The organism is Vibrio rumoiensis 1S-45 (genome assembly GCF_000286955.2).
In the GTDB taxonomy this organism is placed as follows: Bacteria; Pseudomonadota; Gammaproteobacteria; order Enterobacterales; family Vibrionaceae; genus Vibrio; species Vibrio rumoiensis_A.
The window spans coordinates 1-57,671 of record NZ_AJYK02000062.1 but is presented as its reverse complement, the minus strand read 5'-3'; the positions used below and the strand labels follow the sequence as shown (position 1 = coordinate 57,671).

Genomic DNA, 57,671 nt, shown 5'->3' with positions numbered 1-57,671 from the left:
GGTGTCGAAAGGTATATTTCACCATTTTAAAAAAGCCATTAAACAGGTCTTCTTTTTTTTCAATCACGACATCTTGCGGTTGAAACTTTGCCTTTAACGTATGAAATCGTTCCATAATGCCTATCCTTTATAAGACCGCGGATCTAATCACGATAGATTGAAATCAACAAGCTTTGGTATAAAAAAATTTGAGTAATATTGATTTTTTTTTAGTTTTTTGTTCTTTTATTACCCAGGCGTATAGTAAGTGGTAAATTAGTGTAAAACTTTGCACAACATTTTAGCTACTTAGGTTACAATCTAAACCATATTGTCTATTTATATTATAAGCGGGAAAAGAACCATGAAAAAACTGCTTCCTCTTTTCGTTAGCCTCACCCTTGGTGGTGCTCACCTTGCACATGCTGATGATCTAGCAGAGATTTATAACCAAGCAAAAGAAAACGATCCTCAATTACTTAGCTCAAAAGCTGATCGTGATGCTGCTTTTGAATCTATTGATTCCACCCGTGGCGTACTTTTACCGCAAATTAATTTAACTGCAGGCTACAATATTACCCGCAATATTGACTCTCATGACAGCGGTCGCCCTAGTGCATACCTAGATGAAAATAACAATTTCACCGCTGGCTTAGATTTCTCTCAACAACTTTATCAGCGCGATAGTTGGGTAAACTTAGATATTGCAGAGCAGAATGCTCGTCAACAAGATTCTGCATATGCTGCTCAACAGCAAGACTTAATACTAAGAGTATCTCAAGCTTACTTTGGTGTACTTCAAGCTCAAGATAACCTTAGTTTTGTTAGTGCAGAAAAGAAAGCTGTTGGTCGCCAATTAGAGCAAACCAAACAGCGTTTTGAGGTTGGTCTGTCTGCAATTACTGATGTTCATGATGCCCAAGCACAATATGATAGCGTTTTAGCCGATGAAATCTTAGCTCAAAATGACCTTACTAATAGCTATGAAGCTTTACGTGAGATCACAGGTCAAGACAATAAAGATTTAAGAGTATTAGATACTAAACGCTTCTCTGCTAACAAACCTCAAACGACGCAAAATTCATTGGTAGATGAAGCTCAACAGAAAAACTTAGATTTACTTACCGCTCGAATTGCTCAAGATATAGCCAAAAGCAACATATCACTGGCTAATTCTGGTTATACACCATCATTAACTCTTGATGCTGGTTACCAATATTCTGATGTTGATGCTCACAATGATCACTCAAGTCTCAATAATTATAAAAGCAATGATTATAATGTTGGTATTAACTTAGTGGTTCCTCTTTACCAGGGTGGTAGTACAAGCGCAGACGTCAAAACTGCTGAGTATCAATATGTTTCTGCTAGCCAACAACTAGAAGCAACTTATCGTGGTGTAGTGAAGAATGTACGCGCTTACTACAACAATATTAACGCATCGATTGGTACCATTCGAGCTTACCAACAGTCGGTTATTTCAGCTAAATCAGCATTAGAAGCAACTGAAGCCGGCTATGAAGTGGGTACTCGTACTATTGTTGATGTATTAGATTCAACCCGTAGCTTATACGATGCAAACCGTAATCTTTCAGATGCTCGTTATAACTATATTCTAAGTGTTCTTCAATTAAAGCAAGCTGTGGGTACATTGAGCGAGCAAGATATTTTGGATATTAATGCTGGTTTGGTTTCGACAAAGTAATTACACAAATAAATTGAACAATGATGATCGTTTTATAATTACATTTTTCTATTCACACCATCCAAGCACGATAGATATAAAAACGCCACTTCATTGAAGTGGCGTTTTTTTTAAACTAAAAACCATATAAAGGGGTTGTTATCCCTTACCACCTTTGATGGCATTGATGATTTCTGATGTCGAACAGCCATCTTCAAAATTCAGGACTTTGACTTCACCACCCGCTGCAATCACTTCCACACCACCAGCAATCTCTTCTGGTTTATAATCGCCGCCTTTCACTAACAAACTTGGCAACACTTCCGAAATTAATCGCTGCGGGGTATCTTCGCTAAATGGTACCACCCAATCTACCGCGCCTAAGCCCGCTAATACCGCCATACGGCGATCCGTTGGGTTTACAGGACGACCAGGGCCTTTTAAGCGCTTCACTGATGCATCGGTGTTTACCGCGACAATCAAGCGATCGCCTAATTCTGCCGCGTGATTCAGGTATGACACATGGCCTGCGTGCAAAATATCAAAGCAACCATTAGTCATGACCACTTTCTCTCCACGAGCTCGAGCTCGTTTAACTGCTTCGATTAACGCGGACTCACTGATCACACCATAATCGGTATCTTTACTACCATGAATGGCTTCTGCAAGTTCAATGGTCGACAAGGTTGATGTACCCAATTTACCCACGACAACGCCAGCAGCAGCATTCGCTAATGCGCACGATTCTTTTAAATTCTTACCCGCGGCAACCGATGCTGCCAAAACCGAAATGACCGTATCACCGGCACCAGTAACATCAAACACTTCTTGTGCTTGAGTAGGTAAATGGAATGGTTCTTCGCCACGACAAAGTAGCGTCATACCATGTTCACTTCGAGTAACCAGTAAAGCTTCGAAGTCAAACTTCTCAATCAAAGCAAAACCTTTTTCAACCAGATCTTGCTCATTCTTGGTTTTACCCACCACCATTTCAAATTCAGATAAATTTGGCGTCAATAATGTCGCACCTCGGTAGCGTTCAAAATCCGCGCCTTTAGGATCAATAAAGACTGGAACCTTAGCGGCTTTGGCTCGTTGGATCATGGTTTGAACATCTTCTAATGCGCCTTTACCATAATCCGACAAGATCAATGACTTCACAGTGGGCAGGTATTGCTCCATACGTTCAAGAATTAATGCTGAGTCGACCTCTTCAAAGCTGTCTTCAAAATCTAAACGTATCAACTGTTGACCACGGCTCATGACACGCAACTTTGTGATGGTCGGTAATTCAGGGACAGAGACGAAATCACAGGTGACATTCAGAGAAGACAGTTTCTCATTCAAAACCTTAGCAGGCTCATCATCACCGGTTAAACCAATCAATTTCGCATTACCACCTAATGCGGCAATATTCATTGCCACGTTTGCTGCACCACCTGGTCTTTCTTCGTTGTTTTCAATTTTAACAACAGGCACTGGGGCTTCAGGTGAAATTCGCCCTGTGGGTCCGTACCAATAACGATCCAACATCACATCACCAACAATCAATACACCAGATTGTGCATAATCAGGCAAAATAGGTTTCATACTGTTCTCCGCAAGCTCAGGTTTTCTAAGCTTTATTCAACAATTAGCCAATCAACAATTGGCCGTGATAATACCACAGCCTCCGTTTAGGTAGAAATTCTACACTCTAAACCATTGCTGCCATTGCTGCTGAATGCATTGACGATGTTCAATAAAACGTGACTCATCGACATCCGCATCCAAGTTAAGTAAATTTCGGTGGTGGATTTCATCTCGCAAGCAAGTATACGCATCAATCAAATTTTGCGCATCTTGCGCACTCATCAACCCTTGCTCAGCACAGTTTTCTAAAATGCGAACATTATCAGACCATACGGTTAATGGTGCATTGTCATGGCTATGTTGCAACACGATATATTGAACTAAAAATTCGATATCCGTTATCCCGCCTTTGTCTTGTTTTAACATAAAGCGACCAGATTTTTTCTCGCTTAAATGTTCACGCATTTTTTCACGCATCTCCGACACCTCTTGCTTGAGCTTATTCGGCTCACGGACTTGGGTTAAGATTTTTTCACGTGTGGCTTTAAACGCTTGTGTTAAAGGTTCATCGCCATAAATTAAACGAGCCCTGACGAGTGCTTGATGTTCCCACGTCCACGCCTCGCTCAATTGATACTCTTCAAAGGAATCTGCAGCGCAAGCGAGTAACCCTGAAATACCAGAAGGACGCAAGCGTGTATCAATATCATACAAAATACCGGATGGGGTTCTGGTTGAGAAAATATGCACGATGCGTTGCGCTAAACGTAGGTAGAACTGACAACCATCAATTTCTTTTTTGCCGTCGGTATACACATTCTTTGGGCAGTCATGCATAAACACCACATCCAAATCTGAATTATAACCAAGCTCCCACCCGCCCACTTTTCCATAACCGATAACCGCAAAACCTTTACCATTTCTTTCTTTTAAATGGGTTGGCTCACCATATTTTTCAGTTAATTGTAGCCAAGCTTGCGACACAACCGCATCTACAATCGCTTCGGCTAAATAGGTTAAATGGTCGCTGACTTTCATTACCGGCAGTACACCTGCGATATCAGCAGCGGCAATCCGTAACAAACAAATTTGTTTAAATTGGCGCAAGGCTTCCATTTGCTGTTCCATGTCATCTTCTGGAATACGGGCAAGGAAATCTCGTAATTCAGAACGATAATCAGTTAAGCCAATAGGATTGTATAATTGCTGAGGATCGATAAGCTCATCTAATAAAATGGGGTAACGACCCAATTTCTCAGAGATCATTGGACTAGCAGTGCATAGGCGAACTAATTGCTTAAGCGCCCCAGGGTGTTCTTCTAATAACTCTAAGTACGTCGTTCGGGTCACGATATTGTTGAGTAAGTGAAGCACCCGAGATAGACCAAATTGTGCATCTTTATGAGAAAAGATCGCATCAAAGACCTTTGGCATTAAGCGCACGAGCACTTCACGTCCTCTAGGCCCTAAAGTCTTCTTGGCTAAGTCTTGCTTAAATTGAACAATCACGCCCGCTAACTGCTCAGCGTTTTGTACTTGAACATCTTGTTCTAAAATAGAGGTCAATACATCCACTTGAGTGGCCATATCCCAAAGTTCAATATAATGAGAGGCAACCGCATCTTCCGGTACTTCCTCTTCACCAATTAAATCGTTAAAAACAAGGTGTACTTGCGTCATTTTTTCGAAAGTAGCTGATTTCAAATCCGCCCAACAGTCAAAAGACATGGCATAAGCAAGGCGCTGTTGATCAATTGAATCATCCGGCAAGGTTTGAGTTTGTTTATCTCCGATGGCTTGCAGTAAGTTTTCTAGCTTCCTTAAAAAAAGGTAAGCCTGACGCAAGGTATCGACTTCTTCACTTTCAAGTAAGGTAAGATCGTTAATCGCTTGCAGCGTTTCTAGTAGACCTCGGCCTTGCAAACTCGGTTCTCGGCCGCCACGAATTAATTGAAAAACCTGAACAATAAATTCAATCTCTCGAATACCACCAGCGCCCAATTTAATATTGTTGGTTAATCCTCGACGTCTCACTTCAGAGCTGATCATTGATTTCATGCGGCGCAATGATTGAATCGCACTAAAGTCGATATAACGTCGGAATACAAAAGGGCGCAACATTTGGCGAAGCTCTTGGTATTCAGGGTACATTTCACACCCCATGACCCGAGCTTTCACCATGGCATAACGTTCCCAATCTCGGCCTTGTTCTTGATAATAATCTTCAAGCGCTGCGTAACTCATCACCAATGGGCCACTTTCACCAAAAGGGCGAAGACGCATATCAACTCGATAACAAAAGCCATCAAACGTTGCTTGATCTAAAGCTTTGATGATCCGCTGACCTAAACGAGTAAAAAACTGCGCATTATCTAAATTCCGACGCTTGCCTTGTGTTTCACCATTTTCAGGATAAGTAAAAATCAAATCAATGTCGGATGAGAAGTTAAGCTCCCCACCACCGAGCTTTCCCATACCAATAATAAGCATAGGTTGCGCTTCACCTTGGGCATTACATGGGGTGCCCCACTCTTCACAACACGCTTTATATTGCCATTGATATGACTCTACAATCATGGCTTCAGCCAGTTGAGACAAATGGCGTAAACTTTCTTCTAATGACCATAGGTGAAGAAAATCACGCCAAGCAATCACGGTCATTTCTTGACGACGAAACAATCGCAATTGATGCAATAATTCCGCCTCATTAACACACGCAGAAAGGCGTTCTAATAACTCTTTTCGATAAGAATCTGCGCGATGTTCTACCGATAATAAGAGTGGCAGTTGCCTCACAAGCTGCTCATCGCACAACAAGGATTCAGCAATAAAATCACTCAGCCCCAATACCACACTAAGCTGACGGCGCAATTCATCAGGCCATTGTTCCAATTCGTGGCTATATCGTTCAAGCAACTTGTTCCATTCAATTTGAGAATGTGCTTGTAACTGGCTTGGTAGCGTCATAGTGATCCCTTGCTTCCTTAATCGTCCATTATTACTGCAAATCAGAATTAACTTTCTTTAGCAAAACATATCGATAGTAAAACATACCGATAGTTAGCTATGTTAATTGTTAACCATGCCAATAAGGCTGAAGTTCTGTGCAGCGAGCTCGCGTTTTATCCATAGCATGCAAAATTGACAACTCTTGCCTGCGAAGCCAACGTTCAAGCTGTTCTTGTTGATCATCTTCTAAATCGGCATGCAATAATTGTAATGGCATTAACGACAATAAATCATCAATCCCTTCCAATAAATCGACCCACGGTAGTCGAAATTGGGTACGCATATCTAAGTCAAATAAATAAGCAAATGCCAATCCAGTATATAAATTACGCTTTAAGCGCATTTGTTGATCTATATAGTCTTGACGAGAAAACTCACGCTCAACTGGAAAAACTTCAATCAATTCAGCCCAACTGCGATCCAATTGCTTAATAGCGAAAGGTTTAACATCTCTCGACATTTTTTCACGCGCTTTATCATCTAAAAATGGCTGCCAGCCTTTGGATAATATCCAGCGACTTAAGTCGAGCAATACCGCGGTATAGCGAGCTGATTCAAAGAGGTTTAACATGGACTCTCGAGAAGGCAGCGCTTCTTTTTGTTCATTAAGCGCTGTCACCAACTGCTTTTGACAATCGAGCTTTCGTAAGGTGTAGCCTTTGTCTTCTGTTAGATCATTTAAAAAGTGTAACCTTTTTAGCCATACTAGCTCTTCTTCTAGCCATTTGAACTCTTGGCGCAATAGAGCACTCGCACGACGTGGAATGATCCCACCGTAGACGTAAAATAACTGACGAATAAAACCTATCGCATAGTTGATTTGCTCAAGAGCTTCGATTGATTCTTGCTCTGTATAGAGTTGTTCATGGTAATGCCAATGAGACAAACCATGTTCAAGGGACTGGATAAAACACTCTTCGACACTGTGTTTCGGGTCGGTTTCAACCAAAGAGAAATCGAGTACAGGATCTGCAATATGATTGTGAGCTAAGCGATACCCTCTTGCCGCCTTACTTAAGTTGCCAAGACGCATACCGCCTTGATCGGATAAAGTGCGAGCCAATGCAAATAAAGACTCGGTTTGACCAGACTTAAGCTCAAGCTCCACTTCGCAAATAGGGCTTTCTTGTTCTGCAGCAATCACCACACCTTGATCAAAAGCAACTTCTATCTGGCTGCCATCTGACATACTAAGCAGCCATTGCTCTCGGCGAAAATTCGTTGAAAATAGTGGGAAAATTTCTTGCTGTAAAACTTGCACATCTCGCCCTAATGGCCAAATATCATCAGGGTGCAACAAAAGATTGGGCTCGTTACTATCATGCTCCGCATTATATTCTGGTCGTTGATGAAGGCCAGCAACAACACGGCCAGAGGTTTTGACCGTTTGCACAAATACATCATCGACGCGGCGAATGCGAAAGCCAATATCATGCTGACGTAGCCACTGATCAGGCGTATCAAAATAGATATTGCCTAGATCTTTGCAGCTATGTTGGAGGACTTTATAGTCGGCAATTTTTTGTTTTAAAATATCTGAAAATTCAGGTGAAACAAAAAGCTTAAGTTCTATCTCGGTTTCCATGCTGATACCTATCGTGAATGACAGTAAAAGCATATTGTGGAATGCGGCGCTGAGCAAGAAAGAAATAACGACTTAATCATGATCTAAAACAGTAGGAATGGCTGTAAGATTAAGTTAACATGCGCGACTTTGTAGCACTGTCCAGCATTTGACCGATACTAAAAGGCCAAATGTCCTATGGGTTCTATTTTTTTTGTAGGTTGAATAACCATGCCAGTAAATACAATAATGGGGTTGTTTGCAAAGTCCCCTATTAAGCCTTTGCAAGAACACGTTGTTTGTGTGAACGAATGCTGTTCGCACCTTATCCCTTTCTTTGAAGTGTGCGCGGAAGGCAATTGGGAAGAAGCGAATCGTATTCGTGAAACCATTTCTCGCCTTGAACGTGAAGCCGATTCTCTAAAAAGAGAAATTCGTCTTAAATTACCTCGCGGACTTTTCATGCCAGTCGACCGTACTGACATGCTCGAATTACTTACTCAACAAGACAAACTTGCGAACCTTGCGAAAGATATCGCAGGTCGTGTGATTGGTCGTAAGTTAGAGATCCCACCTTCTATGCAAGAAGCTTTTGCAGCTTATGTTGTACGCTGCCTTGATGCTGCACTTCAAGCTCAAAAAGTGATCCATGAATTAGATGAGCTGCTAGAAACAGGCTTTAAAGGTCGTGAAGTAACCTTAGTTGCAGAAATGATCAATCAATTAGATGAAATTGAAGACGATACTGATACGATGCAAATCGATTTACGTCAGCAGTTGATGGAAGTGGAATCAAAATATAACCCAATCGATATTGTATTCTTATACAAAATTCTTGAATGGGTTGGCGGAATTGCCGATCAAGCACAACGTGTGGGTGCTCGTTTGGAAGTCATGTTGTCTCGTTCATAACGTTCGATTCAACGAAAGTAAATAAATACAGTAATAAATAACTAACACGGTAAGTGTGGGGTGTGATTCCCTACAAACAACTTGCCTAAATTGTTATCTCAAAAACTAGGTATTACGATGGATATCCTCGCAAACTACGGCACTATTTTAATTATAGTTGCAGCGTTATTTGGTTTCCTAATGGCTGTTGGTATTGGTGCAAACGATGTTGCCAATGCCATGGGTACATCTGTTGGTTCTAAAGCTCTAACAGTAAAACAAGCAATTTTCATTGCTATGATCTTCGAATTTGCTGGTGCTTATCTCGCAGGTGGTGAAGTAACGGACACGATTCGTAAAGGAGTCATTGATACTTCTTATTACACCGCTCAACCAGACGTTTTAGTCTACGGAATGATGTCAGCGCTTTTAGCCGCTGGTACTTGGTTGTTACTTGCTTCTTACATGGGTTGGCCAGTATCAACCACTCACTCCATCATCGGTGCTATCATCGGTTTTGCTTGTGTGTCTGTTGGTACTCAAGGGGTTGATTGGCATTCGGTACAAGGTATTGTGGGGAGTTGGATTGTCACCCCGTTTATAGCCGGTATTTTTGCTTATGGGATATTTGTCAGTGCACAACGACTGATATTTGACACTGAAAACCCGGTCGCAAACGCCAAACGTTTTGTGCCTGTTTACATGTTCATCACCACAATGGTTATCGCATTGGTTACCATTAAAAAAGGTCTGAAACATGTTGGCTTGCACCTGACTCACAGTGAAGCTTGGGTATATTCAGCATTAGTTTCTGCTATCGTGATGCTCTGCGGTTACCTATACATCAATCGAAAATTTGCCAACCAAGAAGAAGACCACAGCTTTGCAGGTGTGGAAAGCATCTTCAGTGTTCTTATGGTTATCACCGCTTGTGCTATGGCGTTTGCTCATGGTTCAAATGATGTAGCCAATGCAATCGGTCCTCTCTCTGCAGTGGTTTCTACTGTGCAAAATATGGGTGAATTGACAGCGAAAAGCTCTATCGCATGGTGGATTCTTCCTCTTGGCGGTATTGGTATTGTGGTTGGTCTTGCCACTATGGGTCATAAAGTAATGGCGACCGTGGGTACAGGTATTACTGAACTCACGCCTAGCCGTGGCTTTGCCGCACAACTTGCCACTGCAACAACAGTGGTATTAGCTTCAGGTACTGGCTTACCAATTTCGACTACACAAACCCTAGTTGGTGCAGTTCTGGGCGTTGGTTTTGCTCGTGGTATTGCGGCGCTTAACCTAGGTGTTGTTCGTAACATCGTAGCATCGTGGATTATCACTTTGCCTGCCGGTGCGGTTCTGTCGATCGTATTCTTCTATGCGATTCAGGCAATGTTTTCCTAGGTAAAGCAGAATTAGGCACTCGGTAAAGGCATTCTGTCAAAGCTGTGTCATAATTATTATCAGGAAGTAAAAAGAGGGAGCGAAAGCTCCCTCTTTTGTTGCACCTTAAGAGTAAACTTCTTACTATTCATTTAATGCATATCTAATCTAGGATTTCCGATCGTAAAATCGTGATACATAAGTGTCTAATGACACCTAGCCCTAGTTTCACATCAATAAAAAGGGACAAAATGTGAAAAAGCTTCTTTGCTTAGTACTATTGGCATGTTTTTTTGCTCCAATGACATACGCGCGTGACTCTTATATTTCAGACAAACTTTTCACCTATGTTCATTCGGGCCCAAGTAACGACTTCCGTATTATCGGCAGTGTAAATGCTGGTGAACCAATACAAGTTCTGTCGAACAATAAATCGAGTGGTTTTACGCAAATCATCGACAGTAAAGGCCGCAAAGGTTGGGTTGAAAGTAAATATGTGACTCAAGATGTCAGCATGTCTATTCGCCTTCCTGAAGTGGAAAAAGAACTCGCGATAGTGAAAGATAAATTGGATAATGCCGAGCAAACTTCTGATACAGAGAAAGCTGGCCTCATCAGTTCGTTGAAATTGAGCAAGCAACAAATTACCGATTTAGAAACCAACTATCGTGATATCAACCAGCAGCTCACTGAGTCTCAAGAAGAAGTTCGCTCTCTAAGAGCTAAGATTGATACTCAAAAAGAAGACTTACTATTACGCTACTTCATGTACGGTGGTGGTGTGGCAGGTTTAGGTCTATTGTTTGGTTTAGTGCTTCCTCACATCATTCCTCGTCGTAAGAAAAACAACGGTGGATGGGCTTAATCGCACGCTATTCATTCAAGGTTATTAACCTGCAGTATTATTAACCTTCACAGCTTTGTTAACCTCTAAAATGGTTAACGTCAGAAACAAAAAAACGTGCATTTCGATGCACGTTTTTTATTAGTAATATTTATACCTTGGACTGAATAGCTTTCAGTCAAAAGGTTTTACTTTTCAGCTTCAGATTCCATTTGCGCATTATCTACGACATGGTTTTCCCCAATATCTTTCGGTAACACTAAGTTCAATACAATCGCCACAATACCGCATAAGCTCACACCTTGCAGGCTAAACTCACCAATACCAAAGGCCATTCCACCGATACCAAAAACTAACGTCACCGCCACAATCACTAAGTTACGTGATTTATGTAAATCCACTTGGTTTCTGATTAAGGTATTTAAGCCAACAACAGCAATCGAACCAAACAATAAAATCATAATACCGCCCATCACAGGAACCGGAATGGTTTGAAGCACAGCGCCTAATTTTCCCACGAAAGCCAATACGAGAGCAGTCACTGCCGCCCAGGTCATGATCACTGGATTAAAGGCCTTAGTTAGCATCACTGCGCCAGTGACTTCAGAATAGGTAGTGTTAGGTGGTGCGCCAAACATCGCCGCTGCCATAGTCGCGACACCGTCTCCTGTCATGGTGCGGTGCAAACCCGGCTTTTTCAGGTAATCTTTTTTAGTGACATTTGAAATCGCAAGAATATCACCAACATGTTCAACTGCAGGCGCAATGGCGACAGGGATCATAAACAGTACAGCATTGATATTAAATTCAGGGAAAGTGAAATTCGGCAAAGCGAACCATGACGCTTGTTGAACCGGGGTAAAATCAACCACGCCAAAGAACAAACTCATCGCGTAACCAGAAACAATGCCACCTAAAATAGGCACTAATTTAAAGAAACCTTTACCCAGCACACTTAAAGCTATCGTCACCAATAGCGATACGGCGGAAATCCACAACGCCGCATCATGGGTGACGATTTGAATCGCGCCATCACCGCTTTTACCCAGCGCCATATTTACGGCTGCCGGAGCCAAACCTAAACCAATCACCATGATCACGGGGCCTACAACCACCGGAGGCAACAGCTTATGAATGAAACCCACTCCGCGTACTTTAATTACTGCGCCTAAAACCACATAAACCGCACCAGCAACCATCAATCCGCCCATGGTGCTTGCAACGCCCCATGCTTGGATTCCATACATAATTGGAGCAATGAAAGCGAAAGAAGAGGCAAGAAAAATAGGAACGCTTCGCTTGGTAATCATCTGAAAGATTAAGGTACCGATACCTGCACCAAATAATGCAACACTCGGGTCTAGCCCGGTTAACAATGGCACTAATACCAATGCTCCAAATGCCACAAACAGCATTTGTGCACCTTGTAAAACCTGCAACATACTCACCTTCCTCTCTATAAAAAAACAAACTGTCGAAGTCTACCATTAAAACAACAGCAAACATTGTGCCACAGGTGTTATTTTACGAGATTATCATTAAGGAAACGCTCACGTTGCAAGATTGTGTGCTGACCTAGCCGTTCCACTCATAGAGAGCAGGTACTTGAATGAGCTGTCCATCAAATTGGATAACTAAACTGCCCGGTAAAATCTTATCTAATTTCACTGAGTCACCGACAATCCAATCGCCTTCATGGGCTTCTGTTCCATTCACTTTGATCCAGCGGCTCGTCGGTTGAGAAGAGTACATATGAGTTTCAAAGTTCATTTTTGGCAAGTATCCAGCGTATTGTTTTTCATTTCCGACTAAATTAACCGTACCTTGCGGCAGTTGCATTGACGTTTGTGCTGCAGTTGCTGCTTTTTTTCTGCTCGCAGCCGGTGAATCGATTGCCGTTCTAAAAATTTCAGCTAACTCAGGAGAGACTCCAGAGAGATCCAATTCATTAACTCCCCAGTCACTATTTTGATCATCCATATTAATCTGATCAGTTTTAATAATAGTGCCACCATCTGCGCGTCTAGAAGATGTTTGAGCAGTTCGATTTACCGAGCTATTCACAGGTGCCGATGGTGAAGGCGCTTTCACTTTCGGTGCAGGTAAAGTCTTGGTGGCCTCTATTTCTGGATATGGTAATAACCGAGCTTGAACTGGCGCCACCTCAACCGAGTCTTGTTGAGTCAGGTTTTCTGGCTCAGCGGCGGGTGATTCTTGAGATATTACAGACTCTTCGACTGGCAGTTCGTCTTTAGCAACTCCAACCTCTGAGCTGGCATTATTGGCTTGATGATAAAAAAATACCGCTCCTAGCACCAATGCAACAGGCAACGCAGCCAGTAATACCACCAGCCCTTTATTAAAAGGTTTGGTTTGCATGTAATGTCCATGAGCATTGGGCATTTTAGGTGCTGATTGTGCTTGATACGCCTGCTCTGATTGCTGTAAAGCTTTCATTACTTCTGACATTATTCACTGTCCTTGTCATCAATTTTAGCCACAATCACAGGGGCATTACGGTTCACATAGCTGTCTAATAGCATGAGCGTTTTTTTACCTGCAATGCCATCAACATCGATACCTTGCCACATTTGAAACGCTTCCACTTTAGTTTTCACCGTTTGATCGAATCGTTCGGTCGCGCTTAATGGCTCACCTAGCACTTGAGACAACAAACGATTAAGCTTTTGCACTTCCTCGCCTTGTGAATACAACTTTAAGGTTTGATCGGCCATATCGCTGTGCCATAGCAATTGGTATTCACCACTCCAATGTTTTTTAAGCCATTCAATCGGAACTTCGACTCGCTTTCCCGCCAGTAATAACTGCGCATGCGTATCGGTAAGACGATATAGCACAGAAAAGTAAGTTCTATATTGATCTTGAAGCGTTAACATCGCCGGGCGATTAATCGTAGCAAGATCGGTGAGGTTTCCGCTTTGCTGGTAACAATACAACTCTCCCCTTTCTGCATCTCTGCAATTGGCTTCATGGCTAGAAACTTGATAACCCCATAGAGAGAATAAAGTCTGCATTGCCGCTATAGGGTTATGACTTTGAGTAACCAAAGGTGAAATGATGTCATCCACACCAGAAAAGCTTGCAGTTTGTTCGCGCTCTCTAGGTAATAAGGCATTTAGATTGGTTTGCTGCATAGTGCTGTTCGGGGCTGCTTCTTCCTTAAAAGCTTGTTCCACAGGCACTGCTGGTTGCTCTGTTTCCATCGGAAGCAAATTTTCACTGCTCGGCGACATCGCACTTAATGACGATATATAGCTCGGTAAAACAAACCAAGCACCAGCAGCAAGCATCAGCCCTAAACTCAGGCTAAGAAGATAAGGCATGATTGAGCGATGAGAAGGCGCAGCATACTGCCCGCCAGATTGAGCTAAAGGATTATGACTGCCGATAGGGCGCTGAAAAGTCATCACATCCTCACACGCTTTTTCAGCTACCGAACCTGAAACCGAAGCTTCTCCACCGTAGTAAGCATATAGCATGCATTTATCACACACTAAATTGATTAACCTAGGCACACCTTGAGTTTGCTTTGCGATAGCTTTAACTGCCTTTGTCGAGAACACTTCATAACGACACCCCGCCACTTGCAAACGAAATTGAATGTATTGAGCCACTTCTTGATCGGTTAAAGGCAACAAATGATATCGACCAGTAATACGTTGTGCTAGCTGCCTCAATTCTTCTGTTTGCAACTTATATTGTAATTCAGGCTGACCAATCAAAAGCACTCGTAATAGCTTTTGGCTTTCGGTTTCTAGATTGGTTAACAGGCGTAATTGCTCCAACACATCCGCTGAAAGATGTTGTGCTTCATCAATCAGTAACAGAGTTTGAATGCCTTGCGCGTGGTTATCTAATAAATATTGATAAATGGCTTGAGTTAACTGTTTTAAGCTTGCAGGCGTTTGATATTCAATTGAAAACTCATCACAAATGGATTCAAGCAACTCAATGCTCGTATACGTTGGATTGAGAATAAGCCCGGTTTTTATGTTGCTTTCCAGCACCGATAATAACGCTTTCGATACCGTAGTTTTACCCGTTCCGACTTCCCCTGTGAGTAAGGCAAAACCTCCACCGCCGCCCAATCCCGCTTGAAGGTGATTCATCGCTTCACGATGTCTGGCGCTAAGGAAGATATAACGAGAGCTAGGTACTATAGTAAATGGTAATTCAGATAGGCCAAAAAAGTCCTTGTACATGTTTAACTCTCAAATCGTAAGTGGTGATTGAATTCTATCAATGCCGTAGTCAGGTAACAGTGAGTATAAAGTACACCAATCACAAGGGTATTTATACCCACAAAGCATGGCGCACTCAGTGTTTCTTGTTAGAATACTTCCCAGTTTTATTTCAAATAATAAATATACACTGAAAGAATCAATAGACTTTAAGACAATAAAAATAGGACAAAGTGTGCAAATATTTTTAGTGGGCGGCGCGGTAAGGGATCAACTCCTCAAAATACCCAGTAATGATAAAGACTGGGTTGTGGTAGGCAGCAGCCCTAAAAGTATGCTAGCACAAGGCTTTCGTGCGGTTGGGCAAGACTTCCCTGTCTTTCTACATCCGAACACTCAAGAAGAATACGCACTGGCACGTACCGAACGAAAATCAGGCCAAGGTTACACCGGTTTTGAATGCTTTTACGCACCTGATGTCACTTTAGAAGACGATTTAGCTCGTCGTGACTTAACCATTAATGCGATAGCCCAAAGTGAAGATGGTACATTGCATGACCCTTACCATGGTCAGCAAGACATCAAGCAACGTATTTTACGTCATGTCTCACCTGCGTTTAGCGAAGATCCATTACGAGTATTACGCGTCGCTCGATTCGCTGCTAAGTTAGCGCCTTTTGATTTCACTATTGCACCTGAAACCATGCAATTAATGCAAAATATGGTTAACAGTGGCGAGCTTGAACACTTAACGGCTGAGCGCGTTTGGCAAGAATGGCATAAATCGTTAACCACATCTGCCCCGCATATTTTTTTACAGGTATTAAGAGAATGTGGCGCATTAAACGTGATATTGCCAGAAATTGATGCATTGTTTGGCGTTCCTCAACCTGAGAATGGGCATCCGGAAATTGATACTGGCATTCACACCTTAATGGTGGCAGAACAAGCCTCACGCATCAGCCAAGAAGTCAGTGTGCGCTTCGCGGCGCAAGTCCATGATTTAGGAAAAGGTGTAACGCCGGAATCAGAATGGCCAAGCCATAAAATGCATTGTCACACTGGTATAAAACTCATCAAGCAACTCTGCGAACGCATTAAAGTGCCCAATGACTGCCGAGATTTAGCATTACTTGTCTGCCAGCATCATTCTAATGTTCACCGAACGCAGGAACTAAAGCCGTCCACCGTGCTCAAGTTGCTCAACCAAATGGATGCATGGCGTAAACCAGATCGATTTGAACAAATATTGCAGTGCTGCCAAGCCGATCATCAAGGTCGTAAAGGATTGGAACACTTAGCTTATTTACCCAAAGAATTAATGATAACTTATTACCAAGCAGCGAATGCCATCGATGTTCAAAGCATCATTTCGCAAGGGTTTAGCGGCAAAGCCATTCGTGACGAATTAGATCAGCAAAGAATAAAAGCAATTCATAGCGTAAAAGAGCACTAACCTATGGTTTATTCTTGGAAAACTAATCGATATTGAGCTTCTTAGATTTAGACATCAAAATGCATCACAATTTTAACCATCACTTTACTGAGCAAAACTTCCGAAGATGTTAGACTCTCGGAAAATTAACGATAGGACAACCATTTGCAATGACCATTTTTGATTCCATTATTCTGGGCATAATTGAAGGGATTACTGAATTTCTCCCTATTTCCTCTACCGGTCACATGATCATTGCCAGTCAATGGCTTGGCATCGCTAAAACCGACACAAACCAAGCATTTGAAGTGATCATTCAAGTAGCGGCGATTTTAGCGGTTATCGCGAACTACAAAGAAAAATTCCATCCAAAATACTTTTCACTTTGGGTCAAGGTTGCTGTGGCTTTCTTGCCGATTGGCATCATTGGCTTCTTAATGAGCGACATTGTGAAAGCCCTATTTAGTGTCGCTATCGTGGGCATTATGTTCATTATTGGCGGGATCATCTTTATTGCGGTCGAGCGATTCTACAAAGAAGAAGAATGCCCAACCACCGATGTCAATGATGTATCGATGAAGCAAGCGTTATGGATTGGCTTTGCGCAAATTTTTGCTTTAATTCCAGGGACGAGCCGCGCCGGTTCAACCATTATTGGCGCAATGCTTGTAGGTTTAAACCGTAAAACCTGTGCTGAGTTTTCGTTTTTACTGGGTCTGCCGGTATTAGCGGCAGCTTCTGGTTATGATTTATTAAAACACTACCAAGATTTTACTAGTAGTGATTTCATTAACCTTGCTGTCGGTTTCGTCACATCCTTCATCGTGGCTTACTTTGTTATTAAGTGGTTCATCAAATTCTTAGCGAAGTTTACTTTCGTCGGATTTGGTATTTACCGCATTATCTTCGGATTGATTTTACTTGCGATGGCGTGGGGCTAATTTTAGCTTTGCTGTTCAAGAAAAATAAATAAGGCGCTCATTAGAAGCGCCTTATTTTTGTCTGATTGTCGAGATTAACGTGCCGCGCTTTTCGCTAAATAAACAATAATCAATTATTTATCCAAACCTGACGCTATTTAAAAATAAACTTAATCTTAGTCAAACTGCCTTTTGCTTCAAACGATTGCCAAACTTGTTTTATGGATCGCCCATCATTCGGTATCACATGATCAGGGCAAAGCTCAAATAGCGGCTCCAACACAAACTCATATTTAAAAATATCACTACGAGGTAATACTGGATCGCAATCAGATACTTGATCGCCAAACAATAAAATATCGAGGTCTAATGTACGATCTTGAAACTTTTGAGCATCCACAGAGCGTCCCCATTTCAACTCAATCGCTTTCAACTGTTTTTGCAGTTCTACCAAAGATAAATGCGTTTTAAGTTCGAAAACTAGGTTATAAAAAGCATGACTGTCAAAACCAACGGGCTGGCACTCAAATACACTAGAAGCCTTCACAGAACCTAATTTTACTACTTCGTGATAAGCCGCTTGAATGTGAGATTCTCGTTCAAGATTACTGCCAACGCCTATGTAAGCTAACGTCACATTTGACCTCGTTCAATGATCACACCGACCCCTTTCGCTTGAGGTACAGCCCCGGGTTTAATTAAGTGAATTCTCACCCACGGCACTGAAAATGTCGTCATGATTAACGCTGCCACTTCTTCAGCGACGCGCTCGACCAATTGAAAGTGACCATTTTCGATATGGGACAAAACCGCTTGGCTAACTTGGGCATAATCCAGTGCGTCATTGACATCATCACTTTTTCCTGCAGGGCGATTATCATGCGCCATTTCAATATTGAGCACTAACTTCTGCTTAATATCTTGCTCCCAATCATAAGCCCCAATAGTGGTGATGACTTCCAATTGTTCGATAAATACTTTGTCCAATGCCATTTTCGTTTCCTTGCTGTAAGCCAACTCATTACCATTTCATATGAATATTTTGAGTCAAACTATTCATCTCAGGTAATAGATAAGAGTTCTGGGTTCATTATTTTCTTAGATTACGACTCATCGGATACCCAAGTCGAATAAAAACACGTAATATGCTGAAAATATACTATATACCCAAGTGACTTCAAGGTGCAGAATTCAGAGCGCTCTAGCAAGAAGCCGTTCAATGACGATTTGTGAAAGGGTATAAACACCTTTTCAAGCCAATCCAAGGCAGAAATGGATTGCCAAACGTTCACATAGGGTGAGTTAAAACAAGCTTTCTACTGTGTAAAATTGGAAGGAGATAGAATGATATGTTCACATCCAATTTACCTTGTATAAATTCTCGTTTTATTCTCGCTGAATATCGCCTCTTGAAACGACTCGGGGATAAAACCATCTCCAAACGATACAAAAGCAGCCAAGGAAAACCATGAGCATTTTGGCACTCGTCATGATCATTTTTGCTTACTTACTCGGATCCGTTTCGAGTGCGGTTCTGATCTGCCGTGTTTGTCAATTACCCGATCCTCGCTTACAAGGTTCAAAAAATCCAGGGGCCACTAATGTCCTCAGGGTTGGCGGAAAGTGGGCCGCAATCGGCGTACTCTTGTGTGATATTTTAAAGGGTATGATCCCAGTATGGGCGAGCTATTTTTTAGGTATTTCACCGCTAATGCTAGGTTTCATTGGCGTGGCTGCTTGTCTTGGGCATATATACCCTATCTTTTTTCATTTCAAAGGTGGAAAAGGTGTTGCTACTGCCGTGGGTACAATGGCTCCAATAGGCTTTGACCTAACCGGTATGGTAATGGCAACCTGGCTGGTGACTTTTGTATTCAGCCGTTATTCCTCTCTCGCGGCAATTGTCACTTCATTACTCGCTCCTTTTTATACTTGGATGGTAAAACCACAATACACCATCCCCGTTGCGATGCTTTCGTGCTTGATAATATTTCGCCATTATCACAACATCAAACGCCTAATCGATGGCAGTGAACCTAAAATAAAATCACCCAACAGCTCTCAATCTGATCTTTAAATACCAATAAAAACGGCAACCAATGAGGTTGCCGTTTTTAAATCATATTATCGACATCGATTAGTCAGTAATTGGTTCAAGTTGATCAATGGGCCAACGCGGTTGCGCCTGCACAGAAAGATCGGTCATTTCGCCATTACGTAAACGCTGCATGCCAGCATAAGCAATCATCGCACCATTATCAGTACAAAATTCAGTGCGAGGGTAATACACCGCGCCACCAACTTTGCTTGCTAATGCTTCTAAGGAAATACGTAACTGTTTATTGGCGCTCACACCACCAGCAATCACAATGCGTTTTAAGCCAGTTTGCTCTAAAGCTCGGCGACACTTAATCACCAAGGTATCACACACCGCTTCTTGGAAAGCATAAGCAATATCGGCGCGAGTTTGGTCATCATTGTCATTCGCTGCAATCGTATTGGCGGCAAATGTTTTTAACCCTGAGAAACTAAAATCAAGGCCTGGGCGGTCCGTCATTGGACGTGGAAACTTAAAGCGCCCTTTGGTACCCGTTTCAGCCAAGCGAGAGAGTAACGGGCCTCCTGGGTAGTCTAAACCCATTAATTTAGCTGTCTTATCGAAAGCTTCCCCTGCGGCATCATCAATCGACTCACCTAAAATGGTATATTCACCAATCGCTTTCACTTCAACCATCATGGTATGTCCACCTGAAACCAGTAATGCTACAAACGGAAATTCCGGTGGATTATCCTCAAGCATAGGAGCCAGTAAATGCCCTTCCATGTGGTGAACCGGTACCGCAGGCACACCCCAAGCATACGCCAAACTGCGACCAATGGTTGCACCAACCAATAGCGCCCCAACAAGACCAGGCCCTGCGGTATACGCCACACCATCAATGTCTTTGGAGGTTAAACCTGCTTCGGCTAACGCCGCTTTAATCAGTGGTATGGTTTTTTTTACGTGATCACGAGAAGCCAGTTCAGGCACTACGCCACCGTAATCCGCATGTAATTTCACTTGGCTGTACAATTGATGAGACAGTAAACCTTTTTCTTCATCAAAAATGGCAATCCCTGTTTCATCACAAGAAGTTTCAATACCTAAAATGCGCATAATATTCTCACGACCGTATGTGTCGATTAGTTGATTTTTATAGAATTGAGCGTAATCTTACCGCCTCGGAAAAAATTTAACCAGATCTTACCTTGATAATGCTTTACAAATGGGTATTGATCGGATTAAAATTCCGCACCATTTTTGATCTAGCTGATTAATATCCACTCTAACTTTTTTAGAGTCGATTTAAAAATCAGCATTAATGAATAACCCCTGAGGTGAAAGGCATATGCCAGTAGTTAAAGTACGTGATAACGAACCGTTTGACGTAGCATTACGTCGTTTCAAGCGCTCTTGCGAAAAAGCAGGTGTTCTTTCTGAAGTGCGTCGTCGTGAGCATTACGAAAAACCAACAACTGTACGTAAACGCGCTAAAGCAGCAGCTCAAAAGCGTCATGCTAAGAAGCTAGCTCGCGAAAACGCTCGTCGCGTTCGCTTGTACTAATAACTTAATCCCATTAAGGACTGAGTTATGGCTCTGATTGAACAACTCAAAGAAGAGCAAAAATTAGCGATGAAAGCCAAGGATAAATTACGCCTTGGCACTATCCGTTTAGCTCTATCAGCCATTAAGCAACGCGAAGTCGATGAGAGAATTACTCTGACCGATGACGACATTATTGCTGTAATGACTAAAATGGTTAAACAACGTCGCGATTCTGTTACGCAATATGAAGCAGCAAATCGTCAAGATCTTGCTGATGCTGAAAAAGCTGAAATCGTTGTACTTGAGGAATTTATGCCTCAACCGCTAAGTGAAGAAGAAGTAAGTGCTTTAATTGATAAAGCAATTACCGAATCAGGCGCAGCCGGCATGCAAGACATGGGTAACGTAATGGGGGTGTTGAAGCCCCTTCTTCAAGGTCGTGCAGATATGGGTAAAGTCAGTGGTTTAGTTCGCGCTAAACTCGCTTAAATACCCTGCTTAAATTTAAACAAGCCGTGTACTTCCATGAAGTTGCACGGCTTGTTTGTATTTATAAGCATAGGAATCGAAAGCTCATCGCTTGTAGCTCGATAAATCTGATCGAGAGACGATAAGCGAGCGCCCTAAACACGAAAATTGGATTCTATTCTTTATGGCAGGACACATTCCACGTAGTTTTATCGATGACCTTCTCGCTCGAGTTGATATCGTTGATCTTGTTGATCCACGAGTAAAACTTAAGAAACAAGGTAAAAACTACGGCGCATGTTGCCCGTTTCATAACGAGAAATCCCCCTCTTTTATCGTCAGCCCAGATCGTCAAACTTACCATTGTTTTGGCTGTGGTGTGCATGGTAACGCCATTGATTTTATGATGGTGTACGAACGCCTCGAGTTCGTCGAAGCGATAGAAGAGTTAGCCCATCTACAAGGTTTAGAAGTTCCTAGAGAACAACGTAGCGGGGGCAATTTCCAAAACTCAGCACCAAAAGCCAGCACAGAACAAAAACGAAATTTATACGATTTACTGGGAAGCATTAGCCAGTTTTATCGGTCTCAATTAAAAGTCTCAGCCAATAAAGTTGCGATTGAGTATCTCAAAAATCGTGGGCTATCGGGTGAGATAGTACAAAAATTTGACATAGGTTACGTGCCGGATGATTGGGATAGCGTACGTAAAAATTTTGGTCAACAACAAACCGTTCAAGACATGTTAGTCGAAGGCGGCATGTTAATTGAAAACGATAAAGGAAATCGTTATGACCGCTTCCGTGGTCGTATCATGTTTCCGATTCGTGACCGCCGTGGTCGTGTCATCGGCTTTGGTGGACGAGTTCTTGGCGATGAAAAACCTAAATACCTAAACTCACCAGAGACTCCGGTATTTCATAAAGGTAAAGAGCTTTATGGTTTATATGACGTTCTGCAAAGTCATAAGGAACCACAGCAAATTTTAGTCGTCGAAGGCTATATGGATGTTGTCGCTTTGGCGCAATATGGCGTTGACTACTCTGTTGCCGCGCTTGGAACGTCGACCACCGGTGATCACATGCAAATGCTGTTTCGCCAGACCGGTACCGTTGTGTGTTGTTATGATGGTGACCGAGCTGGACGTGAAGCGGCTTGGCGCGCGATGGAAAATGCACTTCCATATTTAAATGATGGTCGCCAGCTAAAGTTTATGTTTTTACCCGATGGGGAAGATCCAGATTCTTATATTCGTGAATATGGAAAAGAACAATTTGAACAGCAAGTGCATAGCGCTACCTCTTTATCAGAGTTTTTGTTTAGCACCTTAATGCAACAAGTGGATACCAGCAGCAATGAAGGTAAAGCCAAACTAACCTCCTTAGTGGTTCCATTGATAGAAAAAGTACCAGGCGGCACATTACGTCTATACTTACGCGACTTATTAGGTAAGAAACTAGGCTTACTCGATGAAAGGCAGTTACAACAATTAATTGCCAAGGAAACCAAGCAAGATTCGTTACCTCAGCCACATAAAGAAATAAAACGTACACCAATGCGTGTGGTTATCGCATTGCTTTTACAAAAACCAAGCTATGCTGAATTGGCACCAGACTTAAATAGTATTCGTCATATAGACCTACCCGGACTAAGTTTATTACTTAGCCTACTTGATATTTGTAGAGAAAATCCCCATATCAAGTCGGGTCAGTTATTAGAACACTGGCGAGATCAGAAAAATGAAGCTTTATTATCACGCTTAGTAAATTGGGATATTCCCCTCAATGATGATAATGAACAAGATGTATTTTTAGATACATTGGATAAAATATTAGCCCAATGTATCGCAAAGCAAATTGAAACATTGCAAGCGAAAGAAAGAAGCTCCGGCTTATCAGTCGAGGAGAAACGGGAGTTGCAAGACTTGATTCTTCAACGTCCTTAGTTAGCTTATGGCCCAGCTTAATTGCTTCAGGTGGTCAGCAATGAATAAATTTGTTATTATTGGCGGTTTGCATTTCGCATACTAATATTCTTCACTCAGACCTCAAGTTGGATATCGTCGATGGATCAAAATCCGCAGTCACAGCTAAAGTTACTTGTCGCAAAAGGTAAGGAACAAGGCTATCTGACCTACGCCGAAGTAAACGACCACCTACCTGAAGAAATCGTAGATTCAGAACAGGTAGAAGACATCATTCAAATGATTAACGACATGGGTATCCAAGTCGTTGAAACCGCACCAGATGCGGACGATCTTATGTTGAATGAGGCAGTAGCAGATGAAGACGCTGCCGAAGCCGCAGCAGCCGCACTTTCAAGCGTTGAAAGTGAAATAGGCCGTACCACTGACCCTGTGCGCATGTACATGCGTGAAATGGGTACAGTTGAACTATTAACCCGTGAAGGTGAAATCGACATTGCAAAACGCATTGAAGATGGCATCAATCAGGTTCAATGTTCTGTTGCTGAATACCCTGGAACCATTTCATACATTCTTGAGCAGTTCGATAAAGTTCAAGCTGAAGAACTCCGTCTTACCGACATTATTTCGGGCTTCGTTGATCCTGATGATGATGGCAATGCCGCCCCAACGGCCACTCACGTTGGTTCAGAGCTTGCTGTCGCTGATGACGACCTTGATGATGACGATGATGAAGATTCGGATTCAGACGAGGACGAAGAAGAGGAAGATACAGGCATCGATCCTGAGCTTGCTCTTGAACGTTTCACTGAATTACGTAATACGTATCAAAACTTACAATTAGCCATCAATGAGCATGGACGTGAGAGCAAAGCGATCTCGGCAAGCAAACAAGAGTTTCTTGATGTTTTCCGTCAATTCCGCTTAATTCCAAAACAGTTTGATTACCTCGTTAATGGTTTGAAAAACTCAATGGATCGCGTACGTACTCAAGAGCGCTTAATCATTCGTACTGTTGTTGAATACGGAAAAATGCCGAAGAAAGCATTCGTACAAGCCTTTACTGGTAACGAATCTTCTGATGCATGGTTAGATAACATTCTTGCTTCAGGTAAGCCTTACGCTGAAAAGATCAAGCAAAGCGAAGAAGATCTTCGTCGCTCAATCTACAAGCTAAAGAGCATTGAAGAAGAAACCTCTTTGAACGTACAAACGATCAAAGACATCAGCCGTCGTATGTCAATCGGTGAAGCGAAAGCGCGTCGTGCGAAGAAAGAAATGGTTGAAGCGAACTTACGTCTGGTTATTTCTATCGCGAAGAAATACACCAACCGTGGTCTGCAATTCTTGGATCTCATCCAAGAAGGTAACATTGGCCTAATGAAAGCCGTAGATAAATTCGAATACCGTCGTGGTTATAAGTTCTCAACTTATGCAACATGGTGGATTCGTCAGGCGATCACTCGTTCAATTGCTGACCAAGCGCGTACGATTCGTATTCCGGTACACATGATTGAAACCATTAACAAATTGAACCGTATCTCTCGCCAGATGCTTCAAGAAATGGGTCGTGAACCGTTACCAGAAGAATTGGCTGAGCGCATGCAAATGCCAGAAGACAAGATTCGTAAAGTACTGAAAATTGCGAAAGAGCCAATCTCAATGGAAACACCCATTGGTGATGACGAAGATTCGCATCTAGGTGATTTCATCGAAGATACCACGCTTGAGCTACCTTTAGACTCAGCAACTTCAACCAGCTTGAAGTTTGCAACTAAAGATGTGCTAGCTGGCCTTACGCCTCGTGAAGCTAAAGTACTTCGTATGCGTTTCGGCATCGACATGAATACAGACCATACTTTGGAAGAAGTCGGTAAACAGTTCGATGTAACTCGTGAACGTATTCGTCAGATCGAAGCAAAAGCATTACGTAAACTTCGTCACCCAAGCCGCTCAGAAACACTGCGCAGCTTCCTTGACGAGTAATCAAGTTTCGAGTTGAATAATAAAAGGTGAGCATTTGGCTCACCTTTTTTATATTTGTGATTTAAAACTGTTTAAGTGGATAAAAACTAAGCGTAATAGAGCCCTTGGCATCTAGACACCCCTAAGTCATTCCCCTATAATCGTTCAACTATTTGGCCCCATAGCTCAGCTGGTTAGAGCGCACGACTCATAATCGTTAGGTCCACAGTTCAAGTCTGTGTGGGGCCACCATATACAAAAAAGGCGTAGCAGGTTAATTACCCGCTACGCCTTTTTTACATCGGCTAATTATCGCTTAAAATCCATATCAAACAAAATAATGAATTTACAGTCAACCATCCGATCAAAAAAGCTTGAGTAGACAATTGCCTCTCAAGCTTTTTGATTGTTAACCAAAGGTTATTTATTTTTACCTAGAGACTATCTTAGGCCGGTTTCACTAACTGACCATGTTTTGCCGAGCCAACATAAAATGCAGGTTTAGTACCGGGGAAAAGCCAATAAGGTGACATTTCCGACGATGGAAACATATTAGGGAAGCGAGGATCTCGCTTTGAAGGCCCAGCAATGGTTTTTTCCATCACCATTGAAATGTACTGATCAACCGCATTTTCCATGGTGTTACCGTTAATAATCACCTCAGTGCCAATGGTATCGGCATACTTTGACACCCCAGCTGCTTTAGAAAGCTTAGGCGCATAAGCATCAACACTCACGCCATTTTCACTGGTAACCCAAAGCCCTTCATCAGTGTGGGTTATGATAGAGTGATTACCTTCTGTGTGACCAGGAGTATGGACCAGAGCCACGCCCTCACCGAGCATAATAGATCCTTCAAATTGAATCACACGATCTTCTGGAATGCCTTTAATACCGCTTGGGCAATACCAATCAGCTTGATACGGATTTAGGTCTTGGGTCGATTCCCATTCTTTTTTATGCACTAATAACTTGGCATTCGGGAAGAAAGCTTGTTCAGTGTCGGTTCCAAGCCAACGTCTTACATCTTGAGTATGCAGATGATCATAAGTAATGTAATCAATATCTTCTGGCTTTAAGCCTATGCTTGCCAGCACTTCAGGGACGGTAAATTGACGTTGCAATAAGAACTTAGTGATCCAACCTGGAGTGTTATCTTGCAAACGACGGAAGAATGGCGTTTCGCCACCGCGTTCGTGATCCGATGGAGAAACCAGCATGGTTTTCATGCCTTCCGATGTCTCAAATTGCACGACGAATACACGGTTTTGAATGTGCATGTATTCTACAAATCGCTCGCATGAGAAAGCATTACGTAAACCATAACGTACTGGATAAGGCACTTTGATGAGATCAAATGATTGAAAGTATTTCACTTTCGGGCCAGCTAACATTTCTTCACGAAACAATAATGCCGCCGCACGTGTATCTTCGACTCGTTGTTGTTGGCCTGAAGCCTGGCGAGTGTTGTCAAAGTGAGTAATTGGTGTGAAAAAATCCATGTAAAAATTCTCCGTCCTAATTTAATGCCTATCATTAAGGCCTCATGGTAGGAGGCATTGAGGCTTTTTATAATACTTTGTACTCAAAATTGAGAGTCAAACAACTGTTTAATTTATCTTGTTGTTGGCTAAAAGACATCTCTCTTGCTCACAAAACTCACATTTTAATAACATTTCTATCAGTTAAAACCATCACTGCTCGCTTACGAGTACAAAAAAAGCCACATATTAGTGGCTTTTTATCATGTTAAAGCACTCTAAGCTTAGTACAAAAGAATGATTAAGCTTGTTTCTTCATTAACGATTGGCGGTATTGAACGATATCTTCAATCGTCAGCACTGGCATATTGTGAAGCTTACCAAAAGCGACAATTTCTTCTGCTCGCGCCATCGTACCATCCGGGTTTGTCACTTCACACAATACACCTGCTGGATTTAAACCGGCTAGTTGCATTAGGTCTGTTGTGCCTTCGGTATGACCGCGGCGCGTAAGTACTCCTCCTTTACGAGCGCGTAATGGGAAAACATGACCTGGACGAGCAAGATCGCTTGGCTTTGCATCAGCAAAGATAGCAGTTTTAATGGTGGTCACTCGATCTGCTGCTGAAACACCAGTCGTCACGCCTTGTTTGGCTTCAATCGACACGGTAAATGCAGTTTGATTTTGGCTATTGTTATCCACGACCATTGGCGGCAATTCAAGTTGATCAGCTTGCTCGTCACTTAAGCACAAACACACAATGCCACTGCCTTCGCGGATCATCAATGCCATTTGAGCGTCCGTTAAGTTTTCAGCAGAATAAATCATATCGCCTTCGTTTTCGCGATCTTCATCATCCAGCACAAGTACGCCTTGGCCTTGTTGTATTGCAAGTAATGCAGCTTCAACACGTTCGATTGGGTTGCCAAATTCAGCAAGTAAAGAAGGTTGTTTCTGATTCATGGTAATAGCTCCTGTAGATACCAGAATCAGGGCTATGCAGAAGGGGTTCGACCCAGACACAGCGAGGCTGCGTTTTTGATCAAACGTTAAATGCACTTAACTTCCTTTATAAAAAAATAAAGGGTAATTAAGCGCAATATATCCTCTCCCATCCAGACTATTACTGTCGGCTCTGGCATCTCACCAGATCTGCTGACCTTGATCCGAAAATCAAGCGCTCGCGGGCTGATAACGTCACAATGCGTTATATACCGCCGGTGGGGAATTACACCCCGCCCTGAGAATAAATTAAATAAATTGTGTCTGCCTTATGGCAGGTGCTCAATACTATTACAGCTTTCAATTAAAATCTAATTGATATGTCGTTAAATACAAAAAACCTCAGCGAATGGCTGAGGTTCTTTAGTTTGAAGCTTCAGTAAAGATTAAGCTGCTGCTTTTAGTTCTTCTACTGTCGCTTTCACTTTCTTTTCACCGATTGGCAGTACGCTACGACCGAACTCACCATTGATGATGGTTGCCATGGCTAAATAAACAGCACTTGAGCCACAGAATAAACCGACGATACCAGCAATGTGGCCAATCGTTGCATTACCAGTGAAATCACCGGCTGCAAGTAAGAAGAATAATACGGTTAAGCTACCAAATACCACTTGCTTAGCAACTGGGTAGCGAGCCAATGTTGCAATGAACATTAAACCCGTAAAGATGCCCCAAATCGTCAAGTAAGACGCTAAGAAGTAAGCAGACGTCGCTTCACCTAAGCCCATACCTGGCATTAGGATTAAACCCACTAAAGATAGCCAAAACATGCCATAAGAGGTAAATGCAGTGGTACCAAACGTATTACCGTTTTTGTATTCCATGATGCCGGCGATCACCTGAGCGATACCACCGTAAAAAATGCCCATAGCAAGAATAACTGTGCTTAATGGAAATAAACCTACGTTATGCAGATTCAAAAGAATCGTTGTCATACCAAAAGCCATTAGGCCTAATGGTGCTGGGTTTGCTGGTTTTGTAGTGATTGACGTCGACATAAGGTTACCTGGTTAAAATGTGATCGAAACGATAAAAAGCGGCGTATTATTGTCGATGCTTATGTCTTTGTAAAACCTTTTGTGAGCTAACTCTCAAAAAAATATTTAACATCAAATAAAAAGCCTCAATAACACCGAAAAAGGCATGATTGAGGCTGAAATATTGTACTTAAAAGCCAATTTAGCTGATTTTGGTCGTCGGCGGTGTCGTCGTCGTCGTCGTCGTCGAGACGGGTTCTACCTTTATCTCAGATTGTAATTCTGGTTTTAATTCATTGCTTTCAATCGTGTCTGACTCAACTTTTGGCTGCGGTGCATTTTTTAATACAATCACAGGGCGAGTAATAAATAAGTTGTTCGGATACAACACGGCATCACCGTCTATATTGCGCATCTGCACATTCATAAACGACATTTCAATAATTTCACCTTCGATAAAGTTTGCGCCATCCACAACCCTTACCCAACGCCCAATACGACAATCATTTTGGGTAAACAAAATCAAGAAACTGGTTAAATTACTTAATAAAGACCAACCGGCAAATAGCGCCACGCCCAGTAATGCAAACATGGAAGAGCCAACCACCAGCAAACCACGCAGTTCAATTCCCCAGATCATCAACAAGACACAAATCAAAAGAATAGATGTGATGGTGTTAAGTAGTAACCGAGCACGTTGCTTTCGATGCGGACTAATCCCGGCTTTCATGCTGCGCAAAAAGATTTTGGCTGGCATGCGGCGTAGCATCGGATAAAAAATCAGAAGCACTGCAGTGATTAACCACTTGTAATAATCTTGGGCGAAATCAATCCACTGTTGTGGCATTTCAAACATATTTCACAACCTCTTCTGCAAGGTAAAGAATAAACAATTCACGTTTTATCGGTATCTCTCATTTATCTATATCCAATCATTTATATAGATAAAGCTTTCTTTTGATATCGATTAGCGAGCACCGCACAGTAAAAAATCTGCAATGGATGATAAATCATTATCGGCAATAAAATCATACCTAATCGTGGGTCTGCGCCAAAAATCACTTTCGCCATAGGCACACCTGCCGCTAAGGTTTTTTTACTACCACAAAACACAGCTGCCACTTCATCTGCATGATCAAAGCCAAAGCGTTTTGCACTCCATACCATCAATTGCACAATGAACGCTAAAACAACGCAACAAATCAGCACCGACATCAAGACATATTCAATAGAGAAACTATGCCAAATCCCTTCAGCGACAGAATCACTGAAAGCATTAAACACAATTAATAAGATGACGTATTTATCCAACTTACCAACAATATTCTTATGCTTTTCAAACGTACTCAGCAATAATGGCCTTAACACCTGTCCTAATATCATAGGTAATAATAGCATTTTCGATATCGAGGTAATCGAATCCATAATATCAAGATGAAGTCCTTCAAAGCCCATAAATACTTGGATTAACAAGGGTGTAATGAAGATACCTAAAATGCTCGACAATGATGCATTAAAGATCGCCCCTGGCATATTACCTTTACCAATTGCCGTCATAGCAACAGAGGAAGAAATAGTACTTGGCAACACAAATAAGAAACAAAAGCCAAACGCCAGTGCACTCGGCATTAATGCCAACATGCCTTGACCAAAGATCACCCATAACATCGGATAAACAACAAAAGTGGCCGATTGGATAAAAAGATGCAAACGCCAGTTACTCACGCCATCTTTTAATGCTTTGGGTGATAAACCAATCCCATGCAAAAAAAACACCAGAGCAATACCTATACCGGTAATGTTATCTAAATGCAGTAATCCATCGCTTTTCCCTACCTGAGGAATCACTGACGCTAAAATCATGGCGATCACCATTGCGACCAAGAACCATTCTTTTTTTAGTGCTTGAATAACACTGTCTTTCATTTTTCCACCATCACTTTGATGTTATTTTTGTTAAAGTTTATGACTTTTTATTATCATCATTTAAACTGAATTAGCATAAAAAACGTTCAACACATCCATATTATGAGACGTTTCCCTTAAAGAAGCAGAAAACCCTTCGGATTAAGCCTCTGTTTACCCTACAATAATAACGAGCCTCAGTAAAAGATGATGCTGAATTACTTTCGATAAAGCTAATGATATGCTCAATACAGAAAGCGAACCAATAAGGAAAGACAATGACACTAGATTATGTAGCCTTAGGCATACTCATCTTTGTAGTACTGGTGATATTTTACGGCATCATCGTTATACATGATATCCCGTATGAAATATCTAAAAAACGTAACCACCCTCATCAAGATGCCATTCATGTAGCAGGCTGGGTAAGCTTGTTTACATTACACGTTTTATGGCCGTTTTTGTGGATATGGGCGACCTTATGGCGCGAAGACCGAGGATGGGGCTTCACCAAGCTACAAGAAGAACAGCATGATGTTCAACATCGAGTTGATGAACTTTCCAGTCAAGTTATTCAGTTGCAAGAACAGTTGGCTCAGCTTACCTCTCAAACAAAAGAAAGTGCTACAGCGCAACAAGATCATCAGGCACAGCACAACCAACCAGAACAAGAAACCAGCCAGACACCGAACAACATCACAGGAGAGTCTAAATAATGGAAACGATACTGACTCTGACCTATATCGCTTTTTGTATTGCCATTTTTAAAATCTTTCGTATCCCCCTTAATAAATGGACTGTTCCAACTGCGGTGCTTGGCGGCGTTGTTTTATTGGGTACGATATTTTTATCGATGAACTATCTCCACCCATTTACACAACTTGGCGGGCAAATTTATAGCACCACCCCAATGGTTTCCAACGTTCGGGCTCGTGTTGTATCGGTGGATATAGAACCGAACCAATTAGTTAAGCAAGGTGATGCACTTGTTCATTTAGATGACACACCGTTTAAAGCCATTGTGGTTCAGAAACAAGCGGCATTAGCGGCAGCAAAACAAAATGTTTTGGTGTTAGAAGCCGCCTACAAACAAGCAGCAGCGGTGACAGCTCAATCGGTAGCAGAAAGAGATCGTACTCAACGTGAAGCGGCTCGTTACCAAAAAGGCTACAAACGTGGCGCGTTTACTTTGCAACAAGTTGATGACACAAGACAAGCAGCAAAAGGTGCAGAAGCTGCTTATCAAGCTGCTATGGCCAGTGAAAATGCCGCTAAAGCTGCATTTGAATCACAAATCGATGGAGTAAATACTTCCGTTGCAGAAGCACAAGCTGCACTCGACCAAGCTCAATTTAACTTGGATCAAACCGTCATTCGTGCGCCAACCGATGGTTACGTTTCTCAATTAGCGCTAAAACCAGGTGTCATGGCGGTACCACTCCCATTAAAGCCAATCCTCACCTTTATTAGCACGCAAGATCATTACTTTGTTGGTGCTTTCCGTCAAAACTCTGCTTTAAGCATTAAAGTTGGCGAAGAAGCTGATGTTATTTTCCGTGCTTTACCGGGTAAATCATTCAAAGCGGAAGTAACACAAATCATACCTGCCATTGCCGAGAGTCAAATACAAGCAGGCGGCGCCTTATTAGGCACTAATGCTCTGCAAACTCAAGGCCGAATTATGGTTAAGTTTAAACTTCACGATGATATAAGCCAGTACAACCTTCCGATGGGGACAAATGTTGAAATCGCGGTTTACTCTGAGCGTCTCGAAGAAATAGCCATTATTCGTAAGATACTCATTCGAATGAAAAGCTGGCAAAACTACATCTACTTTGATCACTAAGAATGTGTAACCACACAACCTAGTTAAGTCGAATGACGTTAAGTAGAAGTTAACATTCAAAAAAGCCTCGTCAATATCACACTCATTGACGAGGCTTTTCTATTATTGATCACAACACGACAACAGCACTCAAGTAACGTCAAAATGCAGAATTCAGAGTTATCATCTTTACGTTACTTGATGGAACAAATTTCCGCTAAAGTACTTAAACGCTTTTGAGGACTTGCGACATAAGGGTTATTGGTATCCCATGCATAACCTGCCAATATGGAACTGATTTTCTTTTTAATATCTGGGTTAGCATTTTCAAAAAACACCACATTTTGGAAGCGGCCATCATACCAACCTTCCACATAAGCCCTGAACGTATTCACGCCCACCATTAACGGTTTGGCATAATCCTGCTGCCAATCAACAGCTTCACCTTTTAATTGGCGTACTAGAACATCAGTTGCCAACTCGGCAGACTTCATAGCAATTGTCACACCAGAAGAGAATACTGGATCTAAAAACTCCCCAGCATTACCCAACATGGCATAATTATTCGCGGCTAAATGTTTTACGTTCGCTGAGTAGCCACCAATGGTGCCGCTTGCATGACAAAAATCGGCATCACGAAACAGCTGACCTAAATGTGGCTCTTCTTGAGTCAGTTGCTTTAGCGCAGTAATTTCATCTTGTGGATAGGAATCAAAAAACTCAGGCGTTGCTACCACTCCAACCGAACACCGACCATTACTAAATGGAATCAACCAATACCACACATCGGCGTGTTTTGGGTGAACATAAATAGTAATTTTATTACGATCATAGTTTAACTCGGTGGCCAAGTTTTCAGTGATGTTATCTGTGACATGGGTAAACATTGCTTTACGTGGTGGCAAGCCTGAAGGCGATTCCAAATCAAGCAACCTAGGCAAGACACGCCCATACCCACTAGCATCTAAAATGAAATCAGCTTCAATTTGATAAGGCTGCTGTTGCTCATCAATCACAGAAAGGATCGGTTTTTCAAGGTTAACATCGACAGCCGTTACCGTATGTTGATAGCGTATTTCCACCCCTTGCTTTTGCGCTTCATCAGCTAGCAACTTATCAAATGGACCACGCTGAACTTGAAAAGTAGTACCTTCTCCCTCAGTGTATTTTTGAGTGAAATCAAAATGGGTGTACTTTCCATTACGACGAAAAGCAGCGCCATTTTTAAATTGATAACCAGCTTTATTCACTGCATCAAATAACTTGGCTTTTTTCAAACTCTCCATACAGGCCGGAAGCAAGCTTTCTCCAATAGAGAAACGAGGGAAAGTACTGCGTTCTAACACAATACAATCAACATCGTGTTGCTTTAAAATCGCCGCAGCCACAGAACCCGAAGGCCCTGCACCGATAATTACTACAGAGGTGCGTTGTTTCTCTATCACTAATAAATATCCTATTCAAGCAGGTATCCATACCTGTTTCACTCGAAGTTACCACTTCAATTACTTTGGGTGCCCATATCCTGAATCGACGTTAATCCAAGATCAATCAACACTTTTGATTAAGGCATTCTTCGAATAAACCTCGATCAAGTTCTTAATTTTATATCAATAATACAAGTAACAAGATAACACTCACATCAATAAAAATGCTATTTTTACGCTTCATTTCAATAAAATGGTATGAACTGAGAATAATGAGCAAAATTGCATTTACGATTGAAGATTGGTACGCCCTTTCACCGGGATTAACGGATCGCTCCGCTTGGAAACGCTGGGCCATAAGCGAACAATGGCCAACTGAACCTGAAGCTCTAAGTACTCATCTAATTCCTGCCATGATGCGCCGACGAATGAGCCCTTTAAGTAAAGTAGCACTGCAAACAGCGATGTACTTGCAACAAAACCTGCAGCAACAGCAACAATCCTTTGATTACTTGGTTTTTTCAAGCCGCCACGGAGAGCTGCCTCGTACCGTGGATTTATTGCAACAAGTTCTGCAAGGTGAAGAGGCTTCCCCAATGGCATTTTCACAATCTGTTCATAATACCAGCGTTGGTTTATTTACTATCGCCAGCAAAAGCCCTATTCCAGCTACCTCTTTAGCGGGTTGTGAAAGCAGCCTTCATTACGCGTTAATCGAAGCCTACGCCTACCTTGAAGATAATCCAGAACATAAGGTATTAGTGTTAGATTTTGATGCGCCTTTGCCACAACCGTATACCGTTTTTGAAGATGACACACATCAACCTTTATACGCTTTAGGCTTAGTGCTTCGTGCAGGAAATAATACAGAACTTACTTGGAAGCCTTTAGAAAACATGAAGCAGCCCATTATTAAGCACTCACTAACATTAGAAACATTAAAGCAATTAGCCTTACATGAACAACAAATAAACGCCAAATGGCAGATAAGTGATTCTCGAACACAATGGGCCTGGAATCATCAATAGGAATTTAGACATAACTCGCAATTAAAATAACAATGTTAAACAAGCAAGATTATCGCACGAATATGACGGCACAACAGAAGAGACAGACTATGCCCTTATCTTTTGGACAAAAACTCAATAAATACTGGCGGGTGATCGCAACTGGCAGTTGTTTTGCTATTTTTGGATTAGGAGCGCTTGGGTTAACTTTTATTGTTTTCCCTATAATGACTTTGACCACTCGTCATCAAGAACAACGTGAAATGCGAGTACAGGCGATCATCAAACACGCCTTTAGCTTATTTTGCCAAACCATGAAGTTCACTGGCGCGATTGATTATCGGTTTGATCATAGTGAAATCATGCAACAAGATCGCAACTGCTTAATTCTAGCCAATCATCCAAGTTTAATTGATTACGTTCTTATCGCCTCGAAGTTGAAGCAATGTGACTGTTTAGTTAAAGCGGCAATTTGGCATAATCCTTTTATGAAAGGCATTGTTAAATCAGCAGGCTATATTCCTAATCGCGACCCTGAAAGCTTATTAGAAGACTGCAGTCAGCGGCTAAAACAAGGCAATGTATTATTAATTTTCCCGGAAGGTACTCGAACCACACCAGGTAAAACCTCTAAATTACAACGAGGTGCCGCGCAAATTGCAGTACGAACACAAACCGATATTCGTTTGATACATATAAGGGTTACGCCGAACTTTTTGACCAAACAAATGAAATGGTATCAAGTTCCTGACGTAAAACCCTTTTTTCACATTGAAGTGAAAGGTAAGATAGCGGTCAGTGAGTTTATAGAAAATTGTGACTCACCCACCACAGCAGCGCGTCATCTCAATCAACATTTATCAACGGCACTTTTCCCTGATATGACGCTTGAACAAAACACAGAGACATCCTCATAACATATTTAGGTAGGCTAGCGTGCAGCAGTTACACAACGAATTAAAACGATTAATTATTGATGCTTTAAATCTAGAAGACATTCAAGTTGAAGATATTGACTCTGATGCACCTTTATTTGGTGACGGCCTAGGTTTAGATTCTATCGATGCCCTTGAACTCGGCCTTGCCGTAAAGAAAAAATACCATGTCGTAATTGATGCCGATGACACTCAAACTCGTGAACATTTTGCATCCGTTGCCAACCTTGCTAATTATATTGCAAGTCAACAAGCATAATTTAACGCTTATTCTATACCTTAAATAGTTGACGTTGCTGTGAACGTATCCGACAAAACAGCCGCTTCAAATAAGAAAGGTATACACTCGTTAAATTGAACATTAGCTTTAACTATCAAGCGTGAAAAATATGACGGAAATAAATAGAGACGAAGTGTTTAACCAAGTGCGTGATGCCTTTGTTGAACTATTTGAAATAGATGCTGACGACATCAAACCTGAATCAAAACTATACCAAGAACTCGATCTTGATAGCATTGATGCCGTAGATCTTGTGGTGCACTTGCAAAAACTTACAGGCAAAAAAATTCAACCTGACGAGTTTAAAGCCGTTCGTACTGTTAACGATGTTGTAGACGCGGTTACCGAGTTACTCAAGGACAAATAATGCGCGCATTGACGGCTTTGTCCGCCTTATTACTGCTGGCGTACCCGTTAGCGGTTTACTATGGCTTAAGCCGTTGGGGCATTGGCGTCATTGGCGGCGTGTTTGCTGTACTTTTCATTTTAAGAATTGTGGCTGGTAGTAACACAAAACTGAAAGAATTAAAGTACATTGCTTGGCTCAGTGGTGGCGCGGGGATCACCCTTACCTTGCTGGCAACATTGTTTCGTGAACATGGCTGGTTTACCTTTTATCCAGTGATTGTTAGCACGTTAATGTTCGTCTTGTTCTTTAGCAGCTTGTGGCAAAAGCAAACGCTGATTGAGCGTCTGGCTCGCCTGCAAGATCCTAATTTACCGCAAAGTGGCGTTCAGTATACTCGCACCGTCACGAAAGTATGGTGTGGTTATTTTGTCATTAATGGCAGTATTGCGCTCTACACCTGCTTTCTGCCTTTATCGATATGGACACTCTACAACGGTTTGATCAGCTATTTACTGGCTGGCTGTTTATTTGCAATTGAATGGCTGGTGAGATTACGAGTTCAAAAGAAGTCGAATTTAAAATAGGCAATTAACGTCTCACCGACCGATTCATCAATCCATGGAAAGCACCACCAGCATGAGCCAAACCTTAACGCCTTTTAGCCAACTGTTGTCGAGTTCTCGCGCTTTATCAATAAAGGTCGCGATCACCGAAACGCATACTGTAACTTGGGAGCAATTCACCCAAGATGTCCAGCAAGTGTGTGAGTTACTCGATAAGCAACCGCTTCAACGTTGGGCAATTGGTTTTCAAAACAGTTATTGGTTTACGGTCGCCTTTATGGCGATATGTCAAAGTGGTAAGCAGCCCGTTTTACCAGGTAATCTTCAGCCTAGTGCATTAGCCGAATTATCTCATCAGTTTGATGCAATACTGCACGATGATGCGATAGAAGATACTTGGTTTGATCAACACCCCAATCACGCGAACATTGCGTTACCTGCGGCTGAATTGACCTCACAAGTGACCTCTCACCATGAATTCCAACCACTGACAGATGTGTTAGTCACTTTGTTTACTTCCGGTTCCAGTGGTCAGCCTAAAGCGATTGAAAAACCGCTGTCTATTTTGGAGAAAGAAGTCTCCCAACTTGAAGCGACATGGGGCGATAAACTGCAAGATTGCGTCATTGCTAGTACCGTTTCCCATCAACATATCTATGGGTTGTTGTTTCGCATTTTATGGCCATTATCAACAGGCCGCGCCTTTCTAGAATGCGATTGGCAATATCCTGAGCAAATTATGCAGCATGCGGATCTCAATCTCGCATTAGTCAGCAGCCCGGCATTATTAAAACGACTCAACGAACAACAAAAAACTAAGTGCTTTCGTGCGCTGTTTTCTTCTGGCGGTCCATTGCCTCATGACGCCGCACAAACTTGCCTGCAATTGTTTGAGCAATACCCACACGAGATTTTAGGCAGCACCGAAACCGGAGGCATTGCACATCGCCAGCAGTTAACGCCACAAACACCATGGAAAACTTTTACCGGTACCCAAGTGGGCACAAACTCGGAAAGCTGTTTACGAATTCTGTCGCCATTGGTCGATCCTGATCATTGGTATCAAACCGCCGATCAATGCCAAATGATCAGTGACGATCAGTTCATCTTAAAAGGTCGCGCGGATCGTGTGATCAAAATTGAAGAAAAGCGGATCTCTTTAACTGAGATCGAAAAACGCTTAAACGCCATGGGTGATATCCAAGAAGCGGCGGTGATCCCTTTTCAAGATCCTAAACGTCTTATTGTGGCGGCAGTATTGAAGTTAAGCCCTCAAGGTCTGCAAAAACTCGATGACATTGGCAAAGGTCAATTTTGGCTAATGTTACGTAAAGCCTTGCATCAATGGATTGAACCGGTCGGTATTCCGCGTCGTTTTCGTGTGGTGGATGAGATCCCACTAAACACTCAAGGTAAACGCCTTATCAGTGATATAGAGCGCCTTTTTCACCCAGAAAGCACTAAGTGAAGCTTATGACACTCATTAGAAAGCCAACGATATTACGCCAACACAGTACTCACGATAGTGTCGAACTTTGGTTGAAAATTGATAGCGACATTGAAGACTTTAATGGTCATTTTCCTATTTTCCCGAGCCTGCCGGGCGTCACTCAAGTTGATTGGGCAGTCTTTTATGGCCAGCAATACTTGAATGCACCAGCCAGTTTTCAAGGAATGGAAGTGATCAAATTCCAAGAGCCTATTTTAAAAGAACACGAAGTGAAGCTCAGTTTGACTTGGCAGGCGGAAAAACAAAAACTGTATTTCACCTATACCTCCGAGCACAATGAAGAAGTGAAAACCCATTCTTCTGGCCGAATTTTATTAGGGTAAAGGATTGAGTATCGAGATGACGGATTTTAACCCTTGCTTTGTCATTCCTTGCTATAACCACGGCTCAACCATGGCGGCGGTGATTGATTCGTTGCTTCCCTTTGGTTATCCGATTTTTGTGGTGGATGATGGTAGCAATGCGACAACCAAAGCAGAGCTAGCTCAACTGGAATCGATAGAAAGCCTAACCTTAATTACTCTTGGGATTAACCAAGGTAAAGGTGGCGCGATGATTTCAGGGCTTCGTCACGCTCACTTACAAGGCTTTAGTCATGCTATTCAAATAGACGCCGATGGTCAGCATGATATTGCCGCGATTCCACAATTGATTGAGGGCGCTCGCCAATACCCGAAGCGGTTAATTTCTGGTCGTCCTATTTATGATGAATCGGTTCCTAAAGCGCGCTTTTATGGCCGATACGCGACTCACGTATGGGTATGGATTGAAACCTTATCTTTAGAAATTCAAGACAGCATGTGCGGCTTTCGAGCTTACCCTCTGCAAGCCACCATCGACACATTAAACCAATATGACATTGGCAAGCGCATGGATTTTGATACCGAAATCATGGTCAAAATGTATTGGCAAGGCTGTCGTTTTCACTTCATCAAAACTAATGTGTTTTACCCTGAAGGCGGCATTTCTCACTTTGATGCTTTGCATGACAATATTCGTATCAGCAAAATGCACACCAAATTATTCTTTGGCATGTTGCCACGAATACCCAAATTGATCGCTCGTCATTTTTCCACACAACCTTCCGCTGAGTCTGAGCCTCAATCAAGTGGTCAGCATTGGGCGAAAAGCAAAGAACGTGGCACTGTGCTCGGCATCAAATTGTTGATGATGGTTTATGCACTACTTGGCCGTCCTGTTTTTAACCTGATTCTGAAACTGGTGATCAGTTACTACTACCGCACAGGTAAATCAGTTCGACAAGCATCTGAGCAATTTCTAAAACAAATACAAGAATATGCCATTCAACAAAATATCTCTTTAGATCACTCTAGCACTCTGCCGCTTTCTAGCTATCAGCATTTATTGTCGTTTGGAAAAACCATGTTAGATAAGCTCGCAGGATGGCGAGGTGACATCAAAATCAATGATTTAACCATTCATGGCCAACCGCATTTTGATCACGTCATTGGTAACAAACAAGGCATCGTCATTTTAGGATCTCACCTTGGGAATTTAGAACTGTGCCGAGCATTAGGCCGAGTGCGTAGTAAGGTTACCATTAATGCATTAGTCTTTACTGAACACGCAGAGCGCTTTAACCGAGTAATGAAAGCGGTCAATCCCGATTCGTCAATTAACCTGATTCAAGTTAATACACTTGGTCCTGACACCGCTATTTTACTGCAACAAAAATTAGAACAAGGTGAATGGGTGGTGATTGTAGGGGATCGTACTTCAACCACTAAAGAGCACCGAGTGGTATGGGCTGACTTTTTAGGTAAACCGGCACCTTTCCCACAAGGGCCGTTTATGCTCGCGACCGTCTTAGCCGCACCTGTGTACTTATTATTCGGGCTACGTGATGATTCCAATTCAAATAAACGCCCGCGCTATGATGTCTATTTCGAACCTTTTAGTGAACAAATTATACTCCCGCGTAAACAACGTATGGAAGCGCTTCAAGCCGTGGTTCAGCAATATGCTCATCGCTTAGAACATTTCACGATGAAAGCGCCATTACAGTGGTATAACTTTTTTAATTTTTGGCAGCTCAGCGAGACTGAATCAGTCAGCAATGCGCCAGATAACTCAAACAACTCGAGTAAACAAGATGACAACTCAGAATCCAAATAATGCAGCAGTTACCTTTGGTGCCGAACGCCTAACCATTGAAGATGTCATGGCTATCGCACAAGGCAGCCAAGCGACAATGAATCAAAGTGATGCTTTCACGAGCAAGATTGATCGTGGCGTGGCGTTTCTTGAGCGCTTATTAAAAGAAGAAGGCGTGATTTATGGCGTCACCACAGGCTATGGCGACTCCTGTACTGTCGCCATTCCAATGAACTTAGTGGATGAGTTGCCACTGCATTTAACTCGTTTTCATGGCTGTGGCCTTGGCGAGCATTTAGATGAGCAGCAAGCTCGCGCGGTGTTAGCCACTCGCTTGTGCTCGCTATCACAAGGCATGTCTGGGGTGACTCACGATCTTCTCAATCAAATCGTTACGTTAATTAATCAAGGCATTACGCCGATGATCCCACAAGAAGGCTCGGTTGGTGCCAGCGGCGATTTAACCCCGCTATCCTACCTTGCAGCTGTTTTGATCGGTGAACGTGAAGTCTTATATAAAGGCCAAGTTCGCCCAACCTCAGAAGTCTTTGCAGAGCTCAACATACAGCCCATTAAACTCAAACCCAAAGAAGGTTTAGCGTTAATGAATGGCACGTCGGTAATGACCGCTTTAGCCTGTATTGCTTATAAACGTGCGGAATACTTAGCACAACTTTCGACTAAGATTACGGCGATGGTGTCATTAGGCATGCAAGGCAATGATTTTCATTTTGACGAAGCCTTATTTGCAGTAAAACCTCACCAAGGCCAACAACAAATCGCGGCATGGCTACGTTCAGATTTACAAGCAGAGCGTCCACCAAGCAACAGTGACCGCTTGCAAGATCGTTATTCTTTGCGTTGTGCACCTCATGTGATCGGCGTATTGCAAGATACCCTGCCGTGGTTGCGTCAAATGATTGAAAATGAACTCAACAGCGCCAACGACAATCCAATTATTGACGGTGATAACGAGCGCGTTCTGCACGGTGGGCATTTCTACGGCGGTCATATTGCAATGGCAATGGATACTTTAAAAACCGCAGTGGCTAACTTAGCTGATCTATTAGATCGCCAAATGGCGCAGCTTATGGATTACAAGTTCAACAATGGCCTACCGTTTAACTTAACTGGCGCAACGGGCGAACGTAAACCAATCAACCACGGCTTTAAAGCAGTACAAATCGGTATTTCCGCTTGGACCGCCGAAGCGCTCAAAAACACTATGCCTGCTAGTGTATTTTCGCGTTCAACCGAATGTCATAACCAAGATAAAGTCAGCATGGGCACTATCGCTTCACGTGATTGCTTACGTGTGTTGCAACTTACCGAACAGGTAGCTTCCGCATCACTGCTGGCCGCCACTCAAGCAATTGAATTGCGCAAGCGTAATAACGAACTCGACCACCAACACTTTAGCCCTGCATTGAAAGCCATAATGGAAGCGGTGCAATCTGAGTTTGACTTTGTGGTTGAGGATCGTCCATTAGAAGCAGATCTACGTAACTTTGTGGCAAAAATCCAACAGCAAGCATGGGTATTGTATAAATAAGGTTTCTAGGTAACTTGTTACTAGGGTAAAGACTGACTTCATTGCTCAAGTCAGTCTTTTAAAAAAACTAGAAACCCGTTCTTATCTGACAACAAACGAAAAGAGATAACATGACTAAACAATCCTTATCCTCTGAAGTCATCATGATCCCTTCTTTTCAAGATGCGGATCCGATGGGTGTGGTGTATCACGGAAATTACTTTCGTTTTTTTGAAGAAGCGCGTCGGGTGATGTTGGATAAAATTGGCTATAACTACCGAGAAATGCAAGCCTCTGGTTATATGTGGCCGATCATTGATACTCGTGTAAAGTACATAAAGCCGATTGCTTTTGATTTAACCGTGAGAGTAGAAGCAAAACTAACCGAATGGGAAAACCGTTTGAAAGTTGACTACGTTATTTACGATGCTCAAACCGGAGCACGTTTAACTAAGGGATACACCATGCAAGTGGCGGTCGATATCAAAACCGAAGAAATGTGTTTTGTATCCCCTAAGGCATTCACCGATAAAATAGAGGCTTGGAATCACAATGCATAAATCATGGATAAAGCGAGATTGGAAAACCACTGTCGGCATGATTTTTCTTGTCTGCGCTATCATGTTTATTGCCAAGCCAAGCCAAGCGACAAGTATCAATCTCGAACAGTTACAGCAACAATTATCTAATCATCCAATTGTTCGAGGTGACTTTGTGCAAACTCGCCACATGAAAATGTTCGATGCGCCTTTGCAATCTAGCGGAACCTTTTTATTATCTAGCCAACATGGATTGTGGTGGCAACAAACCAGCCCTTTTCCAACCTCATTGATCTTAACTCAAGATAAGTTAAGCCAACGTATTGGCGATCAACCTGCGCAAATTTTAAAGGTCAGAGATAATCCAATGGTCTTTTATTTTAGCCATGTATTTTTATCGCTATTTCAAGGTGATACTAACGCTCTAACGGAACAATTTGAACTAAAGCTGACTCAAGAAAGTGCAAACTCACCTTGGCAACTGCAACTCACCCCAAAAGCAGCACCACTGAATAAAGTCTTTAATAGCATCACGGTTTCTGGCAAAGATTACATCAATCATGTTGAACTGAATGAAGTTCGCGGTGATAAATCAATCATCGATTTCACCCATCAACAAAGTGCACCTGAAACATTATCGACAGCCGAAAAAGAAGCGTTTAACTTCTAATTGAATGCTTATTAGTACTTTATTAGATGTTTATTAATGACTGTTTAATGATTAATTTAATGCATCGCAATGAGATTACATGACAGAAAACAAGCCGACCAAACATAGCCACATAACCGACACATTGTCGGGAAAAGTGCTTCAACACCACAAACCGTTTGCTTGGGGTTGGCTTGTGATCATGCTCGCTTTGTGTTGTGTATTAGGTTACCAATTACTTGCTCGTAGCATGCCGATTGAAACCAATATCATGGCGCTGCTACCAAAAAACCAACAAGATCCGCGCGCTCAGGTGGCGTTTGATCGCGTCTCATCGAGTATTAGCGACAAAGTGATCTTCTTGATCGGCAGCCCTGATAAAAGTACCGCAATCCATGCCGCGCAAAATTTTGAGCACGATCTTGCTCAACTGGATCTGTTTAAACAGATTGATGGCAAGATGGATCAATCTGCTCAGCAAGCTTGGGGAAGTTTCTTTTATCCTTATCGCTTTCAATTGCTCACCACGCAGCAGCAACAACGACTGCAAACAACCCCTGAAACACAAACTCAATTTGCCGTGCAATCCATCTATAATCCTTTTTCAGGTGTGACCGGTGAAGAACTCAAAAATGACCCCTTTTTATTGTTTCGAGACTATCTAAATCAACTGACATCCAGCGCAGGAAAATTCAGTTTATCCGATGGCTACTTAACAACGGAACATCAAGGCGAACATTATGTATTGATCACCGCCGATCTCAATGATTCAGCCTATAGTTTGTCGTTGCAAAATCGTCTGCCTCAATTAGATCTTCTCAAAAAAACCACACAAACTCGCTACGCAAAGCAAGATCTTAAAATACTCAATACCGGCGTGATCTTTTATGCGGCTTACGGCACCCAAAGTGCCAAAAATGAAATCAGCACCATTGGTGTTGGATCGCTGATCGGTATTATCATTTTGATCTTACTGGTGTATCGCAGCATGATGCCACTGACCTTGGCGCTGCTTTCAATCAGTTGCGGTTTGATCGCCGCTTTTGTAGCAACGGTTGCAATCTTCGGCAAAGTGCATTTATTTAGCTTAGTGTTTGGTGCGAGCTTAATTGGGGTATCGATTGATTATGCATTTCATTACTTAACCGACCGACTCGCCGCCGCTCACCAGTGGGATGCAAAGTTAGGACTTAAGCATATATTTATTGCGATCACACTTGGGCTTATTACCAGCTTAATTGGTTACTTAGGCATGCTCGTCGCCCCATTCCCTGGTTTGCAGCAATTGGCCTTGTTTTCTTCTATCGGATTATTTGCCGCTTATGCCAGTGTGGTGTGTTGGTATCCTATTTTGGCAGCAAAACCAAGCGCAACAATTGGTAACTCTAAACCGTTGCCTTACTCTCCACTCATCACAAAATGGTTAGCTTTATGGCAATCGAGAAAAGTTAGGTTTGGTGTGCCGGTGATTTTAGTAATTGCCGTCGCTTTGGGATTGTATCATGCTCAATACAATGATGATGTTCGCCAACTGCAAGCCATGCCGCAACAGTTAAAACATCAAGAACAACGCATTAAAACGATTTCCGACATACAAAACGATCAACAAATGCTACTGGTTTCTGCCAATAATGAATCAAGCTTACTTGAGCAATTACAGCAAGTAGACACATTACTCGATTCTGCTATTAACGATAGTGTGCTTTCAGGCTACCAAAGCTTGAGCCAATACATTCCAAGTCGTAAGCAACAAGAACACAATTTTCAATTAAGCCAGTCATTGTACCAATCACAAGGGCAAGCACTGCAACAAGCCTTACAACTTAAACAACGCCCGGCTTTCTCTGCCAATTTTACCCCCATCACCATCGATGATTTTCTCGCTTCCCCGATTTCAAAACCCGTTCGATTTATGTGGCTAGGTAAAATTGAAGGGCAACCGTCAGCCATTATTACGTTAAATGGCGTCAAAGACTCACAAGCCATCAAGCAACTGGTTGCAGACTACTTGCCAACCGATGGCACACAGATTAGCTACTTAAACAAAACCGAAGAAATTTCGGATCTTTTTGGCTTATATCGCCAACATGTCACTTGGTTATTAGCTTTAGCAACATTGTTGATTTATGTGGTGGTCGCTTTCCGCTATGGCATAAAACGTGGGTTGCTCATCGTACTGCCTCCTATCATTGCCGGTGGTGTTGGCATAGCGATAACCGCCTTAACGGGCAGTCCGTTAAATTTATTTAATTTATTAGCCTTAATATTAGTGCTAGGAATCGGCATTGATTACACACTTTTTTTTGCCGAGCAGTCATTTGTGTCAAAGTCTTCGCTTTCTATCAAGCCGACGGAAAATGCTCAAGCTCTGCACGCTACTTTACTGGCGATCAGCCTATCGGCTTTAACCACTATTTTATCTTTTGGTTTATTGGCGCTCAGCCATACTCAAGCCATTCATAGCTTTGGGTTAACCGTACTATTTGGCATTATGGTGTCTTGGTTATTGGCTCCTCTTGCCATGTTGCCCTCTTCTTCTACTAAGCAGGTAAAATAATGGCTAGGTTGTCTTCTTCTCTTCTTGTTTCCAAATCGACATTCACCGCAGCTTGGCTACTGGTAAGCTTTATGTTCCTCAGTGGTTGTGCTTCTAAGCCTTCCCATGTGCCAACCAGTAATCAAGTTGAAATAGCCCAAAACGTATGGGTTGATATGCCAAAGCCTGCCGATTTAGGCTACTCACTCACTGCCAGCCAACTCATCAGTGTTCAATATAAAAACACTCAAAATCAGCTACCTATTCAGTTACAAGTGTCGCCACAAAAATTGGTATTGGCAGGCTTTTCATCATGGGGATCTCGCTTGCTGAGCTTAACTTATCAAGACGGAAAAATTGACATTGACGTGATGGCAGGGCTTGGCAATGCGCTACCAAAACCTGAACAAGTGTTGTTTAATTTGATGATTACTCTTTGGCCGTTAGAAGTATGGCAACAACCATTATCTCAAGTGCACTGGCAACTGACCGAGCACATTAATAGCGATCCTAAAACCAACATACAAACCAAGCAAAGGACCTTAATTGATGATCAAGGCAAAATAATGGCAACGATTGATTATTCCTCAGTTGACCCTTTGAAAGGTGACATCTCTTTTATTAATCAGCAATTAGGCTTCACCATTAAGATAAAAACCTTACAATATAATCAGGATTAACCTCTTTCATTGTTAGCCTATATAACTACGCCTTTAGAAGCTTAAAAAGGATTTTGATTGTCATGTCAAATCGCCAACATCCGCCGTTGTACGTTCATGCGTGTGGCTCTCATTCTGCGCTTGGTGCATCACACACTGAAATACACCAACACTTGCAGCAAGGCAGTTCGCCTTATATGCAAATTTCTAGTGATTGGCTTAATGATGGCAGTGATACGGTTGTGGGAATCGCAGCAGGAAAGCTCCCTGAGATCGACCAACGTTTTATTCATCAAAATACTCGCAATAATCGGTTGGCATTGTCGGCATTGCTGCAAATGCAAAATGAAGTTAATCAAGCCATTCAACACTATGGCGCAGATAGAATCGCCGTTTTAGTGGGTACCAGCACTTCCGGTATTGCTGATGGCGAACACGCGATTCAAACGTGGCAAACCGAAGGGGAGCTGCCAAAAAGCTTTGATTACCACCAGCAAGAAATGGCCAATACTAGCCGTTTCATTGCCGATTTTTTCGGAATTACAGGGCCAAACTACACCATTTCAACAGCTTGCTCTTCCAGTGGTCGAGTCTATCTTTCCGCGCAACGTTTACTCAAAGCGGGATTAGTTGATGCCGTTATTGTTGGCGGTGCGGATACCCTTTGTAAACTGACATTAAATGGTTTTTATGGCTTAGAAGCGTTATCTCATCAGCTTTGTAATCCATTTAGTGATAATCGAAATGGCATTAATATCGGTGAAGCCGCGGCCTTTATGCTGCTTTCATACCAAAAGCCTCAAGAGCAACACAACTGCGTGGCCTTATTAGGCGTAGGTGATAGCTCTGATGCTCACCATATTTCCGCGCCCCACCCAGAAGGTAAAGGCGCTGAACAAGCAATGCGTAAAGCATTAGACAGTGCAGGACTAACGCCCCAAGACATTGGTTATATCAATGCTCACGGCACTGCCACCAGACTCAATGATGAAATGGAAGCAAAAGCGATTGAACGTGTATTTGGCCAGTCCATTCCTGTCAGTTCAACCAAACCACTAACGGGCCACACACTTGGTGCTGCCAGTGCGATTGAAGCCGCAATTTGTTGGCATATTTTGCAACACCATTTACCCGTTCCCTTTCAGGTTAACGATGGTAAGTGTGATAAATTTTCCATTGCATTAGCCAAACCGAATACCCAATTAACTCAACCGGCCATTTTAAGTAATTCATTTGCTTTTGGTGGCAACAATATCAGTTTAATTTTTGGATACCCTAATGACTGATTCAACTCTTCCTGCGATTGCAGAACTCATCCCACATGAAGCGCCAATGATTTTGGTCGATGAACTCATCCATGTAGATGACCACAGCATTCATACTCAAGTTGTGATTCAAAAAGAAGGGTTGTTTTTCAACCAAGATAAGCAACACGTACCCGGTTATGTCGGTATTGAATACATGGCGCAATCCATTGCTGCGTGGTCTGGCTTTCAAGCATGGCAACAAGGCCAACCACCATCCATTGGTTTTTTATTGGGTTCTCGCCGTTATCAAAGCGATTGCACCCATTTTGAAGAGCACGACATACTCAACATTTATGCACAAAAAGTGATGGAAAATAACGGCATGGCGGTCTTTCAATGCACCATAGAAAAGCAAGGACAAGAGGTAGCCAACGCGCAACTTAATGCGTTTGTCCCTTCAAAAGAACAATTAGTCGCGATGCTAGGAAAGCCAAGTAATGCTTAATCTCATATTCAGACCTACTCAAAGGAATTCATAATGACCCGACACACCTTAGTCACTGGCGCGAGCAAAGGCATAGGCCGAGCCATCGCGATTCAACTCGCTCAAGATGGTTTTTCGGTTGTGGTGCATTACATGAGTGATAAAGCCGGTGCTGAGAAAACCTTATCGGATATTCAACAAGCGGGTGGACAAGGTCGTTTGCTTCAGTTTGATATTAGTGATCGCGACCAATGTCGTGACATGCTTGAAGCCGATATTGCCGAACACGGTGCTTATTACGGCATTGTCAGCAACGCAGGCATTACTCGAGATACCGCTTTCCCGGCAATGATGAGTGAAGAATGGGATAGCGTGATCCACACCAATTTAGACAGTTTTTATAACGTACTGCACCCTTGTGTCATGCCCATGGTGCAACTGCGTAAAGGTGGCCGCATTGTGACGATGGCGTCGGTATCCGGCATTATGGGTAACCGTGGGCAGACCAATTACAGCGCGGCCAAGGCAGGCATTATTGGCGCTACCAAAGCTTTAGCACTCGAGTTAGCGAAACGAAAAATCACTGTAAACTGTGTCGCACCGGGTTTGATTGATACAGGCATGGTCGATGAACATGTACAAGAACATGCCCTGCCTCAAGTGCCGCTGCGCCGCATGGGGAAACCAGAAGAAGTGGCAGGTTTAGTCAGTTATTTAATGTCGGATAACGCCGCTTATGTAACTCGCCAAGTGATTTCAGTAAATGGAGGTTTAGTATGAATCGTCGTGTGGTAGTGACTGGCATGTCTGGTGTTACCGCTTTTGGTAATGACTGGAGCAGCATTGAGCCTAAATTACGTGCCTGTGAAAACGCAGTGCAGTTTATGGAAAGCTACGTGCAATATGATGGGCTGAATACCAAACTTGCCGCTCCAGTTTTACATTTCGAATTACCAAAACATTACACTCGAAAGAAAATTCGTGGCATGGGGCGCGTCTCCCAAATGGCTACGTTAGCCTCTGAAGATGCTTTATTACAAAGCGGCTTATTAACGCTTGATGGTGAAAAACATGACGTACTCACCAACGGTCAAACCGGTGTGGCTTATGGTTCTTCAACCGGAAGTACCCCTGCAATTGGCGCGTTTGGGGTAATGCTCAATGAAAAATCAACGCGCGCGATCACGGCAACGACTTACGTGCAAATGATGCCGCACACTTCCGCGGTCAATGTGGGGTTATTCTTTGGTTTACGTGGGCGTGTTATTCCCACCAGCAGCGCCTGTACATCCGGCAGTCAAGCCATTGGTTATGCTTATGAAGCCATTAAACATGGTTATCAGACAGTGATGGTCGCCGGTGGCGGTGAAGAACTTTGCCCAACTGAGTCCGCCGTTTTTGATACCCTTTTTGCCACCAGTTTAAAAAACGACGCTCCGAAAACCACCCCTCGTCCCTACGATAAAGACCGCGATGGATTAGTCATAGGTGAAGGTGCTGGCACATTAGTGTTAGAAGAATATGAACATGCGGTGGCTCGTGGCGCGACCATTTATGCCGAAATCGCAGGGTTTGCCAGTAATTGCGATGCTGCCCATGTCACTCAACCACAAATGGAAAACATGCAACGTTGCATGGAATTGGCACTTGAAAATGCCAATCTTGAGCCAAGCGTAATTGATTATGTCTCTGCTCATGGCACAGCAACCGACCGTGGCGATATTGCAGAAAGCCAAGCAACCTTTAATGTTTTCGGCAATCAAACCCCCATCAGTTCATTAAAGAGTTACTTTGGGCACACCCTCGGTGCTTGTGGCGCAGTAGAAGCGTGGCTTAGCTTAGAGATGATGCATACTGGCTGGTTTAGCCCAACGTTGAACTTAGAAAATATCGATCCTGATTGTGGCGATTTGGATTACATTCAAGGCACTGGTCGTGATATCAATTGCCAATACATAATGAGCAATAACTTTGCTTTTGGTGGTATAAACACTTCCATTATTTTTAAAAAACACCTTTAAGCTTATAGCTAAGTGACTTCAAAACTCGTCCATAGAGTAAATTAAAACGGTGCTCATTCACGAGCACCGTTTTTTAATACACAGGGTTAATTAACGTTAATTTTAAGCGGTTAACTAGCTTAAAACTTGTAACCAATCCCAACCATATACACCCAAGGATCGATATCTACATCCACATTTAGATTACCCACACCTTCTAGATCGACAGTCGCATTAGTATCAATGTCAATATAACGAACTTGAGCATTTAACGTGATGTTATCGGTAATGAAGTAATCCATGCCAATTTGCCCCGCTAAGCCCCAAGAATTATCCAATTCTAAATTACTAAAGCCTTTTGCTTTGGCACTACTATCAACTGACTCATCAAAGAACATTGTATAGTTAACGCCAACCCCTGCATAAGGTTGGAATTTTGAGCTGCTATCCATTGGGTAATACAATACACTTAATGTGGGCGGTAAGTGCTTCACGTTTCCTAGTCCACCATTTAAAGAGTCTAACCCTGCAGGCGATCCTCCTAAAGACACATCATGGCTAAACGGTGTTGCCGCCAATAATTCTACCGCCCAATGGTCCGCTACCATATAAGCAAAGTTAAGCCCAAGTTGAGTATTATTATCAACCGACGCATAACCACCTAAATCGTCACTGCCGGCTTTTATCCCTGAGCTACTGTCATTCGGAGCTACCGTCACAGCGCCAGCACGAATTAAAAAGTCCCCTTTTTCTAAAGCAGCATTAGCAGAAAATGGTACGGCCAACCCTGCCGTTAAAAGTGAGAGTGCTAATAGTGATTTTTTCATTTTAATACCTATTCGTTTTAGTTATGGGTTATCAGCAACCACAATAACCCATAAATAAGTACCACCTTTGAGGTATATCAATTTAAGGCGTGAATTATCACCAAACAATTATCTTTATGATCTAGTTAACATTTTTATAAACACCAAAAATACTCTCAATTATTAATTATTAATTATTAATCTTTACCCTAGACTTACCTCTAAGGTTTATACTTCAAGCATGAATAAACCAAGGAGCAGAATGATGTATAAAATTGGAGAACTCGCCAAACAGTGTGGCATCAATAACGACACATTACGTTTTTATGAGAAATCAGGCTTACTCAGCCCATCGGCACGTTCCGAATCAGGATATAGGCTCTATAACGAACAAGATAAACAAGCACTGCAATTTATCATTCGTGCTAAAAAAGTAGGGTTTAATCTTTCTGATATAAAAGAGCTACTGGAGATTGAAGTCGATAAAGCCAGCAACTCATGCTCGGATGTCAAACAAGTTGTCGATACTAAACTGGCAGATGTAGAACAAAAGCTGCTTGAACTACAACACTTTCAACGCTCATTACAGACCTTATCTTCGGCTTGTTGTGGTGGAAAAGGAAGCGCAGAACAGTGCACTATTTTACAAGCATTAGAAAGCAATACTGATAAAGTAAAGCCTGAAACACACCATCACCACTAATCGTGACTTAAAGGCATCAACGCTTCTTACCATCATTCAATGAAATGAATCATTGAATCTATTATTGTCATCGCTATAAAACTTAAGTTCTCCTTCAGCGCATCTTAAGTTTTCTCTCATATTATTTACCTACTCCCTGATCAGAAAATTCCTTATCTAAATAAGGTCCCTCTGAACAATGTGATAAATACTCCACCACAAGATGAGAAGCGCATGATACCAAGTATTTCAGTCGTCATTCCGGCAAAAAATGAACAAGGAAATATTGGGAAGTTAATCCAAGAGTTGCATCAGAATCTACAGCATTTCCCAAACATGGAAATTGTTATCACTGACGATGGCAGCACCGATCAAACCGTGCAAGAAGCCATCGATACCGCTAAAGAGTGCGGCTGTGCATTACAAGTCATTAGCCATGAGCAAAGTTGCGGCCAAAGTACCGCTGTATTAACCGCAGTTAAGCATGCGAAAGGGGAATGGATTATTACCTCAGATGCTGATGGTCAAAACGATCCATCTGATATTCCAGCCATGTTAGAAGCAGCTTCAACCATCACTAACCCACATTTTTGTATTGCGGGGTTTCGTGCCAAGCGTCAAGACACGGCATGGATTCGTTTTCAATCTAAAGTTGCTAATGGCATTCGACATGCTTTATTGGGTGATGGCGTGCCAGACTCAGGCTGTGGCTTGAAAATTATCCCCAAAAAAACCTACCTACAATTGCCTTACTTTGATCATATGCACCGCTTCTTACCAGCGTTAATCAAATGCTTAAATGGCGAGATTGTGATTCACCAAGTCAAGCACCGTGATCGTGAAGTCGGCACCTCTAACTATAACGCTTGGAACCGAGCATGGGTGGGAGTGGTTGATATGTTTGGTGTTATTTGGATACAAAAGCGCACTAAATTACCCAAAGTACACGCCGTGAATATGGTTGGCTCTGAACAAGAAAAATAAAGTATGAAATGGTTAAAACTTATTATCCTTGTCATCATTGCATTGTTGCTGGTAAGCCAGCTCGACAATCCAGTGCTCACTCACCTTACCGATAAGAATTGGTTAGTCCGTTATATCAATCAAAATGGTCTCACTGGTGACATAGTCATCTTCATTTCAAGCATTGTTTTTCTCGCTATCAGCGGCCCTAAACAAATGATCGCTTTAATGTTGGGCTATCTTTACCATATTTGCATTGGTGTTGGGCTTGCCCTTAGCGCCTGTATTATTGCCGCAGCTCTCAATTACATGGTAGCTCGCTTCCTACTTGGCGGAATATTATTCCAACGATTTCCTAACCGAATGGCGACATTTAATACCTTTGCAAGCCGTAAGCCATTTTTCAAAATATTACTGTTACGACTCTTTCCTATTGGTAATAACGTCGTCACTAACGTGTTATCTGGCAGCGTTCGAGTGCCGTTAGTCCCCTTTTTTACCGCCAGTATTCTCGGCTATGTTCCTCAAACGGTAATTTTCGCTCTGATGGGGGCTGGCATACATTCGTCAAGTAACAACATGATCTATTTAAGTATCACACTAGCAGTATTCAGCACGATATTAACTGGTTTCATTTATCGCGATCATATTAAAAGTCGTGTTGAACAACTCAATATGGAAGAAGCATTATGAGCCACCTTTCCCATTGCTCCACTACGGCGCACAATCATTCATGGAAAAATAATCGCGTTATCTATTACGTGATTTTTATTGGTATTGCGCTGCTCAGTTTAATCAACCGCGATTTAACCCCGGTGAATGAATTAAAATACATCAGCATTGCGTTAGAGAGCTTGAACGGACAACATCTGTTCACCTTTTATAACCACGGTGAAATCTACGCAGATAAACCTCCTTTTTATTTCTGGATCGTGATGCTGGGGATCAAAATGTTTGGTGTGCAAGGCGGCATAATTTGGTCTGGGCTTTTCAGTATTCTTCCTATGGTTGGGATCTGCGAAATATTCTATCGCTGGACTCGATCAGAGCTTCAACCACACATAGCTTTAATCGCTACTTTAGCTTTATTAACCAGCACTTTATTTTTTATTAGCGGGTTAGTCCTTCGCATGGATATGTTAATGGCATTCTTTATCTGCCTATCTTTATTCCATTTCTACCAAGCGTTTGAACGTCATAATAAAAATCTTCCAGTTGGTATACTGCCTTACCTCACACTACTTTCTATTCTATTGGCAACCTTCATTAAAGGGCCAGTGGGGTTAATGCTACCCATTTTATCCATCGTGATCTTTCTGATCTCTAAACGCCAGTTACGCTCCTTCTTTTGCTTCTTTCCACTAAAAGGATTGCTGGCATTCATCATCATTTGTATGGCATGGCTGTATGCTGTGTATTTAGAAGGTGGCACAGAGTATTTATACGATCTGACGATTGGTCAGGCGGTAAAACGTGGCGTGAATGCCAGTATTCACCGTGAGCCTATTTACTATTATTTAAAAAGTGCGATTGCAGCATTACAACCTTGGACTTTCTTATTGATCGCCGGTTTTATTAGCACATGGAAAAACCGAGCAACAATTTCAAACCAACAAAGCCTATTTATAACCGTGTCGCTCACCGGCTTAATGATGCTGTCTTTCGTCAGCAGTAAGCTTGAGATTTACTTTTTACCCCTTGTGCCTTTTATTGTGTTTACCGGTTTTATTGGCTTACAAAAAGCCTCCCTTAAGAAAACCACCCACGACGCCTATTGGAAATGGGGGCTGTACCCAATTGCCTTTATTACGACGATTTTATCGGTTGTTGCTCCGCTGTTCTTTTCAAAAGCGCTCGCAAAGCTCCCAGTTCAAATAAATGACTTATATTGGATATTCGCTATTTTGTTTACCACTGGGGTAAGTACGCTTATCTTGTTAAAGAAAAACCACTTTCAAAGTGCTTGTCGAGCAATAAGCCTTGGGGTCTTTAGCATTATTTTTGCCGTTGCCCTGCTCGTTCCAAAATATAATGAGGTACTTGGTGTTAAGGCTTTGGCACAAGAAGCACAAACCCAATACCAACAATATGGCGAGGTGGGTTATTACACTTATCGTTATTCCACAGGTCAGAACATGGATGTGTATCTTAAACAGAACGTGACTACCCTAGATTCACCAGAAGAATTATTAGCTCTAAAACCGGGTAGCGTTATCATAACGAAACGTAATCACGATGATTTGCTGCAAGCGTTTAGCGATAACCAGCAAACCCCGACCTTTGTGACTCAAATAGATCGATATAGTGTTGTGGTTAAATAGCGTTGTAGTAAAGAAAAAAGCCTCGATCCAAGATCGAGGCTAGTAAAATATTGTATGAGAAGAATAAAGATTCATACTAATTGCTTCTACCAAGTCTGAATCGAGCTTCAACCGAATATTAAAGTATCATGCTGGTTGTAAATCAATTTTGGACAGAAACGATTTAGTGGATAGAATTAAATCGTTCGTACCAGATTAGAAAAAGTATATTGAAACCTTGAAGGTTTGTATTATTAGCTGCTTTTCATTAAGGCCAATTTAGCCCCAAAACCAATAAAGACTACCCCAGTAATTGAATTTAGCCATTTTTTAAATTTTGCACTATTGGAAATACTCTTAACTCGAGACAATGCCAATACCATGATTGAAAACCAAATAAAATTAACCAATGCATGGGCACTTACTAACGAGTATGCGCTAAAAGCATTACTTTCGAGTGAAATGAATTGAGGGAAGGCTGCAAGGTAAAACATTGAAACTTTTGGGTTAAGCACATTAGTTACAAAACCTTCGAAGAAAGCGTTACGGATTGAAATTTTCTTCTGTTTTTCCTTTGGAAAACTGATGTTTGTTATTGCTTTCTGGTTTATTGCACTTCGGATTGATTTAATACCTATCCAAATTAAGTAAGCGGCTCCAAGCATTTTAAATAACGTGAAAGCAATTGCAGATTGAACTAAAAGGATAGAGATACCGAAAATCGACAGTGTTCCATGTACATAAAATGCAGCGACGAAACCACCAACATTTGCGAATCCAGCCTTTTGTCCTGACATAGGAACAGTTTTAGCGATGAGAAAGCCATTCGGGCCTGGGGATATTACCAACAGAGTTGCCACTGCGATAAATGTAATGATGTTATGTAAATCCATATTCTCTCCTTAAAAATGGGGCATGCTTGGACAGAAATGATTTAAGGTCATGGAACGAAACCATTTCTATCAGTTAGAAAAAGTATCTCAAAACCTTAATCGCTTGTTATGTTTTTAGTCGTGTATCAAAAGAATATCTGGGTTCGCCATGCCTCAAACAAACACTATTAAACTTCTGGAAAGATGAAGAAATAAAAACCACCATAAAAGAATACGAAAAGAAGAAATGTGAAAAATCCTGCCCAAAAATGAGACCTATTTTCATAATAATCAATCCATCCGCCAGCAAAGAAAATAGATTTATATACAATAGCATGAAGAAGATTTAACGCAGATACTATTGCTGCTATTAGGAATATTTCTTCCATTTAACACCTTCACATTCGAATTAAACATAACGCCTGCATAACACGTTTGCTACGATACAGACCTAGCTGAATTTTAACGCCTTAATCACTGAAACTAAAGGCAAACTGACAACGCCGAGTGTAGCAAATCGTGTTGATGCATTTGTTATACGAAATTACGCACGGAATCCCCATACTGCATCAATTAGCTTGATCATTAATTCTTTAGATACACCGTTTTCATCAAGCTCAGGCATATATTCAACAAAATCAGCGCCTACAAATTTAGGGCTAGAAGATATTGTATGAACTAGATGCAACGCTTCCCTAGCCGTTAAACCACCTACATTTGGAGTTGCACAGGCTCGAAATATACTGCCATCTAAAGCGTCATAATCAAATGACAAATAAACATGGTCATAGTCTTGTTCTAATTTTGCTATTAGGATTTCAACAACCGTATTGAAACCGTGTTTTTCAATAAATGGCATATCATAATTAGTAATGTTCAACTCATTAATTAGGTCAAACTCATTACGCATTAAATCTCGCACACCAATATAGTAAACATCTTCGGGCTTAACTTCGAGGTCAGTTGGAATGTTCCATTCATTATGATGATATTGATTCATTAGTAGAGCAAGTGGCTTACCGTGCAAATTACTATCTAAGCTGTTATTTATGTCAGCATGAGCATCAACCCAAACAACTGCGACTTTCTTACCTTGTTCTTTTTGGTAAAATTCCATCGTTGCTTGTAACGTGCCAACCGCAATAGAGTGGTCGCCACCAATTGTGATAGGAATACGATTATTCTGATAACTATTTAAAAGTGTAGATTTCAAATCATTTGCATAGTTATAAAGTGCTTTATCTTTATCGCCGTTATCGATGAAGTTTTTAACTTCAGCCGTTACAACAACATCGCCTAAATCAACGATATCTGAAGCCCAGCGTTGAGTTCTCACTTGAACCCAATCAGTAAGTCCTACCCATGAACGTTCATCCATTTCACGAAGACCATCAACCGTATTTTGTTCAGTTGTCACACACCCAAGTTGATTAAAAGGTGCGCCTATAATATCAAAGCCTTTTTTCATAAGTATTCCATACACTTAATTAAGTCCATTTCGTATAACAATTTAATAGACGGAAAAAATCCATATAGTCTTTCCATCTATCATTCCGTTCGTTTTTTCATTCAACAAGTTAAATTACTAAATTTATTCATAAA

Annotated in this window: 54 protein-coding genes, 1 tRNA gene and 1 riboswitch (1 of these 56 running past the window's edge); of the genes, 35 read left to right on the top strand and 20 right to left on the bottom strand. The window is 42.0% G+C overall.

Translation table 11 applies throughout. The features are described 5' to 3' along the window. Positions 1-115 carry the 5' end (the start) of an ADP-ribose diphosphatase gene (gene nudF, locus A1QC_RS08610; protein WP_017024938.1) on the bottom strand. Its footprint begins 521 nt before the window's first position, so the window shows 115 of its 636 coding nt (coding positions 1-115); the start codon lies at positions 113-115; the stop codon falls past the left edge of the window. Between the two features lie 228 nt (positions 116-343). On the opposite strand from nudF, the gene tolC reads away from it, so the two are divergent. Further along, on the top strand, positions 344-1,684 hold the full coding sequence (gene tolC / locus A1QC_RS08605; protein ID WP_017024937.1) for an outer membrane channel protein TolC: 1,341 nt from the start codon (positions 344-346) through the stop codon (positions 1,682-1,684). Between the two features lie 138 nt (positions 1,685-1,822). Here the strand turns inward: tolC and hldE are convergent, their stop codons facing one another. The 3 genes from hldE to A1QC_RS08590 form a co-directional block, all read right to left on the bottom strand. Then, complete coding sequence (hldE, locus tag A1QC_RS08600) at positions 1,823-3,253, bottom strand: bifunctional D-glycero-beta-D-manno-heptose-7-phosphate kinase/D-glycero-beta-D-manno-heptose 1-phosphate adenylyltransferase HldE (protein ID WP_017024936.1); 1,431 nt, start codon at positions 3,251-3,253, stop codon at positions 1,823-1,825. Positions 3,254-3,352: 99 nt separating this feature from the next. Next, positions 3,353-6,202: a bifunctional [glutamate--ammonia ligase]-adenylyl-L-tyrosine phosphorylase/[glutamate--ammonia-ligase] adenylyltransferase gene (glnE, locus tag A1QC_RS08595; protein WP_017024935.1), complete on the bottom strand. Its 2,850-nt coding sequence runs from the start codon at positions 6,200-6,202 to the stop codon at positions 3,353-3,355. A gap of 109 nt (positions 6,203-6,311) precedes the next feature. Continuing rightward, on the bottom strand, positions 6,312-7,829 hold the full coding sequence (locus A1QC_RS08590; RefSeq protein WP_017024934.1) for an inorganic triphosphatase: 1,518 nt from the start codon (positions 7,827-7,829) through the stop codon (positions 6,312-6,314). Positions 7,830-8,039: 210 nt separating this feature from the next. Between A1QC_RS08590 and A1QC_RS08585 the strand changes: the two genes are divergently transcribed. The 3 genes from A1QC_RS08585 to A1QC_RS08575 all read left to right on the top strand — a co-directional run bounded on the left by A1QC_RS08585 (position 8,040) and on the right by A1QC_RS08575 (position 10,941). Beyond that, positions 8,040-8,720 (top strand): TIGR00153 family protein, encoded by a 681-nt coding sequence (locus A1QC_RS08585; protein ID WP_026025796.1) that lies wholly within the window; start codon positions 8,040-8,042, stop codon positions 8,718-8,720. Positions 8,721-8,837: 117 nt separating this feature from the next. Then, on the top strand, positions 8,838-10,097 hold the full coding sequence (locus A1QC_RS08580; RefSeq protein WP_017024932.1) for an inorganic phosphate transporter: 1,260 nt from the start codon (positions 8,838-8,840) through the stop codon (positions 10,095-10,097). A gap of 232 nt (positions 10,098-10,329) precedes the next feature. Beyond that, positions 10,330-10,941, top strand: a complete 612-nt coding sequence (locus A1QC_RS08575) for a TIGR04211 family SH3 domain-containing protein (protein WP_017024931.1) — start codon at positions 10,330-10,332, stop codon at positions 10,939-10,941. A gap of 167 nt (positions 10,942-11,108) precedes the next feature. On the opposite strand, the gene A1QC_RS08570 is transcribed toward A1QC_RS08575, so the two are convergent. The 3 genes from A1QC_RS08570 to A1QC_RS08560 form a co-directional block, all read right to left on the bottom strand. Next, the gene (locus A1QC_RS08570) at positions 11,109-12,362 is read right to left on the bottom strand and encodes a uracil-xanthine permease family protein (protein WP_017024930.1); all 1,254 of its coding nucleotides are present in this window, start codon (positions 12,360-12,362) and stop codon (positions 11,109-11,111) included. A 133-nt stretch (positions 12,363-12,495) separates the two neighbouring features. Beyond that, a complete protein-coding gene (locus tag A1QC_RS08565) occupies positions 12,496-13,389 on the bottom strand; it encodes a general secretion pathway protein GspB (protein WP_017024929.1) in 894 nt (297 codons plus the stop codon). Further along, entirely contained in the window at positions 13,389-15,143 is a 1,755-nt protein-coding gene (locus tag A1QC_RS08560; protein WP_017024928.1) for an ExeA family protein, read from the bottom strand. Before A1QC_RS08560 ends, A1QC_RS08565 begins: the two co-directional genes overlap by 1 nt. 214 nt (positions 15,144-15,357) lie before the next feature. Here A1QC_RS08560 and A1QC_RS08555 point away from each other — a divergent pair, with 214 nt between their 5' ends. Both A1QC_RS08555 and A1QC_RS08550 read left to right on the top strand, forming a co-directional pair. Then, positions 15,358-16,578, top strand: a complete 1,221-nt coding sequence (locus tag A1QC_RS08555; protein ID WP_017024927.1) for a multifunctional CCA addition/repair protein — start codon at positions 15,358-15,360, stop codon at positions 16,576-16,578. Positions 16,579-16,727: 149 nt separating this feature from the next. Then, a complete protein-coding gene (locus tag A1QC_RS08550) occupies positions 16,728-17,498 on the top strand; it encodes an undecaprenyl-diphosphate phosphatase (protein WP_017024926.1) in 771 nt (256 codons plus the stop codon). Between the two features lie 133 nt (positions 17,499-17,631). Here A1QC_RS08550 and folK read toward each other — a convergent pair whose 3' ends face one another. Both folK and folB read right to left on the bottom strand, forming a co-directional pair. Then, positions 17,632-18,114: a 2-amino-4-hydroxy-6-hydroxymethyldihydropteridine diphosphokinase gene (gene folK, locus A1QC_RS08545; RefSeq protein ID WP_017024925.1), complete on the bottom strand. Its 483-nt coding sequence runs from the start codon at positions 18,112-18,114 to the stop codon at positions 17,632-17,634. After that, the gene (gene folB, locus A1QC_RS08540) at positions 18,111-18,470 is read right to left on the bottom strand and encodes a dihydroneopterin aldolase (protein WP_017024924.1); all 360 of its coding nucleotides are present in this window, start codon (positions 18,468-18,470) and stop codon (positions 18,111-18,113) included. The genes folK and folB overlap by 4 nt, the downstream gene beginning before the upstream one ends. Before the next feature lie 475 nt (positions 18,471-18,945). Between folB and plsY the strand changes: the two genes are divergently transcribed. Beyond that, positions 18,946-19,554 (top strand): glycerol-3-phosphate 1-O-acyltransferase PlsY, encoded by a 609-nt coding sequence (gene plsY, locus A1QC_RS08535; protein ID WP_017024923.1) that lies wholly within the window; start codon positions 18,946-18,948, stop codon positions 19,552-19,554. 60 nt (positions 19,555-19,614) lie between these two features. On the opposite strand, the gene tsaD is transcribed toward plsY, so the two are convergent. Then, the gene (gene tsaD / locus A1QC_RS08530; protein ID WP_017024922.1) at positions 19,615-20,634 is read right to left on the bottom strand and encodes a tRNA (adenosine(37)-N6)-threonylcarbamoyltransferase complex transferase subunit TsaD; all 1,020 of its coding nucleotides are present in this window, start codon (positions 20,632-20,634) and stop codon (positions 19,615-19,617) included. Between the two features lie 232 nt (positions 20,635-20,866). Here tsaD and rpsU point away from each other — a divergent pair, with 232 nt between their 5' ends. From rpsU to A1QC_RS08505, 5 genes are all read left to right on the top strand, one after another. Further along, a complete protein-coding gene (gene rpsU / locus A1QC_RS08525; RefSeq protein ID WP_017024921.1) occupies positions 20,867-21,082 on the top strand; it encodes a 30S ribosomal protein S21 in 216 nt (71 codons plus the stop codon). Between the two features lie 27 nt (positions 21,083-21,109). Further along, complete coding sequence (locus A1QC_RS08520) at positions 21,110-21,553, top strand: GatB/YqeY domain-containing protein (protein WP_017024920.1); 444 nt, start codon at positions 21,110-21,112, stop codon at positions 21,551-21,553. 163 nt (positions 21,554-21,716) lie between these two features. Continuing rightward, positions 21,717-23,477, top strand: a complete 1,761-nt coding sequence (gene dnaG / locus A1QC_RS08515; protein WP_017024919.1) for a DNA primase — start codon at positions 21,717-21,719, stop codon at positions 23,475-23,477. Between the two features lie 120 nt (positions 23,478-23,597). After that, positions 23,598-25,442: an RNA polymerase sigma factor RpoD gene (gene rpoD / locus A1QC_RS08510; RefSeq protein ID WP_017024918.1), complete on the top strand. Its 1,845-nt coding sequence runs from the start codon at positions 23,598-23,600 to the stop codon at positions 25,440-25,442. 154 nt (positions 25,443-25,596) lie between these two features. Then, positions 25,597-25,673, top strand: a tRNA-Ile gene (locus A1QC_RS08505). A 194-nt stretch (positions 25,674-25,867) separates the two neighbouring features. On the opposite strand, the gene A1QC_RS08500 is transcribed toward A1QC_RS08505, so the two are convergent. The 5 genes from A1QC_RS08500 to A1QC_RS08480 all read right to left on the bottom strand — a co-directional run bounded on the left by A1QC_RS08500 (position 25,868) and on the right by A1QC_RS08480 (position 30,811). Continuing rightward, a complete protein-coding gene (locus tag A1QC_RS08500; protein ID WP_017024917.1) occupies positions 25,868-26,923 on the bottom strand; it encodes a hypothetical protein in 1,056 nt (351 codons plus the stop codon). 280 nt (positions 26,924-27,203) lie between these two features. Further along, positions 27,204-27,866 (bottom strand): 3,4-dihydroxy-2-butanone-4-phosphate synthase, encoded by a 663-nt coding sequence (gene ribB / locus A1QC_RS08495; RefSeq protein WP_017024916.1) that lies wholly within the window; start codon positions 27,864-27,866, stop codon positions 27,204-27,206. A 136-nt stretch (positions 27,867-28,002) separates the two neighbouring features. Further along, a riboswitch (FMN riboswitch) is annotated at positions 28,003-28,155 on the bottom strand. Positions 28,156-28,291: 136 nt separating this feature from the next. Next, complete coding sequence (locus A1QC_RS08490) at positions 28,292-28,894, bottom strand: acetate uptake transporter (RefSeq protein ID WP_026025795.1); 603 nt, start codon at positions 28,892-28,894, stop codon at positions 28,292-28,294. Positions 28,895-29,087: 193 nt separating this feature from the next. Beyond that, positions 29,088-29,741, bottom strand: a complete 654-nt coding sequence (locus A1QC_RS08485; protein ID WP_017024914.1) for a mechanosensitive ion channel domain-containing protein — start codon at positions 29,739-29,741, stop codon at positions 29,088-29,090. Positions 29,742-29,821: 80 nt separating this feature from the next. Next, positions 29,822-30,811: a bile acid:sodium symporter family protein gene (locus A1QC_RS08480; protein WP_017024913.1), complete on the bottom strand. Its 990-nt coding sequence runs from the start codon at positions 30,809-30,811 to the stop codon at positions 29,822-29,824. 257 nt (positions 30,812-31,068) lie between these two features. Here A1QC_RS08480 and A1QC_RS08475 point away from each other — a divergent pair, with 257 nt between their 5' ends. Next, on the top strand, positions 31,069-31,506 hold the full coding sequence (locus tag A1QC_RS08475; protein ID WP_017024912.1) for a DUF3302 domain-containing protein: 438 nt from the start codon (positions 31,069-31,071) through the stop codon (positions 31,504-31,506). Continuing rightward, positions 31,506-32,636 (top strand): HlyD family secretion protein, encoded by a 1,131-nt coding sequence (locus A1QC_RS08470; RefSeq protein ID WP_017024911.1) that lies wholly within the window; start codon positions 31,506-31,508, stop codon positions 32,634-32,636. The genes A1QC_RS08475 and A1QC_RS08470 overlap by 1 nt, the downstream gene beginning before the upstream one ends. A 173-nt stretch (positions 32,637-32,809) precedes the next feature. On the opposite strand, the gene A1QC_RS08465 is transcribed toward A1QC_RS08470, so the two are convergent. Next, positions 32,810-34,060 (bottom strand): NAD(P)/FAD-dependent oxidoreductase, encoded by a 1,251-nt coding sequence (locus A1QC_RS08465; protein WP_017024910.1) that lies wholly within the window; start codon positions 34,058-34,060, stop codon positions 32,810-32,812. A 254-nt stretch (positions 34,061-34,314) separates the two neighbouring features. Between A1QC_RS08465 and A1QC_RS08460 the strand changes: the two genes are divergently transcribed. The 17 genes from A1QC_RS08460 (at position 34,315) to A1QC_RS08380 (ending at position 50,467) form a co-directional block, all read left to right on the top strand. After that, positions 34,315-35,070, top strand: a complete 756-nt coding sequence (locus A1QC_RS08460) for a beta-ketoacyl synthase chain length factor (protein ID WP_017024909.1) — start codon at positions 34,315-34,317, stop codon at positions 35,068-35,070. 89 nt (positions 35,071-35,159) lie between these two features. Continuing rightward, complete coding sequence (locus A1QC_RS08455) at positions 35,160-35,966, top strand: lysophospholipid acyltransferase family protein (protein WP_039836370.1); 807 nt, start codon at positions 35,160-35,162, stop codon at positions 35,964-35,966. 19 nt (positions 35,967-35,985) lie between these two features. After that, entirely contained in the window at positions 35,986-36,243 is a 258-nt protein-coding gene (locus tag A1QC_RS08450; RefSeq protein WP_017024907.1) for a phosphopantetheine-binding protein, read from the top strand. Between the two features lie 130 nt (positions 36,244-36,373). Then, on the top strand, positions 36,374-36,631 hold the full coding sequence (locus A1QC_RS08445) for an acyl carrier protein (RefSeq protein ID WP_026025793.1): 258 nt from the start codon (positions 36,374-36,376) through the stop codon (positions 36,629-36,631). Next, on the top strand, positions 36,631-37,197 hold the full coding sequence (locus tag A1QC_RS08440) for a hypothetical protein (protein ID WP_017024905.1): 567 nt from the start codon (positions 36,631-36,633) through the stop codon (positions 37,195-37,197). Before A1QC_RS08445 ends, A1QC_RS08440 begins: the two co-directional genes overlap by 1 nt. 52 nt (positions 37,198-37,249) lie before the next feature. Further along, on the top strand, positions 37,250-38,644 hold the full coding sequence (locus A1QC_RS08435) for an AMP-binding protein (RefSeq protein WP_026025792.1): 1,395 nt from the start codon (positions 37,250-37,252) through the stop codon (positions 38,642-38,644). 5 nt (positions 38,645-38,649) lie between these two features. Then, complete coding sequence (locus A1QC_RS08430) at positions 38,650-39,009, top strand: hypothetical protein (RefSeq protein WP_017024903.1); 360 nt, start codon at positions 38,650-38,652, stop codon at positions 39,007-39,009. Between the two features lie 16 nt (positions 39,010-39,025). Next, positions 39,026-40,822 (top strand): glycosyltransferase family 2 protein, encoded by a 1,797-nt coding sequence (locus A1QC_RS08425; protein WP_017024902.1) that lies wholly within the window; start codon positions 39,026-39,028, stop codon positions 40,820-40,822. Continuing rightward, entirely contained in the window at positions 40,800-42,353 is a 1,554-nt protein-coding gene (locus A1QC_RS08420; RefSeq protein WP_017024901.1) for an HAL/PAL/TAL family ammonia-lyase, read from the top strand. The genes A1QC_RS08425 and A1QC_RS08420 overlap by 23 nt, the downstream gene beginning before the upstream one ends. A 110-nt stretch (positions 42,354-42,463) precedes the next feature. After that, positions 42,464-42,892, top strand: coding sequence for an acyl-CoA thioesterase (locus A1QC_RS08415; protein ID WP_017024900.1), 429 nt, complete (start codon positions 42,464-42,466; stop codon positions 42,890-42,892). Continuing rightward, positions 42,885-43,541, top strand: a complete 657-nt coding sequence (locus A1QC_RS08410; RefSeq protein WP_017024899.1) for an outer membrane lipoprotein carrier protein LolA — start codon at positions 42,885-42,887, stop codon at positions 43,539-43,541. Before A1QC_RS08415 ends, A1QC_RS08410 begins: the two co-directional genes overlap by 8 nt. Before the next feature lie 79 nt (positions 43,542-43,620). Then, positions 43,621-46,077, top strand: a complete 2,457-nt coding sequence (locus A1QC_RS08405) for an MMPL family transporter (RefSeq protein ID WP_017024898.1) — start codon at positions 43,621-43,623, stop codon at positions 46,075-46,077. Further along, a complete protein-coding gene (locus tag A1QC_RS08400; protein WP_017024897.1) occupies positions 46,077-46,736 on the top strand; it encodes a DUF3261 domain-containing protein in 660 nt (219 codons plus the stop codon). The genes A1QC_RS08405 and A1QC_RS08400 overlap by 1 nt, the downstream gene beginning before the upstream one ends. Before the next feature lie 62 nt (positions 46,737-46,798). Beyond that, a complete protein-coding gene (locus A1QC_RS08395) occupies positions 46,799-48,001 on the top strand; it encodes a beta-ketoacyl-[acyl-carrier-protein] synthase family protein (protein ID WP_017024896.1) in 1,203 nt (400 codons plus the stop codon). Beyond that, entirely contained in the window at positions 47,994-48,467 is a 474-nt protein-coding gene (locus A1QC_RS08390) for a hotdog family protein (protein ID WP_017024895.1), read from the top strand. Before A1QC_RS08395 ends, A1QC_RS08390 begins: the two co-directional genes overlap by 8 nt. Before the next feature lie 33 nt (positions 48,468-48,500). Further along, complete coding sequence (locus tag A1QC_RS08385; protein ID WP_017024894.1) at positions 48,501-49,226, top strand: 3-ketoacyl-ACP reductase FabG2; 726 nt, start codon at positions 48,501-48,503, stop codon at positions 49,224-49,226. Beyond that, entirely contained in the window at positions 49,223-50,467 is a 1,245-nt protein-coding gene (locus A1QC_RS08380) for a beta-ketoacyl-ACP synthase (RefSeq protein ID WP_017024893.1), read from the top strand. Before A1QC_RS08385 ends, A1QC_RS08380 begins: the two co-directional genes overlap by 4 nt. 119 nt (positions 50,468-50,586) lie before the next feature. On the opposite strand, the gene A1QC_RS08375 is transcribed toward A1QC_RS08380, so the two are convergent. Further along, positions 50,587-51,273, bottom strand: coding sequence for an OmpW/AlkL family protein (locus A1QC_RS08375; protein ID WP_017024892.1), 687 nt, complete (start codon positions 51,271-51,273; stop codon positions 50,587-50,589). A gap of 241 nt (positions 51,274-51,514) precedes the next feature. Here A1QC_RS08375 and zntR point away from each other — a divergent pair, with 241 nt between their 5' ends. The 4 genes from zntR to A1QC_RS08355 all read left to right on the top strand — a co-directional run bounded on the left by zntR (position 51,515) and on the right by A1QC_RS08355 (position 55,218). After that, complete coding sequence (zntR, locus tag A1QC_RS08370; RefSeq protein WP_241796579.1) at positions 51,515-51,955, top strand: Zn(2+)-responsive transcriptional regulator; 441 nt, start codon at positions 51,515-51,517, stop codon at positions 51,953-51,955. A 180-nt stretch (positions 51,956-52,135) separates the two neighbouring features. Further along, positions 52,136-52,918, top strand: a complete 783-nt coding sequence (locus A1QC_RS08365; protein WP_241796578.1) for a glycosyltransferase family 2 protein — start codon at positions 52,136-52,138, stop codon at positions 52,916-52,918. 3 nt (positions 52,919-52,921) lie between these two features. Further along, positions 52,922-53,590: a TVP38/TMEM64 family protein gene (locus A1QC_RS08360; RefSeq protein WP_017024889.1), complete on the top strand. Its 669-nt coding sequence runs from the start codon at positions 52,922-52,924 to the stop codon at positions 53,588-53,590. Then, a complete protein-coding gene (locus tag A1QC_RS08355; RefSeq protein ID WP_017024888.1) occupies positions 53,587-55,218 on the top strand; it encodes an ArnT family glycosyltransferase in 1,632 nt (543 codons plus the stop codon). Before A1QC_RS08360 ends, A1QC_RS08355 begins: the two co-directional genes overlap by 4 nt. A 233-nt stretch (positions 55,219-55,451) precedes the next feature. On the opposite strand, the gene A1QC_RS08350 is transcribed toward A1QC_RS08355, so the two are convergent. The 3 genes from A1QC_RS08350 to A1QC_RS08340 all read right to left on the bottom strand — a co-directional run bounded on the left by A1QC_RS08350 (position 55,452) and on the right by A1QC_RS08340 (position 57,537). Then, a complete protein-coding gene (locus A1QC_RS08350; RefSeq protein WP_017024887.1) occupies positions 55,452-56,090 on the bottom strand; it encodes a LysE family translocator in 639 nt (212 codons plus the stop codon). Between the two features lie 167 nt (positions 56,091-56,257). Then, complete coding sequence (locus A1QC_RS08345) at positions 56,258-56,458, bottom strand: hypothetical protein (protein ID WP_017024886.1); 201 nt, start codon at positions 56,456-56,458, stop codon at positions 56,258-56,260. Positions 56,459-56,613: 155 nt separating this feature from the next. Further along, entirely contained in the window at positions 56,614-57,537 is a 924-nt protein-coding gene (locus A1QC_RS08340; protein ID WP_017024885.1) for an arginase family protein, read from the bottom strand. Positions 57,538-57,671 lie beyond the last annotated feature (134 nt).

Excerpts from the sequence above, each read along its gene's own strand:
- glnE (WP_017024935.1), bottom strand. The coding sequence starts at position 6,202 with ATGACGCTACCAAGCCAGTTACAAGCACATTCTCAAATTGAATGGAAC.
- A1QC_RS08400 (WP_017024897.1), top strand. The coding sequence starts at position 46,077 with ATGGCTAGGTTGTCTTCTTCTCTTCTTGTTTCCAAATCGACATTCACC.
- folB (WP_017024924.1), bottom strand. The coding sequence starts at position 18,470 with ATGGCATTGGACAAAGTATTTATCGAACAATTGGAAGTCATCACCACT.
- A1QC_RS08360 (WP_017024889.1), top strand. The coding sequence starts at position 52,922 with ATGAAATGGTTAAAACTTATTATCCTTGTCATCATTGCATTGTTGCTG.
- plsY (WP_017024923.1), top strand. The coding sequence starts at position 18,946 with ATGAGCATTTTGGCACTCGTCATGATCATTTTTGCTTACTTACTCGGA.
- rpoD (WP_017024918.1), top strand. The coding sequence starts at position 23,598 with ATGGATCAAAATCCGCAGTCACAGCTAAAGTTACTTGTCGCAAAAGGT.
- A1QC_RS08390 (WP_017024895.1), top strand. The coding sequence starts at position 47,994 with ATGACTGATTCAACTCTTCCTGCGATTGCAGAACTCATCCCACATGAA.
- A1QC_RS08440 (WP_017024905.1), top strand. The coding sequence starts at position 36,631 with ATGCGCGCATTGACGGCTTTGTCCGCCTTATTACTGCTGGCGTACCCG.
- A1QC_RS08410 (WP_017024899.1), top strand. The coding sequence starts at position 42,885 with ATGCATAAATCATGGATAAAGCGAGATTGGAAAACCACTGTCGGCATG.
- A1QC_RS08405 (WP_017024898.1), top strand. The coding sequence starts at position 43,621 with ATGACAGAAAACAAGCCGACCAAACATAGCCACATAACCGACACATTG.
- zntR (WP_241796579.1), top strand. The coding sequence starts at position 51,515 with ATGATGTATAAAATTGGAGAACTCGCCAAACAGTGTGGCATCAATAAC.
- A1QC_RS08420 (WP_017024901.1), top strand. The coding sequence starts at position 40,800 with ATGACAACTCAGAATCCAAATAATGCAGCAGTTACCTTTGGTGCCGAA.
- A1QC_RS08480 (WP_017024913.1), bottom strand. The coding sequence starts at position 30,811 with ATGAAAGACAGTGTTATTCAAGCACTAAAAAAAGAATGGTTCTTGGTC.
- A1QC_RS08565 (WP_017024929.1), bottom strand. The coding sequence starts at position 13,389 with ATGTCAGAAGTAATGAAAGCTTTACAGCAATCAGAGCAGGCGTATCAA.
- tolC (WP_017024937.1), top strand. The coding sequence starts at position 344 with ATGAAAAAACTGCTTCCTCTTTTCGTTAGCCTCACCCTTGGTGGTGCT.
- A1QC_RS08415 (WP_017024900.1), top strand. The coding sequence starts at position 42,464 with ATGACTAAACAATCCTTATCCTCTGAAGTCATCATGATCCCTTCTTTT.
- A1QC_RS08475 (WP_017024912.1), top strand. The coding sequence starts at position 31,069 with ATGACACTAGATTATGTAGCCTTAGGCATACTCATCTTTGTAGTACTG.
- A1QC_RS08560 (WP_017024928.1), bottom strand. The coding sequence starts at position 15,143 with ATGTACAAGGACTTTTTTGGCCTATCTGAATTACCATTTACTATAGTA.
- A1QC_RS08375 (WP_017024892.1), bottom strand. The coding sequence starts at position 51,273 with ATGAAAAAATCACTATTAGCACTCTCACTTTTAACGGCAGGGTTGGCC.
- A1QC_RS08455 (WP_039836370.1), top strand. The coding sequence starts at position 35,160 with ATGCCCTTATCTTTTGGACAAAAACTCAATAAATACTGGCGGGTGATC.
- A1QC_RS08585 (WP_026025796.1), top strand. The coding sequence starts at position 8,040 with ATGCCAGTAAATACAATAATGGGGTTGTTTGCAAAGTCCCCTATTAAG.
- A1QC_RS08590 (WP_017024934.1), bottom strand. The coding sequence starts at position 7,829 with ATGGAAACCGAGATAGAACTTAAGCTTTTTGTTTCACCTGAATTTTCA.
- A1QC_RS08385 (WP_017024894.1), top strand. The coding sequence starts at position 48,501 with ATGACCCGACACACCTTAGTCACTGGCGCGAGCAAAGGCATAGGCCGA.
- A1QC_RS08470 (WP_017024911.1), top strand. The coding sequence starts at position 31,506 with ATGGAAACGATACTGACTCTGACCTATATCGCTTTTTGTATTGCCATT.
- A1QC_RS08460 (WP_017024909.1), top strand. The coding sequence starts at position 34,315 with ATGAGCAAAATTGCATTTACGATTGAAGATTGGTACGCCCTTTCACCG.
- A1QC_RS08435 (WP_026025792.1), top strand. The coding sequence starts at position 37,250 with ATGAGCCAAACCTTAACGCCTTTTAGCCAACTGTTGTCGAGTTCTCGC.
- A1QC_RS08430 (WP_017024903.1), top strand. The coding sequence starts at position 38,650 with ATGACACTCATTAGAAAGCCAACGATATTACGCCAACACAGTACTCAC.
- A1QC_RS08425 (WP_017024902.1), top strand. The coding sequence starts at position 39,026 with ATGACGGATTTTAACCCTTGCTTTGTCATTCCTTGCTATAACCACGGC.
- A1QC_RS08340 (WP_017024885.1), bottom strand. The coding sequence starts at position 57,537 with ATGAAAAAAGGCTTTGATATTATAGGCGCACCTTTTAATCAACTTGGG.
- A1QC_RS08380 (WP_017024893.1), top strand. The coding sequence starts at position 49,223 with ATGAATCGTCGTGTGGTAGTGACTGGCATGTCTGGTGTTACCGCTTTT.
- A1QC_RS08445 (WP_026025793.1), top strand. The coding sequence starts at position 36,374 with ATGACGGAAATAAATAGAGACGAAGTGTTTAACCAAGTGCGTGATGCC.
- A1QC_RS08520 (WP_017024920.1), top strand. The coding sequence starts at position 21,110 with ATGGCTCTGATTGAACAACTCAAAGAAGAGCAAAAATTAGCGATGAAA.
- tsaD (WP_017024922.1), bottom strand. The coding sequence starts at position 20,634 with ATGCGCATTTTAGGTATTGAAACTTCTTGTGATGAAACAGGGATTGCC.
- A1QC_RS08485 (WP_017024914.1), bottom strand. The coding sequence starts at position 29,741 with ATGTTTGAAATGCCACAACAGTGGATTGATTTCGCCCAAGATTATTAC.
- A1QC_RS08395 (WP_017024896.1), top strand. The coding sequence starts at position 46,799 with ATGTCAAATCGCCAACATCCGCCGTTGTACGTTCATGCGTGTGGCTCT.
- ribB (WP_017024916.1), bottom strand. The coding sequence starts at position 27,866 with ATGAATCAGAAACAACCTTCTTTACTTGCTGAATTTGGCAACCCAATC.
- A1QC_RS08350 (WP_017024887.1), bottom strand. The coding sequence starts at position 56,090 with ATGGATTTACATAACATCATTACATTTATCGCAGTGGCAACTCTGTTG.
- A1QC_RS08500 (WP_017024917.1), bottom strand. The coding sequence starts at position 26,923 with ATGGATTTTTTCACACCAATTACTCACTTTGACAACACTCGCCAGGCT.
- hldE (WP_017024936.1), bottom strand. The coding sequence starts at position 3,253 with ATGAAACCTATTTTGCCTGATTATGCACAATCTGGTGTATTGATTGTT.
- A1QC_RS08345 (WP_017024886.1), bottom strand. The coding sequence starts at position 56,458 with ATGGAAGAAATATTCCTAATAGCAGCAATAGTATCTGCGTTAAATCTT.
- dnaG (WP_017024919.1), top strand. The coding sequence starts at position 21,717 with ATGGCAGGACACATTCCACGTAGTTTTATCGATGACCTTCTCGCTCGA.
- A1QC_RS08355 (WP_017024888.1), top strand. The coding sequence starts at position 53,587 with ATGAGCCACCTTTCCCATTGCTCCACTACGGCGCACAATCATTCATGG.
- A1QC_RS08550 (WP_017024926.1), top strand. The coding sequence starts at position 16,728 with ATGACCATTTTTGATTCCATTATTCTGGGCATAATTGAAGGGATTACT.
- rpsU (WP_017024921.1), top strand. The coding sequence starts at position 20,867 with ATGCCAGTAGTTAAAGTACGTGATAACGAACCGTTTGACGTAGCATTA.
- A1QC_RS08570 (WP_017024930.1), bottom strand. The coding sequence starts at position 12,362 with ATGTTGCAGGTTTTACAAGGTGCACAAATGCTGTTTGTGGCATTTGGA.
- A1QC_RS08580 (WP_017024932.1), top strand. The coding sequence starts at position 8,838 with ATGGATATCCTCGCAAACTACGGCACTATTTTAATTATAGTTGCAGCG.